This is a genomic window from Microcoleus sp. MON1_C1, assembly GCF_036701945.1.
Lineage (GTDB): Bacteria > Cyanobacteriota > Cyanobacteriia > Cyanobacteriales > Microcoleaceae > Microcoleus.
On the sequence record NZ_JAUBRO010000022.1, the window covers coordinates 1 to 57,671 of the forward strand.

The following is a 57,671-nucleotide window of genomic DNA, read 5'->3' on the forward strand; positions in this document are numbered from 1 at the left end:
CTCTGGTTGCCAGACCCACAACTCACGAGCCGTTGCCAGTCCGTACCCCATGTGACAGTTGGGGTGCGGAATGTGGGTTGTAAAACAGGCATCTTGCGGAACGGGCAAGATGCCCATTCCACAAGAAAATTGAGTTTTGTGGAACGGGCATCTTGCCCGTTCTTGAAAATGGTGAAAGATGTAAGCTCAAACCAATAATCTCGTAAACCCGCCCCGACTTTCCTAAGCCTTTAAGAAATTCTGGACAACATAGTTCCCCACATTTCTACCCGCACTCAAACCATCTACGTTAGCACTCATGAAATGAATGCCTCCGTAAATGCGACTCATGCCCGATTCATCGGCCGCTTCGCTGAAGTTTTCAAAGGTTCGCAAAGTGTTGACAGTCCTGTCTCCCCGATCTCCAAAGCCGTAATCCGAACCAAATACAGAACTCATAACAGGATCAGCAGCACCGCTAAAGGTGCTGTGGCCCGACGTGTACTCAGGGAACGGCGGAGTAGTTAGCAACGGAGTCCACAGGGGGTCGGCCGTCGTGTCGGGGTTGTTGTCCGTGTCAGCTTGGCGGATAGCTGTCACCGGGCGCCATAAATTGTACTGGTACTTGGCATCCCAGCAGCTAATAGCTGCATCGGCCAGAGCAATATTCAGCAGGGCGAACAAGCGGGCGCTATCTTCTAAGGATTGACCAGTGAGAGTCGCTGTTTCTTCGGCGATTTGGTTCCAGTGGCCCGGAGGCGTAAACGTCCCAGCGCCGTTGGCCCAGAATTTGGCGATGACTGTTTGGTCTGGGGTGCGCGTGAGGCTGTCACTTTTGCCGATTTCTTTGACGTAGTTAAGTTCTTCTGCGTACTTGGCGCTGTCAAGGGCGGGCGGGCCGGGCGGGCGGAACTGAGAACCGCTAGTCAGCGCAAAGGGAGTAACTTCTGCCCACTGTGGCGCCAGCGCGGCGGCAAGGGCGGGGGGAGTCGGCACCCAACTGCCAAGGTTGGTTGAGGGGGTGTACTCCACTACATTCGTGATGCCGTCTGTACTCCGCGAACTGATAATTTGGTCGGCAACTTGCTGTCCGAGGGCAATCCCGTCTTGTTTGGCTTTGCCGTCGGTAATTTTGGCTAAAGACGATGCGTATACTTCGTTGAATGTGGCTGCTTGCGCTGGGTAGACGCTGACTAAGACGCGGTGGGCGGCTGCGGCGGTGGCAGCTTCTGCTGATGTGCCTGCTGGTGGGTCTATTTCCACCAGGTAAGGGCTGTATTTTTTGCTGATGGAGTTAACAGCATCGTAAATGGCTGCGTGAACCATTGCCATGTTGCGGGAGGCGAGGGGAGGCGCGGTGCTGGCTGTCCGCACTGCATTCAGCATGACTCCGTTCCACTCAATGACAGGGTTTGCCGATAGCTGATTTGTGAATTGGTCGCGGTTGATTGTGGCGCTGTTGACTCCCGGCAAGACTGCTAAATACTCGCCCGTGAGTTTGTCTTGAATTACGGTGCTGTTGCTGTTGACTCCGGTGCCTTGCTGGATGTTTAAATCTTCAAAGGTGAGGCCGTCTACCAAGCGAATTTTGTCATTGCCGTTGCCGAAGTCGGCGATGTAGTCGGCTGTGGCTACAGTTGGGCCGCCGCTGCCTTTAGCAATGGCAAATATATCATCGCCTGTGCCGCCGCTCATGGTATCGCTGCCTGCGCCCGCGTAGATGATGTCGTTCCCGGAATCGCCACCAATTAGGTCGGTGCCTTTGCCTCCCCAGAGGATGTCATTGTCCGCACCGCCAAGAATCGTATCGTTGCCTGGGTCGCCGCAGATTTTGTCTTTGCCTGCATCGCCTTCGAGATAGTCGTCTCCGCTGTTGGCATAAATGATGTCGTTGCCATCCAAGGCGTTAAATCTGTCTGGTTCGGTAGTTCCTTGGAAATAGTCAAAGTTAGGAGTTGGGGGGAGGGATGCCATGTTTATTTATTGGATATTTTGATTAAATCGCAAAGCTTTCGTAAACTCTATAGATGCTTAAGTGTGTTTACCCCTAGTTTAATATTATTAAACTTTCTGGCGCGGAAGTAAACACCACAACCCCGCTTTATTGAATCTTTAATATTTAATGGGCTTTTTATGAAGCTTTGCAATCTAAATGTGCGTAAAAATACAGTCCTTAAAACTGCCTCCCATACTGCAACTTAGTTGAAATTTTACAAAAAAACATTTTTTTTAAATTTAGAGCAATATAATTTTTACCTTCATAAAAGGTGGGGATTGTGTAACTGAGTAAGTATATATTGATTAAGCACTTCTCAAGGCTGCGATCGGGTCTAGTTTGGCGGCTTGGCGGGCGGGGACAACGCCGAAAAAGAGGCCAACTGCACCGGATACACTGACAGCAAGGACGATCGCCACGGGCGAAATACCAGCTTGCAAGGGCGTGAAATTACCTACAAGCAAGATACCGCCGACACCTACGCAAGTACCGACTATCCCTCCGGCAGCCGACAAAATTACAGCTTCGACAATAAATTGAAACAAGATATCTTGTTGGGATGCGCCGATCGCCTTTCTGAGCCCGATTTCCTGAGTGCGTTCGCTCACCGACACAAGCATAATGTTCATAATCCCAATTCCGCCGACTACTAGGGAAATGCTGGCAACAGCAGTTAACATCAGAGTCAAAGCGCCGGAAATTGCCCCCATTCTTGCCATTAAATCTTTCTGGTTTCTGACACTAAAATCATCTTCGGTAGTAATTTTGTGCCGCAATCTCAGCAGGTTTTCCACCTGAAATTGCGCCGCGTCCATTTGCGATTCATCTTTAATCGAAATAAATATCGACGTGACAGCCAAACCGTAGGGAGATGTGCGCCCGACTATGCGATTGGCCATTGTGGCGATCGGCACAGCGGCGGAATTGTCAAAATTCGTGCCAAAAGATGTGCCTTTGGGCGCCAATACTCCAATTACTTTGAGGCTGACATTTTGGATACGAACCTGTTCGCCCAAGGGATTTGTATTGCCAAAAAGTTTCTCCGCTAATTCTGAACCGAGAACCACAACTTGGTTACTTTGCTTAACATCAAGTTCGGTCAAAAACCGGCCTTTTGCCAATTCAAAGCTTCTGACTTCTAGAAATTCTGGAATCGTGCCAAAAATTAGAGCCGAAACATTTTTGTTGCTGTAGCGAACTATTTCGGAACTGTTAAGTTCCGCTGACACGCCTTGAACGGAGGGGACTTGAGTTGCGATCGCCTTTGCATCTGGCAGTACGAGAGTTTGAGGCACATTTGTGAGAGAACTTCGCCTCGCGTTGGGAACTCCAGGCCTCACGATTAATACATTTGTACCCAGCGATTGAACTTGTCCTGCTACAAATTTTTGAGCTCCTTCTCCAATTCCAATCATGGCAATTACTGAGGCGTTGCCGACAATCATGCCGATCATTGTTAAACTGCTGCGAGTTTTGTTTGCTAGCAGTGTTTGACCTGCCATTTTGACGCTTTCAATAAAATTCATATTTTCTTTAAATGAACAAGAAGAAACAAGAAAGACAACCCTATGTCATGGTTTGCTGTGCGTCAAAATCCCAGGGCATTGGGATTGCGACCCACAGCAAACCATCACACACTTAATAATGAATTACTACAGTCAACAGTCAACAGTCAACAGCCAAAAGTAAACAAACTCATTAAGCACTTCTCAATGCCACAATCGGGTCTAATTTAGCAGCTTGTTTTGCGGGTACAATCCCGAAGAATAAGCCGATGCTGCCGGAAACACCGACTGCAAGTGCGATCGCCACAGGGGAAACGCTAGCTTGCAGGGGAGTAAAAGCAGCTACTAAAAGCACGCCGCCGATACCGAATCCAGTGCCGATCGCCCCGCCTGCTGCTGACAAAATCACAGACTCGATCATAAACTGAATTAAGATATCTTGCTGAGAAGCTCCGATCGCCTTTCTCAGCCCAATTTCCTTCGTGCGTTCGGTAACAGAAACCAGCATGATATTCATAATCCCGATGCCGCCGACAAACAGCGAAATTGCCGCCACGAAAGCCAACATCAACGTCAAACCACCCGTAATGTTGCCCAAAGTTTTCATTAACTCTTTCTGATTTCGGACCGTAAAATCATCTTCTTTAGTGATTTTATGACGCAATCTGAGCAGATTTTCTATTTGAAATTGGGCCGCTTGCATCATACTTTCATCTTTGATCGCAACCGAAATAAATGTTACTTTTGTACCGTAGGGAGACGAGCGACCTACGATCCGGTTGGCCATTGTTGTCAGCGGCAAATAAACGTTCATATCTTGATTGTCGCCAAAACTTGAACCTTTCGCCTGCATGACTCCAATCACTTGAAAGCTAGAATTTTTGATGCGAATGTATTGACCAACTGGCTGTGTATTGCCAAACAATTGTTCTGCTGCTTCCGATCCTAAAGCAACCACATTTTCTTGTCTTTCTAAATCTAATTTGCTTAAAAATCGACCTTGACCGACATCAAAGCTTCTGACTGTCAGAAATTCTGGGGTAGTTCCGACAATGGAAGATGAAACGTTTTTATTGCGGTAAGTAACGAGTTGACTATCATTGAGAGTTGGTGCGACTTCTTGGACAGAAGGAACTTGAGATGCGATCGCCTCTGCATCTTCCACTACTAAAGTCTGTGGCGGAATCACCGGCCGGCTTTGGGCTTCAGGACTTCCGGGAATAATAAATAGCAAGTTTGAACCCAGAGAGTTAACTTGTCCCTCGATAAATGTTTGAGCTCCTTCCCCGATACCGATCATCGAAATGACCGAAGCATTGCCTATGATAATTCCTAACATCGTCAAGGTGCTGCGAAGCTTGTTTGCCATCAAAGTTGTGACGGCCATTTTGACGCTTTCAACAATATCCATAATTCGATTTTAGATTTTGGATTTTAGGTTTTAGATTAGGGAATTGGGATTATTAGTGTCAACTTAATATTTAAACCCATAATAAATCTCGCTTGTAGTCGAGTTTCGAGTCCCCTAAATCCCCCTAAAAGGGGGACTTTATAGTCTTGTCCCCACCTTGTTAAGAGAGAGGGACTTTGACTGCTTTTGTCCCCCCCTGAAGAAGGGGGTTAGGGGGGAGCTCGGGGTTGGAGAACACCCTAGAGCGATCGAGATAAATAATGGCCCATGCCCTATGCCCGCTTCCCCATTCCCTATTTCTGATTCTTGATAATATCCTCTAATTTTTTACCTTGAGGAAGTTCGGTAAAAACGCGATCGCCCGCTTTTGCACCCTCTAAAATCTGAATCTTGTTGCCAATAGTCGAGCCAACCGTAACAGGCTTAAACTTCGGCTGTTGTTTCTCATCGGGAACTAGCACACCCGTTTGACCTTTATTAGTCACAATTGCCACCGTCGGCACAACTAAAGCATTGCTCAGCTTTTGACCGACAAATCTCAAATCTACATTCATCCCCGATTGCAGCGACTCTTTGCCCGTATCAATGGCAACTCGAACTTGAAATAGGGTCACATCCCGTTCCTTAACAGCTTCCGGCGCAATTAATTTAACGCGACCTTTAAACACTTTATCTGGATAAGCATCAGCCACTATTTCAACTTCTTGGCCCGGTTTAATTTGACTGATATCAGCCTCCGGGACTTTGGCCAAAACTTCCACATCTCTAGCCAAAGCGACAATCGATGTGGAAGTTGCCGAAGTAGCTTCCGATGCCGAAGTTGCCGGAGTTACAAAAGCTCCTTGGATGGCATATCTTTGGGTAATAACTCCAGCAAAAGGAGCGCGAACTTTCGTATCTTCTAACTGCACTTCTTGAAAGCGAACTTGCGCTTGAGCTTCGGCTAATTCAGCTTGAGCTTGAGCTATTTCTTCCGGGCGTGAACCGTTTTCTTGTGCGGCCAATTGGCTTTTTGCTTCAGCAACTGCTGCTTCGGCTTTGGCGATTTCTTCTGGACGGTTGCCGTTTTCTACTTGCGCTAATTTGCTTTTTGCTTCGGCAACTTCTGCTTCGGCTTGAGCAATTTCTTCGGATCGCGTGCCGTTTTGCAATTGGTTCAATGCTTGCTGCTCGACTTGCACAGCAGCTTGGAGTTGCTGAATTTGCGACTCCCGACTTTCTTGCAGTTGTTGCAGGCGTCTTTGAGATTCTATTAATTTAGCTTGGGCTGTACGATTTTCTTTAATTAATTCATCCAGTTTATCTTTAGCCAGAGCACCTTCTTCCACTAAGGGTCGATTGCGTTCTACCCGTTGAGCGGTTAGTTCGGCTTGGGCTTTACTCGAGTCAATTTGCGTTTGTGCTTGGGCAATTTCTTGTTTGACACTGCCGGTTTGAGCATCTGCTAAACGAGCTTGAGCTTGGGCTAAACGAGCTCGCGCTTGGCTGACTTCTTCAACGCGGCTGCCAGCTCGCAGTCGTTGCAAACCTGCTTGAGTTTGCTGCAAGCGAGCTCTGGCTCCTGCAACTTCTTCAACGCGGCTGCCCGCTTGGACTTGCGCGAGACTGGCCTCGGCTTGGTCTAAGCGCGCTCGGGCGCTGGCGATGTCTTCCGATCTATTTCCTGCTTCGATTTTGGCCAATTTAGCTCGTACGCTGGCTTCGCGGGCTTTAGCTTGAGCTAGTTGAGCTTCTACATCGCGGCTTTCCATGCGAGCCACGATTTGTCCTGCTTCGACTTTATCGCCTTGTTCGACAAACAATTCTGCGATCCTGCCGGAACCTTTGGGGCTGAGATTCACGCGCTGTACGGGCTGCACTGTGCCGCTCGACGTGATCCGTACCGTGAGGTTTTGCGCTTCCACCGGCACTGTCATAGTGGCGATCGCATCTACTTTCGGCTGCGATCGACTTTTTGCTATATATATTGTGGTCGGTACAGCTAGCAACCCGGCTGCAACCAACCCAATCGCCCACCGCTGCGGTTTGCGCGCGGGTTTCTTCGGAGACTGCTTTTGGGCGGTTTTGTTATCTGCAATTTTAGTCTCTGCGGTCTTGGTGTCTACAGTCTGAGTATCTTCCACCTTGACCTGAGCAGTTTCCTTTTTAGGGCTAACGATCATACCGACTCACCTAATTTAATCTCAGGATTACCTTTAAAGGTAAAATTTTTGCTGATGCTTGGCATCGTCTTTCAGACTCATCCGATCGGGTGATTTTTAAAAAGTTCCCCAACCAGCACCTGTAAACAATTATAGCTAATCGTTGCAAGTTATTAAATAATGTTAAGTTTTTTCAGCCTAAAGAGGTGGGTTCAAACAAAATCGCTCCCGGCTGCTGCCAAAGTCAAATATATTTGAGTAAAAAATATTATTTTAGGGGTCTAAGAGCGTGTTCCTCACCAGCAATCGCAGGGGGATATGACACCGCGCGATCGACCGTCACTAGGTAATTGGGGACTCCTGTTAGCGATCGCAGCGGGAGCTGCCAGTGCGAATCTCGCAACGACACAATATTAAGATGCTTACTCTCATAAACCCGGTTTCTGCGAAAAATAACAGGTTTGTCCGCGAAAAATCCGCGCAGAAACTCGGTTTCACAGGTAGCGGTACCTCAATCCTGAATACATATCCGCCCGGTGTCCACAACAGGTTAAAATATTTTTCAAATTCGTTAAAAATGGAAAATCAAAATAATGAATCGTCCTCAAAGCGTTACAGTTCTGGCAATCTTGCAGCTAATTAGTGGCGTATTCAGCCTCCTTGACGGCTTGTTCATCTTACTTTTTGCAGGCATTTTTGGCGGTCGGGGTGCGGCTTTCGGCGGGGCAAAAATTGGGGCTGTAATCGGGGGCTTCATTGGAATTTTTGCTGCGATCAGTTTTATTTTAGGTCTCCTCTCCTTACTCTTAACTTGGGGTTTGTTTCAACTCAAAAATTGGGCTTGGACGGGAACGTTAATTGTCCACATCCTCGCCACCCTCGCGCAAATTGTCAAAATGTTTGGCAGCGGCGGTACAGCAGTCAATTTTTTAACTCTGGGTTTTGCAGTGGCTAGCATTTACTACCTGCAGCAGCCGGATGTTAAACAAGCATTTCGTGTCTGATTTCCTTTTCATTAACGGTAGTGAATTCTCGGATCGAAAAAAGCATAGGAAATATCAACCGCCAGATTAATCAGTACAAAAGTCACAGCCACCAAAATTACTCCTCCTTGGACAATTGGGTAATCCCGCGTCAGAATACCCGTATAAATCCAAGAACCAATTCCCGGCCACGAGAAAATCGTTTCCGTCAGAATAGCGCCGCCTAAAAGAGTGCCGAACTGCAAACCGATAGTTGTGACGATGGGCAAAAAGGCATTTTTCAAAGCGTGTTTCAAAATCACCCAATATTCCGGTAATCCCTTAGCCCTTGCAGTGCGGATGTAATCTTGAGAAAGCACTTCCAGCATCGCAGAACGAGTGATGCGAGCTATAATAGCCAGAGGAATAGTTCCTAAAGTCAAAGCTGGAAGGATTAAATGGGCGATCGCATCCCGCAAAGCCGCCAAATCCCACCTCAGCAAGGCATCCAAAACATAAACACCCGTAATCGACTTAAAACTAAACCCCAAATCTATACTAATCCGCCCGCTAGGAGGCAGCCATTTAAGATAAACAGCAAACAAATAAATCAACATCAATCCCAACCAATACACCGGTAAAGATACGCCAATTAACGAAGCGCTCATCGCGAGATTGTCCAGCCAGCTATTTTTCCGAACAGCAGCAAAAATCCCCGCCGGAATACCGATAAAAAGTGCCACCAACATCGCCACCACAGAGAGTTCAAAAGTAGCAGGCCAGCGACTTCTAATTTCATCAATTATCGGAATACCGCTAATAATGCTATTTCCCAAATCAAAGCGCAGCAAACTCCATAAAAACGCCAAATATTGCAAAGGCAAAGGCTGATTCAAACCTAATCTCGCTCTCAAAATTTCCACCTGTTCGGGAGTTCCCCGTTCTCCCAAAAGCACTGTAGCTGGGTCTCCCGGTATCAAATGCAAAAATATAAATACTAGCAGAGTGATTCCGAAAAGGACTGGCAATAGTCCCAGCAAACGTTTAACAATATATTGAAACATGGCTTTATTTTAGCTTGTAGGGTGCGTCAGCTTGAAGACTTGTTAATTTTCCGAAGTTTTAGTGTGCTGACGCACCCTACGATTGTGCTTAAAATCCGATAAAACTATTTGTCATTGCGAGAGTGTTAGCTTTCGCGATCCGAAGGAAAGCAATTGCAAAGCTTTAAGCAAAATCAGATCGCAATGAGAAGAAGTATAATGTAGGGTGCTTAGAAACGCAGATTCTCCCCGATTTTCAAGACTTACTAAGATCCTCAAAAGACTCCGACCCCAAAGGACTCGGAATCCAACCTTGAATATTCTTGCGTTTCCCTAAAAGTGGCTGCGAATGTACGATCGGCAAACGCACAGCCTCCCCATGCAAAATCTCGCTAACTTCCGCATAAATTTTCGCCCTAGCTGCTTTATCCCCACTCGCCCTCCCCCGATCCAAAAGTTCCAGAACTTTCGGATTTTTCCAATTTCCCAAATCCGCCGTCGAACCCGGCCCGAAGTGAGGATAATAAAAATTGTCTGGATCGCCATAATCTCCTGTCCAACCCATCATAAAAGCTTGAAAGCCGGGAGATTTGAGGCGATCGGCTAAATAAGCAGACCAATCCTTTGTCAGCAATTTGACCCGAATCCCGATCGCGCTCAAATCCGCCGCAAAAGCCTCAGCAATCGGCTTCGGCGTGGGAAAATAGGGACGGCTTACGGGCATATACCACAAATCCAAATCAAAACCGTTCGGATAACCGGCTTTCGCGAGCATTGCTTTAGCTTGCTGCGGGTTAAATTCATAATCTTTAACTTTATCTGACGCGGCCCAATTCAGCGCAGGCGGGATAAATTGCGAATCATGTTTTCCGAGTTCTCCCCAGAAAGCTTTGACTATTGCTGGCTTGTTAATTGTTTGGGCGATCGCCCGCCTGACTTCCGGTTTTGACAAAGGTTCGTAACTCGGATTTAGCCCTAAATAACCGACATTAAAAGAAGGTCGCACAACAGCTTCTAAATTAGGATCTGCTTGAACCTCTTTCAGTTGCTCCGGCGTTAAATCCACAGTAAAATCAAGTTGTCCTGCTCGCAACTGAGCGAGTCTCGCCGCCGGGTCGTCAACAAAGCGAAATACCAATTGATTGACTTTTGGCGTGCCAGTTTTCCAATAATTCGGATTTTTCTCCAAAACAATGCGATCGCCCGATCGCCATTCCTTAAACACAAAAGGCCCCGTACCCACCGCCAGCGACCCCGGAGTGCCGTACTTAGCACCCGCTTTTTTCACCGCCGCCGGACTCGCCATCCCAAAATAAGCGGACCCTATCGCCGACGGAAAAGCAGCAAAAGGTCGATTCAAAACAAATTTAATTGTAGACTTATCAACAACTGCCACATCTTTTACTAAAGAATCTTTTTCTCCCTTAAACCCGCCAAAAAAATCTTTCCAAATCGGATAATTCTTGCCCGCTTCTCGAAAACCGTTAGGATTTTTGGCATCCCACCACCGCTCTACATTAAACTTAACAGCTTCCGCATCAAAATCCGTGCCGTCGTGAAACTTTACCCCGGAACGCAACTTAAAATTCCAAGTTTTACCATCCTTAGAACTTGACCATTCAGTAGCCAGACTCGGTTCAAGTTCCACAGTTCCCGGTTTGAAATCAGTCAAGCGATTGTAAATTTGGTCGATAACAACCACCGAATTGCCATCAGTAATATTTCCCGGTTCCAGATTGACCGGCGGCCCGCCCGCACCGTAAACTAAAGCCCCAGCCGGAACCGCAGCAGGAGTTGTCGGAGTTGGAGAATTATTGCTAACCGTGTTTGAGGGCGTGCCGCAATTTGATAAAATTACAGCCATCCCAAAAAATAAACCTAATAAAACCAAACGCCATAATTTTAACAATTTCATCTCAATAGCTCCCCTTCACTAGCAAACTGCACTCATGTAATAATAAAATGGTAATTCTCCCCGGCTCTTCCCTCTGCGAACTCTGCGCTCTCTGCGGTTAATTTTATAAATTCTATCAGGACTTACGCAACTGTCACAAGCACTCGCGTCTCAGCCACACCATCCGCCCAAAAACCCGACCCTAAACATAGTTAGGGATAGAACTGGCTAACTCCAGTTCTATCCTAACTATTTCTGAACCTATCAAGCAGCTTTTTCTCCAAAAAACTTTAGCCGTTTCAACCACTTCTGCCAGTATTCCAGCAATTGTTCGCGTTCCAACACAAATATTTCCGCATCTTCATCGGGAAGAGCCACAACAATCAAAGCATTAACAATTTTATTACCAAACAGAGTCTCACCATAGCATCGATTAATTGCCGCACCATAAGCAACTAACTGTAAAGGCTTGTCGTAGAGTTTTTCTACTCGCAGTTTAGGTTCTTCAGCAGTCGTCCACTCAATAGTGCATGGAACACCTTGATAACGGGCAACTAAATCAACTTTCCCGGCGTATCCTTCCACATAATTTGGTACAACTGTCTCCACCAACTGGATATCGCTAAGTTTCTCCAGTACAGGCTGAACGCTATAACAATAGGGCTGAATTAGGCTGGAAGCAGTGGGAGATAACCCTTGCAAATAATCCTTAACCCACTGATGCAATAGTTCTCCCCGGCGACGGCTGGTTACAGCAATGCGACTTGCTTCTGTGTTTCCTACTTTATTGCGCCAATTAGAAAGAGCAGCTACAGACTCAATCGGCTGTGTAGCCTTAAGTATCGTGGTAACTGCTGGTAGCAGAATGCCATTTTCATCTTGGTAGTCAAACCGTCCATTAGCCCTAATTTTTTTCATGATAAGAATCTCCCAAAAATTGCTAAATTCAATTTCGCAATTTAGCTTTGGAGATATCTCTCACGTTGAGGCTGACTTAGACTGACTTAGGCTGACATATCTACAATCTTCAGTTTCAGCCTGCTATTGAATAGCATTTTTGCTCCAGAATAAGTAATATAAGAGCAGCCCTAACTGTGATTTAAGGGTAAATGAATCTACTGGACTCGCTTTCAGGTAATAGAGAGGTTAGTCAATGACGCTGCCGCGTGACTTTTTAATGGAGATAGGTGGTAACTATGATCTTTCGCCAGAGCAAAAGGATGCTTTTGTAATCTGGTTTAGCAGTAACAAGACCGAGTTGGAGATAGCAACAGAACTCCATATCACCAACAGTGCGCTTACCACTCGCATGAGCCACGTTTACAAAAAGTTCAGTATCAACGGTAAAGGCCCAGGTAAATATGGTCGCTTGCTCAATTTTCTGACGGCTGAATATCGTAAATTTAAGGCTTCTGACTCTCCAACTTCTAATCTGTCAGAGGATGAGTTAAATGAGTTGGTGCAAGAGGTGCGCCAGAATTGCCGCGAGATGATTCAAGACCAATGCGGTACAATGCGATCGCTCACCATGTCGCAACCCATTGACGTAAGTGACCTCTACACCAACGTCAATATTCTGGAAAAAATTACCAGTCATCGGCGGCGCGAAATAGATGAACTGTTGCAAGACTGTAACCCGGAAAACTTCGAGCGCTTCGGACTTGGCAGAGTAACTGATAAAGGAAGACCAGGACTAGAAGCGGTTGAGAAATACTCAAAATTAATGGTGTTGGGTAAGCCCGGTTCAGGAAAAACTACATTTTTGAAGCATTTAGCAATCCAGTGCGAGCGAGGTAAATTCCAAGCTCATCGCGTTCCTATTTTTATCACGCTCAAGCAGTTTGCAGAAACAGAAGGAAAACCGAGCTTACTGGAATACATCACCCAGATGTTTTCTGATTGTGATGTTTCTGCTGACCAAATAGCTGTCCTTTTTAAGCACGGTAGGACACTGGTTTTACTCGATGGTTTAGATGAAGTAAAAGATGAGGATAACAACCGTGTTATCAAGCAAGTTCGCGATTTTTCTGACAAGTTTCGCACGAATCACTTTGTAATAACTTGCCGGATTGCAGCAAAAGATTATACTTTTGAGAAGTTTACAGAGGTTGAAGTCGCAGATTTTGATGACAAGCAGATAGCCACCTTTGCCCAGAAATGGTTTCAGAGTAAAGGACCTGCCAAAGCCGAAGAATTTATTGAACAGCTTACGGAAAATGACCGGATTCGACAACTGGCAACAAATCCGTTACTGCTAACGCTGTTATGTTTGGTGTTTGAAGAACCGGTCCAATTCCCTGTTAATCGTTCGGAACTTTATGAAGAAGCAATAGACATTCTGCTGAGCCGATGGGATAAAACGCGAAACATAGAGCGAGATCAGGTATATAAAAATCTCTCATTGCAGCGTAAGAAAGATTTACTTAGTCAAATTGCTTTAACGACGTTTGAGCGGGGGGACTATTTATTTAAACAGAAACAACTAGAACAGTACATTTCTGATTACATCCGCAATCTACCTGATGCTCATAACCCTCCAGAAGTTTTACAACTGGATAGTGGGGCAGTTTTGAAGTCCATTGAAGCGCAGCATGGGTTATTAATTGAACGGGTTCAAAAAATCTACTCTTTTCCTTACTTGAGTTTTCAAGAGTATTTCACAGCTAGAGGAATTGTTAATAGTAATGGCATAAATGCTGTGGAAATGTTGGCAACTCATATCACCGATAAACGCTGGCACGAAGTTTTTTTACTAGCGGCTGATATGTTGCAGCCTACTGATGATCTGCTGTGGTTAATGAAGGGAAAAATTGATCTTATCATAACCTCAGATGAAAAATTGCAGCAGTTCTTGGCTTGGGTTAATCAAAAATCTCTTGAGATTCAAATTCCTGATAACTTAATGACTAAACTATTTTACTTTTATATTGACCTGCTAGACTTTTATATTGACCTGCTATCTGGCAATAACTTTACATTTTACGAGATGTTAGGCGAGCAAAATCTTTCGCTTGAATACGATCTCTACCTTTACCTTATTCTTAAAAATGCCCTTACTCTTACGCGAGTGTTTAGCCGCACTATTAACTTTTACCTTGAATGGGATGAAGTCGATGGCATTGCTCAGAGTTTCAACTTTTACTTTGATCGAGTTTTGACAATTCAGCTTAATTCGGAACTAACCCAATGGCTTCGTCAACTCCAAGAACAGCTTCCCGATGGAGATGATTGTTCAGAAACTTATTATAAAGAATGGTGGCAATCTGACGGGGAATATTGGACTGAAGAATTAAGAGCAGCCATGATTATTAACCGCAATATCGGTTACTATTGGCCGTTAACTGATAGCCAGGAGGAATTAATAAAGCAATACTACGATGCAACGAGCTTGCTGCTCAGTTGTATGGATAATTATCCTGACCAGACAAAGAAGCAAATTGAGGAGAGCCTATTGCGTTCTCCTGCCGAGTTTAAGGTAGGGATATATTTACTTCCGAGTAAATTATTACAGTTGTCTAATCATAGGGGTGGATTACAATATGCTTTAAAAAAAGTAATAAAGTTTGGTACAGATATTCCTCCCGATCATTGTGTACAGCTTAATTTACTAGAGTTGTTGAGTTGGGACTGTTAAGCTCTTGACGCTCGCCCTCACTCTGAGAACAGAATCTAAATATATTTCTCACTTGTCCCCTATTGACCGAGAATAAAAAATTGTCCGCTCTCCAGAAAGCCCCGTGAATGAGGTACCAAAAGCCCAAACTATGACTGATGCAGAAGTGGAAGCACTGTTAGATAGCACCGGCGGTTTATTGAAGCTAGAAAATATGGAACACGCCGATGATATCATGTTGGAATTGGCGGGGAATTGCGATCGCGATCGAGTCACACTCGGCGGCGTCGTCCATACCCGCAACTCCAAAAAACCCCTGAGCACCAACGTCCAAATTACCGATCGCACATTCATTCGAGGGCCAAATCTCAACTCACACCTTTACTTTAGGCTACCCAACCAGCATGAAAGCCAACGTTTGCGGCCCAGCTAGAGGGGTCATGCGATTTTAGATTTTAGATTTTAGATTTACTCCATGAATTTGGGAGCTTGAACAAGAGTCTAAAATTTTAATCTCTCCACCATGTCGGGGGCTTGTCTCCGTTTTTGGGCGGGTCACAAATGACAAAGCGATCGATTAATTCGATTCTTTGAAATGTGATCTACCTGTGGAGCATAAACATTCCTTTTCCCACCAAAAATATCTTTGAATATCTGCATATAACAACCCGATTCGGGATTCGCAAACATCAATATTTCTCTCTTTTCTCTTTCTCTGCGCCAAGAGCGCCCTCTACGGTTCGTTGAAAAAAATCTACTTTACATCAAGCAATAGGATGGCTATATGCGATCGCACCCACCCACCCTACAAATCAAAACTCTCTTCACCAATACTTCCCAGTTCCCCGCTACCCAGAAACTCTTCCTCCTCTACTTCCTCAATCTCAGAGTCGAAACTTTCCACCACAAACGGCAAACCAGCAGCCATCAAACCCCGTTGAATCAGTTCCGGCGTTTCGTCAAACAAAACAAATAGCGGATGAACAGCCTCAGCTTCATCGCTGTAAATATGGCTGTAGCGGTACGGCATCACCCATTCGTAACCTTTATCCAGCCAAACCTGAGACTGTCGCCAGCGGCCGAGCAACTCAGAAAACTCTTCGCCCGGACGATGAATGAAAATCAAAATTTCCACTCCAATCTTAACTTTCCATTCAGGATCGCACATCAAAATCGCCAAGTCGCAGGGCAAACAAACCGCCTGTCCTGGCGATATGCTAGTCCCCCCCCTTCCCGCATATGAAACCCCGTCCCGCAAGCGCGCAATTGGCAAAGGAATGGTAATTAAACTATCATGGGCGCGGCGGATACTCGGAATCATTTCCATGTAAACCCGATATTTTTTCAGCAGGGCGATCGCGGCGGAAGATTCGCTGTACTCTGCTAGTAAAGCCTCGTAATGTGATTGTTTAACAGACATTTTCAAACAAAAGAATAAGTAATTACTAATTGCTGCTAATTCCTGAGCGATCGCTTCTCGTTACCACGAAGACCCTGGTAATTAAGATTTGGAGGCTGATCCTTCAAATTCTTTTCTCCTTTAAATCGAGGCTGTGCCTCCTCCAAAGGCATTCCCAGGCTCTGCCTGGGAACGATTGGAATAGTCATTGGTCATGCGTTAATTGCTACTAACTAATAACTAATAACTAATTACCCCTTTTTTACAGCTTCTGGAACACTGCGAACATCGGCAGATACATCGATAGCAAAATCGAACCTACGATACCACCGACGACCACAATCATCAGAGGTTCTAGCATACTCGTAAGTCCTTTTACTGCTTCTTCCACTTCCGTTTCGTAGAAAGCGCCCACTTTCATCAGCATCTTGTCAAGTTCCCCTGTCTCCTCGCCAATCGCCATCATTTGGATGGCCAAAGACGGAAAAACAGCTTGTTCTTGCAAAGCAATACTGATCATGCCGCCGCTTTGAATTTCCTGTCTCGCATATTCGATCGCATTAGATATCGCCTGATTCCCCGCCACATCTCGCACAATTTCCAAAGAATTGAGAATCGGCACGCCCGATCGCGTCAGCGACCCAAATATTACGCAAAAACGAGCTACCGCCGATTTTTCGATCAAATCTCCAAAAATTGGCAACTTCATCGCAATCCTATCAATTTGTAGGTGGCCCATTGGAGTTTTATAGTACATATCAAATGCAATTTTGAGCGCTATAATTACCCCAATAACTGTCACCTGTTGGATCGGAGGCCAAGCGGTACAAAATGCACTAATTCCCAACATGATCAGCGTAAAAGTTGGCAAATCTGCACCAATATCCTTAAAGATTTTAGCGAAAGTTGGCAGCAAGAATATGGTCATTGCGAAAAAAATCACGATCGCAATAAAGAACACAGTCTTCGGATAAGACATTGCCGAATTAATTTCAGCCTCCGTCTTGTGATTTTTTTCCATCATCACGGCCAGACGGTCTAGGGTTTCATCTAGCACCCCCCCGACTTCTCCCGCCGCCACCATACTGATAAACAGTTGGTCAAAAACATCAGGAAACTTAGCCATCGCCTCTGCCAAGTTTATCCCCTCCTGCACGTCAGCATTCATGCTCCTGAGTGCTCGCTTCAGTTTAGCATTAGAACACTGCTCGTGCAGCACAGAAAGGCATCTCACGATCGCCACCCCTGCATTAAACATAGCCGCAAACTGACGAGCAAAAATAGCCATATCCTTAACAGTAAGACTGGTAAGGTTATACTCAATTTGCTCCTGAATTTTACTGAAATCAAAGCCACCTTTCGGTTTTTGGCGGATAACGTTGGTAGCCACAGCTCACCTCTGAAAATTTATTAAAATTTATGACTCATCAGTCATCAGTAATTAATTCAGTTGGCAGACTCCTGACTAATGACTGCCGACTAAATTAATGAGCTCCTACCTTGGCGCCAACAGGTGCAGGGCCGATCAAGCGTTCGAGTTCGTCAGCCTTAGAAGCCTTGGCCATTGCCGATTCCCAAGTGACTTTACCGCTCTTGTAAAGTTCAGCGAGGGCCATTTCCATCGTCCTCATGCCCAATTTTGCCCCCATTTGGATTTGGGAGTAAATCATTGGAGTTTTGCCCTCCCGGATCAAGTTCGCCATAGCTGGAGTATTCACCATGATTTCCATAGCGCAGCAGCGGCCGCCCCCAACTTTTATTACCAAATTTTGGCTGCAAATTCCCACCAAAGAGTTAGACACCTGGGCGCGAACCTGGGGTTGTTGAATGGGCGGGAACACGTCCAAAATCCGATCGATCGTTGCAGCCGCCGAATTAGTGTGCAGCGTTCCCATCACCATGTGACCCGTTTCTGCCGCCGAAATTGCCAGACCGATCGTTTCCAAGTCCCGCATTTCCCCCACCAGAATTACATCAGGATCTTCGCGCAAAGCTGCTTTCAGCGCATTAGCAAAGCTCTTAGTATCTTCGCCCTTTTGGCGCTGGTGAAACAAACTCTTGATATTAGGAAACACATATTCGATGGGATCTTCAACTGTGAGAATGTGTTCCGCCCGCGTCCGGTTGACCAGATCCAACAAAGCCGCCATCGTAGTAGTCTTCCCGGAACCCGTTTGTCCCGTCACCAACAGCATACCCCTGGGTCTTTCCGTCAGATCCCGCAAAATTTGTGGCACGCCTAAAGCATCTGCATTAGGAATCTTAGAAGCCAGAGCCCGCATACAAGCAGCCCAAGCACCCCGCTCCCGGTAGACATTGACGCGGAACCGAGCCAATCCCCGAACCCCGTAAGCGCAGTCGAGTTCCCACTCCATTTCCAACTGCTTGCGCTGCATATTGTTGAGCATTTGGAAAATTAGGATCTGCACTTCCTCAGCAGACAGAATGTCGCCGTATTGCGTCTGAGGAGTTAGTTTACCGCTGACTCGGAAGAATATAGGCGCGCCCGCTTGGATGTGTATGTCCGAACCCCCTTGCTCTACCAGGGACTCCAGTACGTCTTCAATCATCAGACCCATAGATACCTCTCCTCGATCAAATTTATAGTTATTGACCAATCTAGCTCAGTTAACAGTCAACAGTTAATAGTCAACAGTTAACTGCTGAATCAATCCAAAAAGCGTGGCGTCAAGCAGTAAGGACAATCCAACATCTCCGGCTTCAATTCCGCCCGACAACTTTTGCAGGTAAGTCCCTGCTTGCGTTTGGCTTTCAGTTCAGCCTCCAGGCCCGAGTCAGTAAACGTCACCCGCTCGACTTCTTCAAAGGTAGTCGCGCCTTCCCGCACCAACTGCAAGCTGTAAGCCAACAACGTTTTCATCCCTTCTTCTACTGCTGCTTCCTTAATTTGCTCTGTAGGAGCTCCTTGAGTGATCAGAGTTTGAAGTCGCTCAGTATTTTTCAGGAACTCGTAAACCCCTACCCGTCCTTTGTAGCCTAGGCCGGCGCACTTGGTACAAAGTTGCTCGCGTTCTGCCAGTTCCTTCCTTTCCTCCACCGGTACAGTGTTGGCTTTGTAAACAGTTAGATCAATTTCTTGAGAAGCCGACAGACCGTACTTGCCGAGTTCTGCGGCAGTAGGCTGGTAAGGAATGCAGCATTTGTCGCAAACGCGCCGCATCAGACGCTGAGCCAACACGCCCAACAGAGCGGCCGAAACCATGAACGGTTCTACGCCCATTTCGGCCAAACGCGCGACCGCCCCGGCCGCGTCGTTCGTGTGCAGCGTCGTCAGCACCAAGTGTCCCGTCAAAGCAGCTTCCAGAGCCGTTTTTGCCGTTTCCTTGTCCCGCGTTTCCCCCACCAGCATCACGTCAGGGTCTTGCCGCAAAAATGCCCGCAGGATGTTGGAAAAAGTCAAGTCTTTTTCCCGAATTACTTGACATTGGGTAATTCCTGGCAAAGCATATTCGATCGGGTCTTCCGCCGTACTGATATTAACCCCCGGATCGTTCCGTTCCGCCAGAATCGAGTAGAGAGTAGTTGACTTGCCCGAACCCGTCGGCCCCGTCACCAAAATCAGTCCGAACGGACGGCTAGCACTCTCTCGCACTAAAGCCAGAGTTTCCTGGTCGGAGATTAACAAACCCAAGCCCAACTGAGTGCTGGAACTGTCCAAAATCCGCAGCACGATTTTTTCGCCGTACCGCGAAGGCAAGCTGTTCACCCGGAAATCCACCGTGCGTCCCTCAAATACCCGGCGGATGCGGCCGTCTTGAGCTTGGCGACGTTCGGCAATATCCAGGTTGGCAATAATCTTGAAACGAGCCGTAATCGATGCGACTACCTGCTTGGGAAACCGGAAATACTCTTGCAGCACCCCGTCTTTCCGCATCCGAATCCGCATGAACTCTTCTTGAGGTTCTACGTGGATGTCAGACACCTTTTCCGACAGAGCTTTAGCCAAAATGATATTGACCGCCTTAATTACCGGAGCGGCCTCAGCATCGTCCAAGGTGTTAGCTAGGTCTTCTTGGTCGGCACTCTCCTCTTCTAGCGAGAGTTCGCCAAAATCTCCCTCCCCTAAATCCATCTTTCTCTGCTTTTCGGCTGCTGCCATTTTGGCTGCTACCTTAACTTGGTCCTCTTGATAGGCAGAAGTTATGTCCTGATAGTCGTCTGGCGTAATCACCCGTCGCTGCAAAGCCAAGCCGTGAGGCTGTAAAATCCGCCGCAAATCTTCTATAGCGTTGAGGTTGTCGGGATCTACCATGGCTACTAAAACGGCCGCAGGCTCAGTTTCAGTCTTCGCTACGGGTAAAAACCGACCTTGGTGACAAATGTCGATCGAAATCTTCAACGCGTCGAGCATAACTCCGAGTTGCTCGTTAGACATTTCGCTCATCTCCGGGTCAAATGCTTCAACCCCGTAGACTATCTTCCGTTCAAACATCTGCTGCTTCTTGTAAAGTCGCAGCAATTCTGGGGGTAACGGCTGCCCGGTAAGTGCTTCTAATACCTCCGTCAAACGCTTGCCCGACTTCTGGCTTTCAATTTGAGCTTGCTTCACTTGCTCGCCGTTGACGTAACCCGACAGAATCATCTTGGTGAGAGCCGGAGGAAATTGGCTCACAGAAACTATGGATGTGGAGCGAAGCGGGGATGTGCTAGTCATAAAAAACACTCAATAGGTGGGAAACTCAGTCACAAAGAGTGCTGAGAGGAAAACCAAAGCGGGGTTTTAACCCCCATATTCTTTGCTTATGGATCAGCTATCATTTTCTTGCTCAATCCCTATCTCTCAAGTGTAAGCTCGCAGTCCCCTCTAAGCTTCGTCCACAAATTGAGGAGATGTTGGAGGGATTTGCCGGTGCTTGCAATCAAATCTTGTTCGTTGAGTGCTAAGTTGCTTACTTACCTGATTAACTTGCGGGATACTCTCGTTATAGCGTCAGGGCACATCACTTGGGGATTCCCCGTACCGGGAGAGAAAAGCGGGGCGGGGTGTGTCCCCTTCCCAGGCTAATTCTATTTTCCCAAATTGTTTGCTCAAATTACAGCGCCCGTGGTGACGCGGTTAGCTGTACTAAATTAAAGATGACCTATGTTCTGTGATGATAGCTTTTACGAAAGCCTCGATCGCCATTGTGAAATATATTTTGATTAATTATCTGCGATCGGTCACTGCCCGATCGTCGGCTGCATGAGCCCCCAGGGCAAATTTTGAGCAACTCTAGTTTTCGCTCACTAAATATTACTTTAATTCTACCCTGGTGTCCGAACCTTTGTGACGTAAGGTTGACGGTTCAAAAATCTTGGGAAGAGGCAAATTAGATATCAACCGTATTTACAGATGATCACCTCAGCGAGACCAACTAATCTCTCTCATTTTGCTGGCAAAAATTCGAGCCTTCAAGCGACTTCGGCGGTATTGGAGCCGAAAAACCACAGCCCCAATTCGCATCAAGATTAACAACCTAGTATCTGAGTTACACAAGTACACAGCTAACTACTTAGTCACTCAATACAAATTCCTTTTTCTCCAGAGTTGGAAAACTCAGCAAATGGTAAAATATGCCAGCCTTAGCTTGCGACTAAAACAGCCTGACAGATGATAACTTTAAGTCACTATCGTTTTAAGTAAACCTTGAAACATCAAGCCTCCTAGGTGGGAAATGTTGTAGTAGATTTAACTGAAAAATATACTTATAAAAATTGTTGTAAATGCGATCGCGTTAATTAAAAATGAGGAACCAACAAACGTTGGGTTGCCCCCAGTGCTGCCATATTATACGTAAATATCTAAACGGGCCTTTGAATATTTTATGGAAAGCTTTGAGCAATGTCTCCAGAGCTGGCGAGTTGTCCTCTTTTCACATTTTGCCATACACAGTCAATTCGAGTCCTCTAGATTTACCGGGTTAACTGTATCTGCTAGAATTGATAGGGTTCTGTCGCGCAGCTTTTATGATTGACGAGGAAAAACAGCAAGATCAAGATCCTAGCTCAACTGGGGAAACCACCCCAGAGGGTTCGCCAATGGGAAGCGAAAATCCGGCGGCATCAGGAAACTCGAACGAATCGGCGGATTGGGAGCTCGAACTTGCTCGAGCTTATCAAAGTGCTCAGGGCGATCGCACCCCAGCAAACGCATCGGGGTCTACCGTCACCGGCAGTTCAACAAACAGTCCGACTGCAGACGCGGCGGAGCCTTGGAAGAAGGAACTGGCCCAGGTAACCGAGGAAAAAGAGGCTTTAAAAACTCAGTTGCAAGCCGCATCCGCTCAACTAGAAGAACTGAAAAATCAAAATCTCCGCCTAGCAGCAGATTTTGAAAACTTCCGCAGGCGTACCCAAAAGGAAAAAGAAGAGCTAGATTTACAGGCAAGGTGTCTCACGATCAAACCCCTGTTGCCGGTAATTGACAATTTCGAGCGCGCTCGATCGCACATCAAGCCGCAAACCGATGGCGAAATGAACATTCACAAAAGCTACCAAAGCGTTTACAAGCAAATGGTAGACGGCCTCAAGCAAATCGGGGTTTCTCCGATGCGCCCCGAAGGTGAACAGTTTGACCCCAACCTCCACGAAGCTCTGCTGAGCGAGCCAACTGACGAACACGAGGAAGGAACAATTATCCAAGAACTAGAACGCGGCTACATTCTGGGCGATCGCGTCTTGCGGCACGCCAAAGTGAAAGTTGCAGCGGCTGGGCTATCTGTGGTAGCCTCAGATGAAAATCCCGATAGTTCAGAAGGTTAATCGGGATACAAGCTACTGCATTCCTCAAAGTCACTGACCCCCGAATAGAATTCGGGGGTTCCAAGGTGGCAGACTCACCAAATTAATTAAAGATGACTAAAAGCAGGTCAGCGCTTGATCCAAAAATTCTGAAAAATGTTTTTACCAGTCTTTGATATTGCTTTAGGACATCAAGTTTATTTCCTACAAATCTAGTCTGGGAATGCTTGTTTAAACAAGCTGAGTCGTTTTTCATCTCCCAACCTGTAGTTGGAGATTTCCAAACATCCCACAAAGTTTTATGAGGCGCTATGGGAAAAATTATTGGAATTGACTTAGGCACGACTAACAGTTGCGTAGCTGTGTTAGAGGGCGGTAAACCCGTCGTGATCGCCAATTCCGAGGGCGGGCGCACAACTCCGAGTATAGTAGGATTTGGCAAGGCGGGCGATCGCTTAGTAGGTCAATTGGCCAAGCGACAAGCTGTAACTAATGCTGTAAATACTGTCTACAGTATCAAACGATTTATCGGACGGCGGTGGGACGACACGGAAGAAGAACGAGCCCGAACTCCCTATACCTGCATAAAAGGCAAAGACGATACCGTTAACGTCCAAATTCGGAACAAGGTTCACACTCCCCAAGAAATCTCGGCAATGGTACTCCAAAAGCTCAAGCAAGATGCTGAAGCTTATTTGGGACAAACTGTTACCCAAGCCGTGATTACAGTGCCAGCCTACTTCACAGACGCCCAACGGCAAGCTACTAAAGACGCCGGTACGATCGCGGGCCTAGAAGTCCTGCGGATCGTCAACGAACCGACGGCGGCAGCCCTTTCCTACGGGCTGGACAAGCAAAATATAGAACAGAAAATCTTGGTCTTTGACCTGGGCGGCGGTACTTTCGACGTTTCGATCCTGCAACTGGGAGACGGAATTTTTGAAGTCAACGCTACCTCCGGTAACAACCATCTCGGAGGAGATGACTTTGACGACTGCATAGTCCAGTGGCTGGTAGAAGCTTTCCGGACTCAAGAAGGCACTGACCTCTCACAAGACAAAATGGCCTTGCAGCGCCTCCGAGAAGCTGCCGAAAAAGCGAAAATCGAACTCTCCAACCGAGAATCTACCTCAATCAATCTGCCCTTCATCTCTTCTGACGAGAAAGGGCCGAAGCATTTGGAAATGGAACTCTCCAAAGCTCAGTTTGAAAAACTGGTCGCTCATTTGGTGCAAGCGACGATCGATCCGGTGACTCAAGCCCTCAAAGACGCAAGTTTGACCCCCAAAGACATAGACAGAATTATTTTAGTGGGAGGCTCAACCCGGATTCCGGCAGTTCAAAAGGCAATTAGCAAGTATTTTGGGGGCGTTTCTCCTGATAAATCCGTCAATCCCGACGAAGCTGTAGCGGTAGGCGCGGCAATTCAAGCTGCGGTGTTGGGTGGTGAAGTCAAAGACTTGCTGCTGCTCGATGTGACGCCGCTCTCACTGGGACTCGAAACCTTGGGCGGGGTGTTCACCAAAGTAATCGAGCGCAATACAACTATTCCCACCAGTCGATCGCAAATGTACAGCACGGCGGCAGACGGGCAAACCTCGGTAGAAATTCACGTGCTCCAAGGCGAGCGGGCATTGGTTAAAGACAATAAAAGTCTCGGCAAGTTCCTGCTCAAAGGCATTCCCCCAGCTCCCCGCGGCGTACCTCAAATCGAAGTTACCTTTGAAATTGATGCCAATGGCATTCTCAAAGTGGCTGCTGAAGACAAGGGCACCGGAAAAGAACAAAGCATCCAAATTTCCAATACAGGGGGATTGAGCGAAACCGAAGTCGAGCGGATGCGACAAGAAGCCGAACTTTACGCCGACGAAGACATCAAGCGCGCTCTACTCGTCGAACTCAAAAATCAAGCTGACTCCCTCGTCTATAATTGTGGTGTAACTTTAAAAACCAACGCGCAACTGCTGAGCGACGAGCTCAAGGCAGAAGCGGAAACAGCCGCAGCAGCCTTGCGAGCAACGATGACTAACCCCGACATCACAGTCGAGGAACTCACGCCCGCAATCGAATCTTTCAAGCAACTGCTATACTCGCTGGGGACAGCAGTCTACGACCAAGCCCGCAGCGGGGTAGCCCCGTCAGGATCTGTTGGTGAAAGCGAGATGATGTCAGAAGTAGAATCATCAGAACCAGAAGAGGTTAAAGCGGACGACGACAGTATTTTGCTGGAAGAAGAGCTGCTGGTGGCGCCCCAAGCTCCGCCGGAACCAAAGCCGGAACCAAAGCCGGAACCAAAGCCGGAACCAAAGCCGGAATCAAAGGCGGCATCAAAGGCGGAATCCAAGCCGGAACGACAGTCAAAACGACAGTCAAATCCACAGTCAAGTCCACAGTCAAATCCACAGTCAAAACAAAAACAGAAGGTTCCCGAACCAGAAGTTGATGATATGAATCCTTTCCTTTAAAACTGAAAAGCTAAAAATTAAAAGTTAACAATTAACAATGAGAATTTTTAACTTTTAATCTGTAATTTCAGGAAAGGTCGCCCGTTTCTTTTTCGTACACTTTTTGTTATTTACCTCCAGGCAAGCAGCTCTATGGCCGGTGATTACTATGAAATATTAGGCGTTTCTCGCAGCGCAGACAAAGAAGAAATTAAGCGTGCTTACCGCCGCCTAGCTCGCAAGTACCATCCAGATGTCAACAAAGAACCCGGTGCCGAGGAGCGGTTTAAAGAAATTAACCGCGCCTATGAGGTACTCTCAGAACCAGAAACCCGCGCCCGTTTCGACCGTTTCGGCGAAGCAGGCGTCAGCGGTGCAGGTGCACCGGGGTTCCAAGACTTTGGTGACAGCTTTGCCGATATTTTTGAAAGCTTCTTTCAGGGTTTTCAGGGAGGCGTCGGTGGCCAACAACAGCAAGGTCGCAGGCGCAGCGGGCCGGTGCGCGGAGACGATTTGCGACTCGATTTGCGGCTGGATTTTCGGGAAGCAGTGTTTGGTGGGGAAAAAGAACTCCGCATCAAGCATCTAGAAACCTGCGAAACTTGCACCGGGACTGGCGCCAAACCGGGAACCAGACCCCAAACCTGCTCGACTTGTACCGGCAGTGGTCAAGTCCGACGTGCTACCCGCACTCCTTTCGGCAGCTTTACTCAAGTTTCAGTTTGCCCCACTTGCAACGGCACCGGGCAAGTGATTGAGGATAAGTGCGAAACTTGCGGGGGCCGGGGCCAGAAAGAAGTGATGAAAAAGCTGAAAATCACAATTCCGGCTGGAGTTGACAACGGTACTCGCTTGCGCGTTTCCAATGAAGGGGATGCCGGCAAACTGGGCGGGCCGCCCGGGGATCTTTACGTGTTTTTGGCCGTAAATGAAGACCCGCTATTTAAGCGCGAGGGTACTAACGTTAGCTCGGAAGTTAAGATTAGTTATTTGCAAGCAATTTTAGGGTGCCGGTTGGAAGTGGAAACCGTAGACGGGCCGACGGAATTGTTGATTCCTAGCGGAACTCAGGCGAATACTGTTCTGACTCTTGAGAAAAAAGGGGTGCCTCGGTTGGGAAATCCAGTCAGTCGCGGCGATCATTTGATTACGGTGTCTATTGACATTCCGACTAAGGTGACGGCTGAAGAACGGGAATTGCTGATGCAGCTTGCTAAGCTGAAGGGCGATCGTACCGGTAAAGGCGGCTTGGAAGGGTTTCTGGGTAATTTGTTTCAGAAATAAGCAATTTTTGACACCACTTGGTGTCAAATTTTCCTGTTTGAGGATTCCCCGGCAATTTGTTTTAGTATCTGTCAAAAAATTGTGTGGAATTGCTCACAAAAATCTCAGGTGGGACGCTTCCTAGGCATTCGGTTTCAGTAGCGCTCAAAAAAGTGAGCGCAATTGCGCTCACTTTTTTCAGAAAGAATAATATTCTGTGTCCAATTGGACACAAAATTTTAGATTTTCCAGTGTCCATGCAACTTATTTAAAAAACTAAGGCTTTCAGGATTGGAGATTGCAAAAAGCATCATGAATTCAACATCGAAAATTGAAACTCCCAAATCCCCAGATGCCAAAATCGATCTGCGGGGTACCCCGTGTCCTCTGAATTTTGTTCGCACTAAACTGCGCTTGGAGCAAATGGCACCGGGTGCTGTTTTGGAAGTGTGGCTGGATGCTGGGGAGCCGATCGAACAAGTGCCCGATAGTCTCAAAATGGAAGGCTACCAGATTCTGGAAACGCAATTTGTCGCGGATGAGCCGGAGTCGGGCTTTTTTTCAATGAAAGTGCAGCGCCCAGAAGACAAGGAAGCAGGATGAGCCTGAATTCGCCCTCGATCGTCGGTACTGTAATTGCTGTTCAGGCTAACTTCTACCAAGTGAGGTTAGATCCCGAAGTCTCGATTGACGGGAAAAATGCTCCCCTCGCTGATTCTCCGACTCTCCTGTGTACTCGTCGCACTCGACTGAAAAAAATTGGTCAACAGGTGATGGTGGGCGATCGCGTGGTGGTAGACGAACCGGACTGGACTGACCGCCGGGGAGCAATTTCTGAAGTCTTCCCGCGCCAAACAGAACTCAACCGCCCGCCTGTAGCTAATGCCGATCGCATTCTCCTTGTTTTTGCCCTTGCTGAACCAGACTTAGATCCCGCGTCATTAACTCGGTTTTTAGTCAAGGCCGAATCTACAGGTTTAGAAGTGAGTTTGTGCCTGAACAAATGCGATTTGGTCACGCCCCAGGAGTTGGAACAGTGGCGCGATCGGCTTTCAGGCTGGGGGTACGAACCAATGTTTATTAGCGTCCGCAGCGGTGCCGGAGTTCAGGAAGCCCCCGCTAACGATCAAAATGAAGTTTCTGGATCGGAACCAGGTTTCCATGACTTAGTGGAGAAAATAGAGCCATCTATGCTCAGTTCTGAGGATAACCCCGAAGTTCCAAATTCGCTCAAGCCGTTACATCCGTTAAAGCCCGTACATAGCCCGTTGCCGAACTTGCTTCTAGACCACTTGCAAGGGAAAATAACGGTAATTTGTGGCCCTTCTGGGGTTGGCAAGTCCAGCTTGATCAACCAACTGATCCCGGCCCTGAACCTACGAGTGAACGCTGTTTCCGGCAAGCTCGGCCGCGGGCGCCATACGACTCGCCACGTCGAACTATTTGAACTCCCCGGCGGCGGACTTTTGGCCGATACTCCGGGCTTTAATCAGCCGGCTCTCGAATGCGATCCCTCAGAATTAGCGGAATATTTCCCAGAAGCGCGCCAGAGGCTGGCTTTGGGTAGCTGCCAGTTTAGCGACTGTTCGCACCGAGACGAGCCTAACTGTGTCGTGCGGGGCGCTTGGGAGCGCTATGAGTATTACTTGCAGTTTCTCGAAGAGGCGATCGTCCGCCAACAAGCTCTGCAAAACTCCAGCAGCGCCGAATCGAGTTTGAAGCAGCAAACCAAGTCTGATGGTACGCAGCATTACGAACCGAAGCTGCAAACTAAAAAATATCGCCGCTCTTCCCGCCGCCTTCAACACCAGTCACTCCAAGATATGTGTCAAGACTTAGAGGAATTGTGAGGAAGTCGCCGCCCATGGCCTGCAGGCGCTAGAAAACCGTACCCAGACTTACCCCGAAACTGGGTTCGAGCGAGGAAAATATAGAGGTTGCACTCCTCGGACCCCGTTCCCATGCAGCCGGTGTCTTTAGTGGCGAGGGCGTAAGTCCTGAGTACATTAATAGCTAAAATTAAATGGCCTTAGATTTGTTAAAAAAAGTAGAACAGAAGCAAAAGTTAGCGGGTACTGCAGGAGCAAAAATATTGTGAATATTCAAGAACTGTTTGAAAAAGGTGGCCCCGCCATGTGGCCCCTGTTGCTGTTATCGATTCTATCTTTGAGTACAATTATCGAGCGCTTGTGGTTTTGGGCGAGCCTCCTGAGCAAAGAAAAGCAGATAGTTAACCGTATTCTGGAAGCGGCTCGCAGCGATTGGGGGGCGGCTAACGAGATTGCCAGACAAGCTAACCGACAGCCGATCGGGCGATTTCTTTCTGCACCCCTGCGGCTCTACAATCCCGAACCAGATTTATTTCGACTCGCACTCGAAGCGGCAGCCGATGAAGAGTTGGCTTCGATGCGTCGCGGTGACAAAATCTTAGAAGCTACGATCGCTCTAGCCCCTTTGCTGGGCTTGCTGGGAACAGTTCTGGGCTTGATTAACTCGCTCAGTTCTATCCGTCTGGGCGACATCGGCACGGCGGCAACAACTGGCGTAACTTTGGGGATTAGCGAGGCGCTGATCACGACTGCTACTGGAATGATAGTAGCAATTTTTACCTTGGCGTTTTATCGGATATTTCAAGCTTTTTTGTTCAACCAGGCAAAAATATTTCGCAAAGCTGGAAATGAATTGGAATTGCTTTACAGGCAATACTGGCCTGCAGCTAATGCTAAGGGTCGAGCACCCGGTGCAGAATACAGCAATTCTTCTTTTGGTGCAGATGGTTTGAACAGGCGTTCTCTCAATTCTCAAGAATCGGGAGAACGGAATCGGGAGCCGAAATTGAAAGGTTCCGATCCGGCTGAAGATTCACCTTCTAATAATTAGAACCAAGGAGAACTGATGAAGATTAATCTAGATACTCCTGCTGAAGAGGCTCGGATAGACCTGGTGCCTTTAATTGACGTGATCTTTTGCATTCTGACGTTTTTTCTCCTGGCGGCTTTGCAACTGACTCGGCAGCAAGCCATTAATGTGGATTTGCCTAAAGCGAAGACAGGACAAGTACAGATGCGAGAGATGCTGATTGTCAGCATTGATGATTTCGGTCAAACTTATATCGACCAATTGCCTGTTAATTACCAACAACTCGATCGAGTTTTAAAGAGTTTCCAAAGTAAAAATCCTACGGGTTTGATGGTGCTGTACGCTCCTCAGAATGCGAGATATGCCAAAGTTGTGGAGGTTTTAGACAAATTGAGAGAGGTAGGGGGCGATCGAGTTGCCCTGGCAACTCTTCCTAGTTCGGCTCCCTCCCCGCTGCCGAATTCCTCGCTTCCCAATTCTGGCATTCCTGCGGCACCTGCGATCGGCAATTCCGGTCAACCCCTGCCGTCTCCTGTGCCTCCTGGGCAGCAACAGTTCAATCCCAATCAGTTTCAATCTCCTCTCCCCGCTCCTGGGCAGCAGCAGTTCAATCCCAATCAGTTTCAATCTCCTCTCCCGGCTCCACAGCAGCCTAGCAACTTTGGGGCAAATCAGGGCATTCCTCCTGTTTCGCCTGCACCCGCTGCTCCCAATTTCAGACCCGGAGCGGCCACTCCACCCCAGGATGGCCGGCCCTCGAATTAGCTAGAAGGAAGAAGGGAGAACAGAGAAATAGAAATTCTCCGACTCTCCCCATCTTCCGCTCCACTCATCTTCCACTCTCCCCATCTTCCTCATTTTCCAATCTCCCGCTCTCCTGATCTTCCAATCTCCCCATCTTCCACTCTCCTCATCTCCTGATCTTCCAATCTCCGCCTCTCCCCCTCTCCTCATTTCCCCCTCTCCCCTCGCGGAGAGAAGCTCCGCCCGATTTGGTATAAAGGGCTTCAATTCTTTTGGTTCGTACTGAGCCTTTTTCCTCTTGACAAGTAGATACAGTTGTATATGCCTGCAGAAGGAACTTTTGCAGACATCTCGCCATCTCTCTCCCTAAGTAAGTTCTTTCCTGGGACAGATGGTAACTTTGTCAAATGATTGTTACCTTTTGTAATATAGACTAAAGCCAGATGGGCCATCGGGCATCCCGAAACCAACGGTCGATCGCTGAAACAAGTTACAAATCTGGTTAATCCAGGTGTTCACTTTTAAGTCACCTTTACTTACAGAGGAGTCAAAGTCATGAGCCAACCAGCAGAATTGTCTTTGGAACAGCAATTTAGCCTGTGTTCCTTCAAAACACAGGTAAGTGACATGAGCCGCGAACAAGCTCAAGAGTTTTTGGTCAAGCTTTACGAGCAAATGATGCTTCGGGAAACCATGTACCGCCATTTTTTGAAACACCACTGGGGTTTAGAACCTAACCCAGGCGTTGAGTAACAAAGAGTCGCAGTCGGCGACCTCCGTCTCTTACTCTCTTCCCTCAGGCGGAAAGGAGTTGGGGGTGATGGGGCGTCACTCGAAGGCAGAAGGTAGAAGACCTGTATAGAGACTTGAGGAAAATTAGACAGTTTCTTTGTGGATTTCACTCGAATTGCGGAGTAAAACTAAGCATTTTGTCGATCTACCACAGGAGAGCGCAAAAATAATTTATGGCGCCTAGACTCGAAAAGTGAATAACTATTAATAATAATGGTTAATTTTTTAACCAATTAAAATTTTTAACAAATTCAATATATTTGTCTTTAGTGGCAGCGGATGAGGTTTGACAACAATGGTGCTAGTCGGACATCTGAGCGCGACCTCCGACTAGCCAAACCTTCAATTTTCACATCAAACCCTAGAACTCGCAAATGTGGACTCTAGAAAGAGTTATTCCCCCTGACGTTCCAGAGTCGCCTCGATTGTATTCGTCAAGTAATGACCAGACATGATGCCGCTAGATTGGTAGTAGCGGTTGTCATCAACCCGGTGAAGGGTGTCAAAACCCGTCCGCCGCTGGCGTTCGTCTCCCAATACCCAATAACGCTGGACGATCGACTGGGGAGCAATCCAACCTTCGCCCTCGACGCGGCCGAGTTCGCTGTGTTGGAGTACAAACGTATACTGCCGTTCATCGCTGTTGAGGTGTCCTCGGTACTGCAAAATAATCTCTTCGCGATCGCCTCCAGGAAATACGAGCTTTGTCACCATACTGAACCAATCTGTTCGGTTCCAGCTCACTAAAGTTTTGCCTTTAACCGTAATTGGCACGCCATTGCGCTCAATCCAGCTTCCTTCGAGCGTCCATTGGCCAGATTCCATTAAAAACGTGTGAGCCACAGTGCTGTTCCTATGCTTTTCCTGCTGGCTACAATGCTGGTGCAACAACGCACAGCCGTTGTCCCTCAGACTCTATGCTATCACGCCCAACTGTGCCAACAAGAGTTAATTTCTCCTAAAAGTACCGGTGTCCGGGCACCAGTAACTTGAGGCAGATTGCCGGGAATGCCCCGAACCCGCCATGCGGCTAAAACCGCGAAAGCTATCGCCTCTTTAAAATCTACATTCAAGCCTGCCTCTGAAGTAGTCAACACTTGCACTGGATGCAATTGAGATTGCAATCGGCGTTTTAAGTAGAGATTGTGGCTGCCGCCCCCGCATAGTAAAACTCGATCGGGCATAGCCGGTAAAAAAGTTTGGTAACTGTGAACGATCGAGGCAACAGTCAGTTCTGTCAGAGTAGCCAGCACGTCAGCAGGACTGAGGTTGTAACCTTGGGCCTCGACCAAACACCTGTCAAAATAGTCTACACCAAATAGCTCTCGCCCCGTTGATTTCGGCGGTGCTTGGCGGAAGAACTCTGATGCGAGCCAATCCTCGACTAAAGCTTGACAGGGAGTTCCCGATGCCGCCCAAGCTCCACCTTCGTCGATCGTCTTAGTGCCCCCTGAGAAGTGCTGTACTGCCAAATCTAACAGGGAATTCGCCGGGCCTGTATCCCAGCCCGATATGCCCTCCCCAAGACTGAAAATCTCAGACTCGTCATTGTTTTCCCCTTTTCCTCTTGCCGGAAGATAGGTAACATTGCCAATTCCCCCCAGATTTTGGATGCAGAGGCTGATGTTGGGTTCCGCCAGCAGGCAGGCATCAACTATGGACACTAAGGGTGCTCCTTGACCCCCTGCAGCAATGTCTGCCGAGCGAAAGTTACTCACAGTAGTAATTCCTGTCAATTCCGCAATTAGCGCGCCCCGCCCAAGTTGCAAGCTGTAGCCCATTAACGCACCGGCGCTGTCTTTCTGGGCTTTCCCAGCAGGTCGGTGGTAGACGGTTTGACCGTGAGAGCCGATTAATTCGGCTATATCATATTCTGCTTGAATTGTCAATGCCGCCGTGGCAAATTCTTGAGCGATGGCATCATCTAATTGGGCTAGTTCAGCCATTGACAAAGCTGAGCCACTGCAAACTGAGAGAATTTGCGATCGCAAATTAGCAGGATAAGGGAAAGTCTTGCCTGCGACCAATTGCACTTTCAAGTCTGTGTGGGAACCGACCACATCCACCAAAGCAGCATCAATGCCATCCACCGAGGTGCCGCTGATCAAACCGATAACGCGGGTCATTCAATTTTAGATTTTAGATTTTAGATTTTAGATTTTTCGATTTTAGATAGTCGGGTGCGATCGGGCGATCGAATATTATTTGAGGTCGATCGTCACGATCACCACAGTAATATTATCGCGTCCACCTTTCTCCTTAGCTGCTTGAATTAAAGCATTTGCAGCGCCCTCGCAGGCGCGAATCGACTTCAGAGGCGAAGCAATCAAAGGATCGGAAAGTTCTTCAGTCAAGCCATCGCTGCAGAGCAGCAAGCGATCCCCAGGCTGCACGTCCACCGGCAAAATATCTATCTCCCGCAAATCATCGCGGCCCAAACACTGGGACAAAACGTGACGCCAAGGATGAGTGCGAGCCTGGTCGGGAGTTAGAGCCTTTCTTTTGACAGCCTGAGCCACCCAAGTCTGGTCTTCAGTAATCTGTTCCAAGCGAGAGCCGTGCAGTCGGTACAACCGAGAGTCCCCGATATTAGCGCACCAGGGTCGGCCCTCATCCCTAAACATTAGAACCACAGCCGTAGTTCCCATATCAGCACGCTCGGGGTGGTCGAGCTGATCCGTCAAAATAGCTTGATTGGCAATTAAAAAAGCCTTTTCCAACAACAGCGGAGAATCCTCAGGCCCTTCCCAATGTTCGAGCAAATAAGATTGAATCGCCTGAGTCGCAATCCGGCTGGCTTCTTGACCTCCGGCGTGTCCTCCCATTCCATCGGCCACTATGAAAAATCGCCCATCAGAGTCTATGTAGTACGAATCCTGATTTACGGAACGAACTAGCCCTGTGTCTGTCTTACCTGCGAAAGAGCGTTTCATAGATTGGGTGATTGGACTCATCGAAGTTGAAAGCTTGATTTAATTGGGTGAGATGTTTTCTTCCAAAACTTAAATCCCGAACGGCAGTTGAAATTTCTGCACCCCACGAGCGCGAGTTTTGGAAAAATTGCACTTCCTTGACCTCATATTGTAGATCGTATGATGGTAATCCCATCTTAAAATTTTGCTAAATCCAGTAAATTCAGCAGCACCTGCAAAACAAGACTCGATTTCTACCCAAAATCCGAGGTTTGGCTGGCGAAAAATCTAGGTAGCAACTGGGTTTTTAGCCTCACAGCGCGTAAATATTGTAAATTTCAGCAATCTGTGGTCAGCCAGCAAAAACTTAACATTCGATGTCAAATTTTTGCTGGCGAGAAATCTCAAACCTGAAATTTCCCATCTCAAATTGCACAATTATGACATCCTGTCTAAACGATCGATCCGCTTGAACAAACGCAGCATAGCAAACCCTGCACCCGCCGCCAGCACGGCAACAGCGACAGCCGGCCAGACTTGATTGCTGACAAACAAAATTGTCGCCGACAAAGTAAAAGCACTCATCAGCAAAGCATAATTCGTGCCCATTTGAGCGCTGCTCATGCGGCGAAGCAAGCGCTCTGTTTCTGCAGAACGGACGCGAATCCGCAAATCTCCCTGTTCGAGTTTATCAATAGTCTCCTCAATCCGGCGGGGCAAACCCAAAGCACTCGAACTCACCTGAGCCGCCTGACGGCCGATTTCGTTAAAAATGCTGCTACTTGTATCATGGCCATTTCCATTAGTCATAAGCTGCATGGCAAAAGGTTGTGCCACCTCCATAAAGTTGAACTCGGGATCTAAACCTCGGCCCACCCCTTCGATTGTGGAAAAAGCTCGCATTACAAAAGTAAAAGTAGCTGGGAAGCGAAAAGGTTGGTTGTAGGCAATATCGTAAAGGTCGTCGGTAATTGCGCTCACAGACTGATTTTCAAAAGGCTTGTCCATGAAATTGTCCAGCATATACTGGATGCTGCGGCGCACCGGACTCATATCACCCGTAGGCACCAAAGCTCCCAAATTGATCAGAGAATCCATAATCCGCTGTCCATCCTTGGAAGCAATGCCGTAGAGCGTCTCCATCAGTCCTTCGCGGACGTTCGACTGGATTTGCCCCATCATGCCAAAATCGTAGAAAATCAGACAACCGTCAGCACTAACAGCGATGTTGCCGGGGTGTGGGTCAGCATGGAAAAAGCCGTCGTTGAGCAACTGGCGCAAATAAGCTTTTGCCCCCAACTGAGCGATTAATTTACGATCGATACCGGCCGCTTCCAAAGCTTCGTAGTGGCTGATTTTAATCCCCGGCAGGTATTCCAAAGTCAGCACTCGCGGAGCCGCGTACCGCCAATAAACCCTCGGCACCCGCACCCAGTCACAGTTGCTAAAATTGCGGCGAAAAGTATCAGCATTGCGGCCTTCATGGAGATAGTCAATTTCGAGCCACAGAATGCGACAGCATTCCTCATAAATCCCCATCCAATCTCGGCCGTAGCCCCACTTAGGATGGTTTTGAAAGTAGCGGGCAATTCCCTTAAGAATTTGCAAATCGATCTCGAACAGCTTCCGCAGTCCCGGTCGCTGTACCTTGACCACCACCTCCGGGCCCGAATGCAGTTGAGCTTTGTGTACCTGACCCAGACTTGCAGCGGCCAGGGGTACTGGGTCAAAGCTGCGGTAGAGTTCTTGAACTGTCTTGCCCAAATCTTGCTCGACAATTACCTCTAACTGCTCGTAGCTGAAAGCAGGGACTTTATCTTGCAGCTTAGAAAGTTCCTCCACAAACTCTGCTGGGAACAAGTCGGCGCGGGTGGAAAATAACTGCCCAACTTTAATGAAAGTCGGTCCCAACTCCAAGAGTGTTTCTCGAACCCAGATAGCTTGAAAGCGGCGCCGGGCAACTTTCTTTTCTTCAGTCACGCCTCCCCAGTAGCTCCAATTTTTGCTGTCGAGCCACAGCGAAGCCAGCCAGAGCAAAACAAAGGCCCAAATGTCGAAGAAGCGCCGCTTCCGGGAGTATTTTTCGCGATTCCAGCGATAAGCTTTACTTTTGTAGGATTTACTAGCAGTTTTTGGCTCATCGGCTTCGCCAGTGTGCTTGGGGGAGCGCTGGCGATTAACAGAGTCATCAAGGAGAGCAGACACTTGGGTTCCCAAATTGCTTATTTTATGTTGTTGCTTTGATTGAAAGTAGGAGCGCAGGAGCGCAAAGCAATGCGCTCACGTAGTAAATAATAGTTGTGATCGAATCGAGCGCTAGGGCAAACTGCTGCGGTAGCGCTGCAATTCCGATCGCACCAGAGCCACTTCGGCGCGCAGCTCGTCAATAGTCGCTTGCAAATCAGCAGGATGGATGTCTTGAATGGTGGTGGTGCTTGCAGTGCCAGTTCTGTTCTGCATCGCCTCATCCGAAGCTCTATTTGCCCGTTCCACAACTCGATCTGTGAACTGTCGCAAGCGTTCTCTTTGTTCTGCGTCAAATTTGCCGAGTTCAGAGAAAGCGTTGGTTGCTGCGCTTTCTAATTGCTCGTACAGTGCTTCGGCAAGTGCTCTGCCTACAAAAAAAGCATGAACTGGGGGTTTACTCATAAAAAATCTCTGTGCGCTTCCGCAACAAATTATAACTTGCTTGTCCCCGATGATGCTTGCTCCCAAAGGAAGGAAGTTTGGGGGAATTGACTCTCCCACCCCTTTGTCGGGGATGGGATTGTTGAGAGTTAGAACAGTCTAAGGCGCCACGGCTTAGCACAAAAGCCTCGCTTACACTGGCTCAAATTCGAGGTTGGGGTTGCTTTGTACCAAAATGTTTGCAGCTTGGCAGTATTAATACGCGACATCACACCACCTCAGCGCCGCGCACATATTCTAACATAATTTAAATCAAAATAGAAAACCGTCCTGCATTTTTTTGCGGCCATTTGGATTGCAGAGGAAATAGGAAATATTCGATAAACTCAGACAGCGACTGTTGGGATTTTCAGATTCGACCGAAGTTTTTAGAAGATAGTCGTTGGCTAGGTAGGGCCTTATTATCTCAACTACTGAGCGGATATTTGCTGACTCATAAAACCAAGTATTTGTCCCCACTTTGAACCAACAAAAACCATACTAATTTGTCGCAGGTTCGGGAAAAGGCATCGTGGGATCTGCTACAGGGGGTGGTGAATCAGGTGCGATCGAACTATCTGAATTGTTGCCACTGCCGCTCGGTATCGCAGGCTCAGGCGATCGCTCGATGGGCGAGGCTATTACTGGCGGCGCGGATTCCGACGGCGGCAAGGTTTCAGCGCTAGCACTCTCAGGGGCAGGCGGGGCGGGCGCGGCGGGCGGTTCTGCAGGCAGGGGCGCAACTTCTGGTACTGGTGCGGCTTCTGGTTGGGGCTCAGGCTCGATTTCGGTTTGAGGCTCTGGAATGGGGGACTCAGAAGGCTCCTCTGCGGGTTCGGGCGTCGGCGATGGCTCAGGTTCCGGTTCGGGTTCTGGGGCGGGAGTTTCCTGGCTTGGAGACTCAGAAGGTTGTGCGCTCGTTTCTGAGGGATCGTCGATCTGTTCGGGAATGTTGGTGCTGTCTAAGGAGGGTTTGGGGAGCTTGTTGAGTTCGATCGGGTAGAGAGGGCTGCTTTCGACAGACGGCTGCCCGAACATCGGCCCTGACAAATCGCGGGATTTGAGCAAATCTTCCAGAGATGGGAAGGATTCAATTTTGGGACGATTGCTGAGACTGGTGCTGTTGTAGTGCCATGCTAGGTCAAAACCCATCCAGCCTGCAATTGCAGCCGTTACGAGAAACGCCAGAAAAGTCAACTGCGGCGGGGGAGGTGCGGGCAATCTTAGACTTTGCTTGCCTTTTCTTTTTACTGATACTCGCTCTGTTTCTTGCAGCATGGTGAGCCAATTTTCCACTGTCTGAGGGCGGTTGTGGGGGTCGATTTCGAGTCCCTGAAGGATGGCTCGCTCGATTCTTGGGCTGAGGTTGGGCTGAAATTGCCGTAACTCAGTCAAGGGAATGCGATCGCGCAGGGGTGCTGCTACGGGCGCCACGCCGGAGAGTAAGTAGTAGAGGGTGGCTGCGATCGCGTAGATGTCAGTGGCCGGTGTACATTTACCGTCATAGAGGTATTGTTCGAGCGGCGCGTACCCGGGGGAGAGCAAGTTAGTGTGGGTTTGTTTGGTGCCGGCGGTAAAGCCGCGGGCAATTCCGAAATCTATTAACATTACTACGTGAGAATCGGCTCGCCGGATAATATTTTCTGGATTGATATTTCCGTGCAGCAATCCGCTGTGGTGCACTGTACTTACGGCTGAGGCTATTTGCCGAATATAGTGAAGGGCCTGGGCTTCTGACAGCGGCTGATCGGTTTCGACTATTTGGGCGAGAGTTTGGCCCGGAATGTAGTCCATTGCAATAAAAGACTGTCCGGCTTCTTCAAAAAAGTCGATTACCCTGACTATGTTGAAATGCTGACACCGCGATCGCCGTTGGGCTTCGGCAATAAACTGCTGTTGAAATTGGGCAGATTCTGGGTGTTGGCGCAGACTTTCGTTGAGGGTTTTGAGTACGACGGTTTGGTTTAAATGGGTGTGGATAGCTCGGTAAGTGATGCCGAACCCTCCTATCCCTAAAGTCGCGTTAATTTTGTATTTGCCCTGTTGCAGGACTGTTGCTGGCGCTAAGTTCATCTTCAGTTGATGCCGTTTCCCAAACTATGCTACCGCCTTTGGGTTATTTCGCAGAGTTAGGGGTGAGGTTCGATCGGCGCCCTAGTTTGAGCTTTAGCTCTGCTATAGCAATCCTATATGATTTGTGATAATTTACCATAACTATGAAGCTTGACGAAATAAAATATCTGATAATGGGTAACTAACTTAAATATATATTTGACGAGAGCAAATGTCTGATACAGATGATAGCACTCCCTAATCAATTGTTTAGCTTGTAACCAAATATCTTCAATTGAATGCTGAGTCGGAGCGTAGGAGTGCGAAGCTCAAACAAGTGATTTTCCAATCTGATTCATCTTGCATCATTATTCACCCATGACAAAAACTCTTTAACCTAGAAAAGAAGAATGATATTTAGCGCCATCCCCAATTAATGCTATCCGCTTGTCGTTACATTGACTCATCACATACTTTAAATATTGACGGGGTGACAACCCCGTCAACTATCAGGTGCTTTTCACTTAATTGAACCTCATAAAATCGGAAAGTGCTGTAAATCTTTTTTGCGAATGTTTTCTCCCCAGACCCCAGAGATGATTGACCGGATCGTAGCACTTGCCCTTAATTTGATGAATCCGAACCATTTAAGACATTGGTTCACTCATTGCTGCTAATGTACCTCATAGCATCGCAAAGTGCTGTAAATTGTGCAGAATTACCGCTCGACTAAAAACACAATTCCCAATTCCCCAATTTCATCGCATTTCAGGAACTCTCACAGTCTCTGTAGGCGGCATCATGGCTTCTTTAGCATTCAACTTTTGATTCAACTCACGAATCCGGCGCGACAGCAAGCGAATAATATTCACAGCAATTCCCGGCGTTTCATCAATCGCATCGTATAGCTGCATTTGAGTCAGCATCAAACACTCGGATTGTTCGAGAGTAGAAATAGAAGCCGAGCGAGGTTCTGCGTCAAAAAGCGACATTTCCCCGAAACAAGCCCCCGCTTTCAACTGTGCTAAATCCCGATCGCCTATATGCACCCGCACCGTTCCCGATACCAAAATATAGAGAGACCGACCTTCTTGTCCTTCCGTAAAAATCCTGTGCTTGGAAGGAAACGAAAGTTCATCCATTACCGATGCTAGACGCACGAGAAAATCATCCCGTAGTTCCTTAAAAATCGGAACCTCCCTCACAAACAATAGGCGTTCGACGCTGGTTAACATAATGAGATGCAATGATTAATTTAAACTTAAAAAAGGGAAGAAGAAGGAAAATTAAAACTGTTGACGGTTGACGGTTAACTGTTGACTGACAATAATAACTGCCAACTGACAACTGACTAATGTTACCTTTTTCCCCCAGCACCGAACTCTGCCATCATCTCTTCAACTTGAGCGGATACCAAATTATCGGGGTCATTTTGCAGCCTGGGCAACAATTCGACCAAAGCCCGCGGCGAGGCTATTTTCAAATAGGCTAACACTGCTTCGCGGACAAAACCCGTCGGGTGCTGCAGACAGACGAGAGTTTGTTGAGCCGTAAGACTCCAGCGCGCTTCTCTCGCCAAGTGAAAGCAGCAGGCCAAGGCCCAATCCGAAAGGAAGTGGCGCAATTCTAGCAAGCGGCGCAAACGATCGCTAGGGGCTAGAGGTTTGTAAACCATCAATTCCGAGAGGTTGCTCAATTTTTCTCTTTGCGAGTTTTGGTCTAACAAATTGATGAGCGATCGCTTCCTAGCTATATCCACAGTATTATCGAGAATTTCCAATCCCCTAGCAACCAAAGAAGGTTGGCCCGAAGCGATGTTGAAAGCAGCGGCTTGTACGGTGTCCAGCGGATAAAGAAACTTCATCAGCAAAAAACACCTATCCCTAGCATCAGCTTCCAACCCCGCCAGAGCCCGCTGCAACAATTGAGCCGTATCGTTCCCAGGTGCCCCGGTGCTGTTGGCATCCCGCTCGGAGAAATTGCCGTAGGTTGTTACCCCAGACAAATCTACCAGACCTGCATAAATTTGACCGATAAACATTAACTCCTGTTCGATGAGAGTTTCCAAGCCGCTGCGGCCGATGCGGTCTAGAACCCCTTCTATCCCCGCTTCCGAAGGCATTTTCAACAGGATGCGGAGGATGTTGCGCCTGGTAGTTCCCCAGGTCGTCATCAAATTGCTGACCAAAATGTCGATCGCCTCCGGAGTCCCTATTTGACCCAGAGCCGTCCAAGCTTGCAACCTGACCAAATCCGACTTGTGGATGTCCTCAGCCAAATACACGAGCAAAGGAATGGCGTCGTTGTGAAGTTTGACTATAGCCTGCAAAGCCGCTTCCCTAGTCGATTTGTAACCAAGGCCGCGCAGCAGCGAAGGATAATATTCTTCCGAATGAGTAGACGAAATCACGTCTAACAGAGCACAGCGAACTCGCAGAGATTCATCTTGCAACAGATTGGGGATGTGCAGCCGCAGTCCTTGCAAATAATCAGCTTCTCCCAGAGCCCGCGTCCCCATAACACGTTCCCGCTCTTGCTTGTGTGTCAGCATTTGGCGCAGCGTGTTAGTAGCCTCTGCCTTTTGCTGGCGATCGCCCCTTCTCATAATTAAAGCAGCCGCCGTACCCCGCACCACCGGATCGACCGTCGGCTGCAAGTAAGGCCGCAAGCTCTCAATATTCGGTTCAGCTTCCGTCAGCCAGATGTAGCGCAAAGCCAAGGCCAGAACCTCCGGCGGCAAGGATTGCTGCGAGAGTGCGCGGACAGATTCTAAATATGCGGGGTTCGGGTGTTGCAGCATCGTTTCCAAGCTCTGGCGCTGCAAACCAGGGGACAGCGAATCGAGGAGGGGAGCCAGAACTTCTCCGACATTTTTGGGGTCAATTTGCGTCAGGAGTTCTATGCAAGAGCGCTTTTCATCTTCGCCCCCCGGCTTTTGTAGAGTTTCCACCACTGCGCGCTTGAGAGCTTTGAGGTCAACGTCTGTGACGCCCAAGCGCCCCCGCTCCGCACTTTTGACCAACAAACCCACGTATTGAGAGCGGATCAGCCATACGACAAACACCCACAACAGTGCCAATATTACGATCGCGCCAATAAATATCAAGCTTTGCTGGTCGTGAAATACATTTTCGTCTTGCTGGGGGAGTATCTTGCCTGTCACCCACAGCATAATCAGGATGCCTACTCCTGTAGCTCCGCAGGACAAAGGTTCGCCCACACCGTTGACCAAAGTTTGAATTCCCGATCGAATATTGTCGGGAATCGGTTGAAATAAAACCGGGCTAACGGTTTCCAAAAGCGTGTAGTGAAGCAGTTCGTCTAAAAATCTCAGCAATATTAGCCCGATAAACACAGATACTAGCTGGCCCAGAGATGCTCCTATGGTCAGCACCCCGAGTATAGCGATGCCCGCGGGCAAAATCATCGCCGTCACGAATACACCGATTCTTTCCACCAACCGGCTCGAAGCGAACCACTGAGTCGCCACTTGAAACAGGCCTTGTATGCCTTCATAAATGCCCAGGAAGCTAGCGATCCAGCTAGCTCCGTCCCCCGGGTTTTGGTATTCTAACTGGCTGTAGAATTGGAAATCTACTAGCACGTAGACGACTTCTGCGAGGATGAAGAAACTGACTAGAGGTACAGCGTATTTTTGGAGCGGGCCTGTAACTTTGCGGGCGGTAAATTCTTCTTGGTCGTCGTCTTCGTCGTCATCCGTCCAGTGAGCCGTTTCCGGGAATGCTTGGCTGTATTTTTCCGTGAGGTAGTAGAGCAACACCGAGCCTGTCGCCACCATCAACCCCGATATGAGGGTAACGTTTTTGAGTCCGACTACGTACAGCAAAACAGGCAGAGAAAATCCGCTGACTACTCCAGCTACTAGATAGCCGCTACTGACTAGCGGATAGGTACGCTTGATTTCTCTAATATTAAACAGTTGGTTGGAAGTGATAGAAGTATTAAGGTCGTTGAGGACATAGCAAGCTTCTACCCACAGCCACATCAAAAAAATAGTAATAAAAGCGATGCTGACGCCAGCTATCTTAGTATTTTCGTAGCCGATGCCGAATCGAAACAAAAATAGCGGTATCGACATCATTGCCAGAACAACCACTACGGTGCGCCTTAGCGGCAGGATTTTTTGCAGCCACGAGTAGACAAATCCCAAGCCAGAACCGATAAACGCGCTGGCTATGTAGATCCAGGGCATTTTGTCTGCACCAAATTCATCTAGAAAAAGACCTACTGTGCTGAGTTCCAGCCAGATCAGACCGACGGAGGTTAGAGTGTAGACGAGGAACATCAGTATGGTTCGCTCTACTTCTTCCGATCGCAGGTTGAGCGATCGCAGCACTCCTTGTCTTACTCCCGCCGAACCGCTGATTTGAAAATTTTCCATGCAGCCTTGATTTTCCTGTGTGGTAGCTTATTCCTGACTGACTAACTTCGGAAGTCATCAGCTATCAGTCACCAGTTTATGACTGATGACTGCTTACTAATGACTATCTATTTATACTTTCTTGGGCGACAGCAGCATCATCATACTGCGTCCTTCTTTTTTCGGGGCTTGCTGCACTTCTGCGATTTCCTGCAAATCTGTGGCCATGCGCTTGAGCAAGTCCTCTGCGAGGTTGCTGTGTTGGATTTCCCGACCTCTGAACATGATCGTGGCTTTTACTTTGTCCCCAGATTTGATAAAGCGGTCTGCTAGTTTGAGGCGCACTTGGTAGTCGTGTTCTTCAATTTTGTAGCGCATCTTCACTTCTTTAACATCGGCAGTGTGCTGCTTCCGCTTTGCTTCTCGCGCTTTCTTTTCCTGCTCGAATTTGTACTTCCCATAGTCCATTACCCGGCATACGGGCGGGTCAGCTTTGTCGCTGACAAGTACGAGATCGAGTTCTTTTTCTTCTGCGAGGCGCAGCGCTTCTGCAGGCGTCAATATCCCTAGTTGCGCGCCGTCGGTATCGATTACCCGGATTTTGGGGTATCGAATATTTTCGTTGATCTGGGGTAGGTTGCGATTTTGTCTTCTTTCAATCACAGGCATGAATGGTTTTACAAGCAGTAGTTTAATAGCGAAGCTTCTTGATAGTTACAGGTTTGATCGGTCAATATTTCACTTGGACGATCGAACTGTTTTATAAGGTGTTACCCTTACCGGACGTACTACCGCGCCCTGTCTCCCCTCCGCTAAAGCCTTGGGGAATATTTGGACGATCGTAAATGAATTCTTACAATACTTGCTATTCTACTCAGTCTGGCTGAGTTTCTGCCTAGTTTTATTTTAACTTCACACACGATCGCCTGCCCCCTTGCCCGATTGATGACAAAACCGTCAAAAATTCAGGGTAAAAGCTTAAGGATGAGGTACAACCGCTTTTCCTAGCCCATCTCGCCCGGTCTGGCAAGTCCCCCAAGTCGCCTGATTTGCCTTGTAGAATACGTATAAGCAAGTGTAAATTTATGTTGCGAGCTGAGGCAAAATTGACAAATTCTCTGCTGTGGCACCAACGGGTGGGAACTCAACGAGACTGGATGTGGCGGGGTTGGCAAACTCGCTACACTTATTTGCGGCCGACTTTGGGGCGAAATCAAGGCGCGCTCAAATCTCAAGATTCTGGGGCCCAGGCAATTGCCCCGCACGCATCGGGAACGCCGATTATTTTACTGCACGGGTTTGGAGCTTCGATCGGTCACTGGCGACAAAATCTCGCCCAACTCGCCGAAAACCAAACCGTTTACGCCTTGGATTTGTTAGGGTTTGGGGCTTCCCAAAAAGCTCCGGTCAACTACTCTGTGTCTTTGTGGGTCGATCAAGTTTATGATTTTTGGCTAACTTTTATCAGAGAGCCAGTAATATTGGCAGGAAACTCGATCGGCTCGCTGATTTGTCTGGCCGTGGCCGCGGCTCACCCGGACATGGTGGCCGGCACGGTGATGGTTAGCCTCCCAGACCCCTCTGTGCGAGCCGAAGCGGTGCCCGGATGGCTGCTTCCGGCGATCGAAGCTGTTGAAAGTTTGTTTGTTTCTCCGATCGTACTCAGGCCTTTGTTTTATTTTGCCAGCAAGCCTTCCTTTGTCCGTCGCTGGGTTGGCTTTGCCTACTCCAACCCCGAAGCTGTTACCGACGAATTAGTGGAAATTCTAGCAGGGCCAGCAGGCGATCGGGGAGCAGCCCGGGCCTTCTGCGCTTTATTTAAAGCTGTAGGCAGTTCAAAATTTTGCCCCAGTGTCAAGATTGTGATGCGAAATTTAACAATTCCCATGCTGTTAATTTGGGGCAAACAAGACCGGATGATTCCCCCTCGGTTCGCCCGACCCCACCAATTTGTCGAATGCAATCCCAATTATGTAGAGCTAGTTGAATTAGATAATGCGGGCCACTGTCCCCAGGATGAATGCCCGGAACAAGTAAATCAAGCAATTTTGAACTGGATGAGCCGGAATTTTGCACCTATGGGCGAGAGCCAATTGCAGCACTGTTGATTAGACATGGGGCCGTGGATTATTAAGGGAAAAAAATCACTTAGGGGTATCGATCCCGCTCAAAAATAAATTTGCTAGAACTCGATCGCACCCGGTGGTATGGTATAGCAGATGTGGAAGGCTATAGCGACGAAGCTGACTGGGTAAAAAGAAGTCCGAGGGAAGGCCCAATCGACCGCTTAGGTTTCAGATATTAAGAACGTCCTAACCGTCAGGGCTGTTGCTATATTACAAAACTTCCCTATATTGAGAGTCAGTCGATTTGAGGTTCGATACTGACTCCCCAGGCGCTATCTAGAGGCTTGAACTAACCTAAACCACTTGTTTGCTGTGGGCGACTCCTGCTGGAAATTAAGTCTCCGTCTTTCTGTGATGTCATGTATCTACTGTTATTGATTGCCCTTTTTTTAGAAGGTCAGAGATTGACACAATCACCAAGATAGTGTATCTTCTCTAACTGGTAGTACACATCCAAGTTATGCAGTTAGTCGAAAGGCAAGTCATTAAACCAAATCACAGGTTTTACCCAGAAGCCGATCGATTGTCTTTGCTGTCCAAAAAACTTTACAACTGCGATAACTATATCATCTACGGTCAAAACTTTTTCTCAGGTAAACAAACCAATGCTCTGGCTGTCGATCGTGCACTCAAAAACAGTCTAAAGGACAAAGCATTGCCAGCCCAAGTAACACACAAAACTCTCCCGTTACTGCTGAAAACATGGACTAGCTATCATAGTGTCAAATTGGCGGGCGCGATCGCGATCGCCCCACTAAGTTTCAAGCAGCACCGAAAATCCCTGAGTAAAAAATTCAGAAAAAAAGAGAGCAGGGGCGATATGGAGTTGTATTTAACTGTGAATCTGTTAGCAAATAATTAGCAAAAAAGATTTTTCCAAAGAATATGTCAGTTTGTCTGGGACTAACATTTGGTGGCTTTGAAAAGTTACCTAAATCTTGGAAATCCGGATTGTTCCCGGGGTAAGTTGTTAAGTTATTGAGGTAGTTTAGGAAAAGTTAGAACACAACGCAAGTGTAAAGCGGATTATAACCCTTGCCGTAACGAGCTTCGCCAACATTAAAGAGCTATGAAACCCCTCCCTGGAAGAACGGTAAAATTCTACCTTCTAACTTGTACCTTCTAACTTCAAGAAGCACCTTGTTTCTTGCTCCTAAAAATAAATACCTTCCCTTGTGCCCACAATCTTTCAGTCTGCTTATAACCGATCGCCCCCAAGTATACGGGAAAGTTCAAAAATGCCGGGATCTGGCATTTTGGAGCCTGTTAACGCATAAAAAAGTAAATTTAGCCAACAACTGACGGCCCCCGTGCCCCCGGTCTGCTGGCGGCTAACTGCTGAAAGCCGATCGGGCAAGCAGCGCCCTTCCAGCTTTTGGCAGTAACGCAAACGAGGAAAAAACTGTCGTGAAATTCCACTGGCTACTACCGAGTTTCTTAAGTGTATTTTTGCTCGCCGGAGCCGCCGAAGCAGCTAGACTGCAATCTTGGCGGTTTGATGCTTCAGAGAACCGGCTTTACATTACAACAGACGGGGGAGTACAACCCAAGGCTCAACTGATTTTCAACCCGATGCGGTTGGTAATCGACTTGCCGGGGACGAGTCTGGGTCGTCCCTCGGTCAGCAAACCGCTCTCAGGGGCGATCGAATCGGTGCGGGTAGGGCAGTTTGACAACGATACGACCAGAATTGTGGTCGAGATCAAAGACGGGTTTACTATAGACCCTCAGCAAGTAAAATTCCGGGGGATTTCTCCGACCGAGTGGACAGTGGATTTGCCAACGCCGGTGCCGGGAGAAACTCAAAATCCGATTTCAGAGCCAGGGGGAGAAAGGTTATCGGTTGAATCTTCAGCATCCCAAGCCCAGTCGGGCGAGGCGACTGTAGTTCAGAACGTTCAGGTGACGGCGGACGGTTTTTTAGTCCGAACTGCGGGCGGTCGCCCCCAAATTAATTTTCAACAAAGTCGGGCTGGGGACATCGCCACCCTCGATATTGAAGGAGCTAGTTTAGCTGCGGGCCTAAGCAGCCAACAGCCTCAAACGAACGGTCAGCACGGGGTTGACCAGATTGAAGTCCGGCAACTGCCAACAGACCCGCCCGTTACCCGCGTGACTTTGCGGATGAAGAATTCTAATACTCAGTGGCGGGCATCTGTGAGCAATTTGGGCGGGGTTGTGCTATTGCCTGGAAGTGTAGTACGACAGCCCTCGGTTTCCCGCCGCCTGACTGTAGATCCTCCGGCTAGACAAGCTCAAGGAAATTTAGCGAGAGTTCAGTCAATTGATTTAGCCAGTAACGGCACGCAACTGGTGGTGAGAACTGACCGCCAAGTCTCCTATACCAGCGGGTGGGACCAGGGGTCGAGAGCTTACTGGATTAGGATCGCCTCTAGTTCCCTGGCGGGGGAAATTCCTCAGCTCGATGCCAACAGTCCTGTATCGTTTACTGCCAGCCAAGAAGATGCGGAGACTGTGGTGATTTGGGTGCAGCCGCGATCGGGGGTAGAGGTAGGCAGGGTGACGAGACCGAACCCGCAGTTGCTGTCTTTGCAGTTGCGATCGAATGCTAGCGCGCAGCAGCCTTTGACTCGCACTCCGAATTGGCAGCCTTTGCCGAGAAGGACTTTCGGAAACGACGATTTGCCCCAAGCTTCTAACCGCCGCGCCGTAGTAGCGATCGATCCTGGTCACGGTGGCCGCGATCCGGGGGCAGTCGGGATTCAGGGCATTCAGGAGAAGGAGATTGTTTTGGATATCTCGTTTCAGGTGGCGAGGCTGCTGGAACAGCAGGGCGTGCAGGTGGTGATGACTCGGACTGACGACAGCGAAATCGACCTGGAACCGAGAGTTTCTTTGGCGGAACGGGTGAATGCTACTTTGTTTGTCAGCATTCACGCTAATGCGATTAATATGAGTCGGCCGGATATTAGCGGGATTGAGACTTATTATTTCAATAACGGCCAAGATTTGGCCAGGGTGATTCACGCCAGTATTTTGGAGGGTACAGGGGCGACTGACCGCCGAGTGCGGCAGGCGAGATTTTACGTTTTGAGGAAGACTTCTATGCCTTCTGTTTTGCTGGAGGTAGGTTTTGTGACGGGTGCTGAAGATGCTGCTAGGCTTTCTGACCCAGCTTACCGCAGTCAAATGGCGGCTTCGATCGCTCGCGGCATTTTAGTTTATCTTCAACAAAGATAATATATTGCCGGAGGGATTGGTAATTGGTAATTGGTAATTCGGCATTGGTAATGGGTAATTGGTAATTGGTAATTTTTCCTGATGACTGATGACTGATGACTGAGGGCTGATGGCTGGTGCCTGCTGACTATTGACAACCGACTATTGACAATTAACAAATGACAACAGACTCTGGACAACAAAGAATCGGTATTTTTGACAGCGGCGTGGGCGGTTTGACTGTTTTGACCCAGTTGTACCGACAATTGCCTAACGAATCGATACTTTATTTTGGAGATACGGCGAGGCTGCCTTACGGCACTCGCACGCCGTCAGAAATTGTGGAGTTTGTCCGCGAAATTATGGCCTGGTTGGTGGAACAGGATGTGAAAATGGTCATTATGGCCTGCAACACCAGTTCTGCTTTGGCGATGGAGATGGTGCAGGCTGAGTTTGATATCCCTGTGCTGGGAGTAATTCTGCCGGGGGCGCAGGCTGCGGTGCAGCAAGGCAAGCGGATCGGGGTCATCGCAACTCCTGCTACGGCTGCTAGCAATGCTTATCGAAATGCGATTTTGGAGATGGACGATTCTTGCCTGGTGTGGCAGGTTAGCTGTCCGGCTTTTGTGCCGCTGGTGGAGCAAAACCGGATTCACGACCCTTATACTTGTGAGGTGGCTCGGGAATATTTGGCTCCTTTGATTCAGCAGCGCATCGATACGCTGATTTACGGCTGCACTCATTATCCGCTGTTGGCTCCTGTGCTGCGCTCGCTTTTGCCTGCTGGGGTGACATTGATCGATCCTGCGGTACGGGTGGTGGCTGCTGCAGCCAGAGAATTGGAGCTTTTAGGGCTGCGGAATCCTGGTACTGCGCTACCGACTCGTTTTTGCGTGAGCGGCCCCCCGCAGCAGTTTGCGGAGTTGTCGGTGCAGTGGCTCGGTTGTACTCCTGCTGTTGAGAAAATATCCCTGCCGACAGTTGTACGATCGCCCGTATCGCTGGAATCTGGCGAATAAGCCGGAAAATTTATAGGTTAATCTAACCCCCCAAAACTCAGGTAAAGCTGGATCTGGGGGGTTTAATTATTGCGATGTAACCTAGCAATTACACATCAATAGGTAATATTATTGAACAAAAGCTTTGATGAACAATGCAAATAATGTCCTATACGTGCTGGATCTCTTCAGCCTTGAACCATGTCACCCTATGTATCACAAGCAGTTTTACTTGTAGACGGCTATAACATAATTGGACTTTGGCCTCGACTCCGAGAGAAGCGCGATCGCGACGAACTCGAAACAGCTCGCCGCGAGTTAATAGAGGTTTTAGTTAACTACAGCGCTGTTCAAGATTTTGAGGCTCGACTGGTGTTTGACGCGCACTATCGAGATACTCCCGGCGTTAAAGAAATTATTACTAAAAATTTATCGGTGCACTACACTGACTTCGGTCAGACAGCAGATACTTATATTGAAAAATCTTGTGCTAGTTTGCGCTACGAGTTGCGATCGGTCAAGGGCAAAGGCCGCATGATTGTCGCCACATCAGACCGAGCGCAGCAGTTGACCGTAGTCGGCTACGGTGCCGAATGGATGTCCGCCGAACAACTAGCGGCTGACGTAGAATCCACCGCCCGCCGCAGCGAGCGCCAGCACAAATCCCGCAAACACAATTCCAGTCGCTTTCTCGCCAATTCCCTCGATCCAGAATCCCAGCAGCGCCTCGCCAAGTTGAGAATGGGGCTGCATTAGCTGCTGAAACCCGCTCGCTGTCTGACAAAAAAAAAGTTTGTCAAAGGCCTTGCCAAATCGAGTAAGTTCAGCTATTGTTAGTAATTGTGGGTAACAAAAACCCCCAATCCTCGGTAGCTCAGTGGCAGAGCGGTCGGCTGTAATGAATGCAAGCCTTTGGAATCAACCAAAAGCTCCAGTGACATAGCAGCTCTATCCGGTAACGGGTACTGAAAAATCGGGTGAATTCAAGGAAACCGCAGCACTTCGGGTGGCGGCAATCTTGAGCCAAGTCTGGCGAAAGGCAGCGGTTGCGATCGCAAGTAGCCAGGAAGGTGCAGAGACTAGAGATGAGGAGCCTAACCAATAAATCTCATAGCGCCCGACATCCGACGACAGATCACAAACATGATTTGTAGGGATGATGAAATAGTCCGCGCCCTTCGGAAACGTTGGGATAAGTGTAACCGATTGGTCGTAGGTTCAAATCCTACCCGGGGAGTTAGTAAAAGTCTGAAGTTGGAATTTTCCAGCTTCAGATTTTTTGTTTTTATTTTCAGATATGTTTTTCTATAATGTAGATCCAAACACTTTACGTGTATCATGAGCTATCGCGACATCATCACCATAGAGCCGGATAAGCAGCGAGGTCGCAAGCCCTGCATTCGTCGGATGCGGATTACTGTTTACGATGTTCTTGGCTGGCTGGCTTCGGGAATTTCTCTTACTGAGATTATTGACGACTTCCCAGAACTGACAGAAACAGACATTAGAGCCTGTCTAGAGTTTGTGGCCGATCGCGATCGTCGTTTAGTTGCTTCGGTGAGTGTTGGTTGAAACTCCTATTCGATCAAATCTGAGCCGAAAATTAGTTACTCGCTTGGCTGATATTTTCCCTAATGCTAGTCATGTTTAGTTGCATGGGTTAGCAGAGAAAACAGATACAGAAATCTGGGATTTTGCTAAGTTGAACCATTTCTGTATTGTGACTCAAGATGCAGACTTTACCGAAAGAAGTCGGCTGTATAGTTCTCCACCGAAAGTAGTGTGGTTAAGATGTGGAAACCCACCCACCAATCAAGTTGAAACTCTGATCCGCTCTGGACAAGAAGCTATTCAAGAGCTTTTAAGTAATTCTAGCATTTACTGCTTAGAGCTTCATTGATTCAAGAGTAGTCCTGCTTACGCTGTAACTATCTCAGGCTTGATATCAGGTGATGCTGGCTGGAAGTGCAACACCATGATTTTCTCTCTTGGCAATCCGAGAGATTCATAAGTGCGTCCGTTGCGATCGCTAAATTCAACCTCAAACGCTGCACCATCAGCCAACAGTTCAACCACTGTCCTAACTTGTCCGCGCCGCAGGTTGTATTCAGGAAGGTCAACAGTTAAGCCAACAACATCTAGCAATTTGACTGTATTCTTTGCCACTCTTATCACCTCCAGGCACTATAGAGGGTAGCAGGTTGTTAATCTCGGAATCTCTGAATCATGCTCAATAATCCAGTTACTCCGAAGGGTTGGACTTCTATTTTGCCATTGAATCGAGAAATCTAGTATGTAGCGTTGTCCCAACTCATCTGGCCTTCCTAACTCAGCTTCGTTAGTTGGAATGACTTCAACCAAAATCTGGCGCAATTCCTCACCATTGTCAGCCGTCATTCCAACAATTGACGAGAAAAGCCGTGCTTTGTGCTTGCCATCGTCGTGTGCTGGATTGAGGCAGTAGCCACGCAGTTTACGAATGTCAACGACCGCATTCTCTGCATTAGGAATAAGCATAGAAAAGATGATCGCAAAACTCACTTATTACCTGAAAACTGCGAACCAGAGGACTGCTGGGCGAGCGCAAAACTGACAGATATCACCGAAACTACGTGCCTCAACCATCGGTGAAATGTAGCCCAACCGAACAATTGAGCGGCTGCAAACAACCTTTACAACAGCACCAATATCTATCGGCAGTCAGCTCAGACCGGGTTGTTAGCTAGCTTCGCCACCAACGGATTTATTGGCAATCGAAGTCTTTTTGTATTATCAGTGAATCTTCTCAAGTTCAAATTCTAGTCGAAGCAGTTCTTTTTGATAATTCTTAATAGCTTGACCTACCAAATAGTTTCTATTACTTCTTTCCCAGATTTCTAGCCCTTTCTCAGAAAAAGGCAAGACGATGTTGTGTGCAAAAGCCATCACGCCTTGAAAGCGTTGACTCAAATCACTACATTCAGTTGGGGCTGAACCGATACGATCCACCTGAAGATATAACTTTTCTATCTCTGGATATAGTTGTGACATACGATCTAGATAATTAGCTTCAATTAGCTGCTTCCGATTGAACATATCTGTGAATTCGATCGTTTTATCAACAATAAGTTTTGTGTTACTCAAGATGCAATTCATAGAATCTAGATAGGCTTCCTTCGTTACTTTAAACGAATCAAAAATAGTCGCAAGCTCTCCATAGCTTTTGTTCCAGTCAATAACAATTTCATCATCAATCTGTTCACCATCTAGCTTTGTAGGTAAAAATTTGGGAGATAATTTTTTACTAATCCACTCAGTTCTACAAATCCAGTTTGCAGAACTCACATCATCTAGAGAAAGATACAAGAATAGCCAAATTACTTGAGCTTCTTTTCCTTTCCAGTGTAGTTTTACCTCGTTGTTTCTATAATATTCGCTAGATTTTAGTTCAGCAGTAATTTTTCTGACAATTTCTATCATATCGGGTTTTGCATATTCCTTGCTTAGAAGAATGTTTGCAGAATATCTTTTTGCCCCACCATGACTAAGATCCCGAAATGAAAGGATTGTGTAACCATTAGTCGCAGTAAGTTTTCTACTAAACTCTTGAATTTTTTTAAGCGATAGAATATTGATCTGCTGTTCAAAAGGGATAATAAGTTTCCATGCCTTATTGGTCTTCTGGACATTACTACTATTAACTGCCTGCCAATAAGCAATTTCTTCCTCATCATCATATAAAACAACCATGACAGGTAATGAGTGTTCCTGCCAGTATTCTAGATGCTCTGTCTTGCCACGAAAAACAAAGCCTTCAGTGGTTTTCTCCTTAAACCAACTTTTCCCAGATTTGATCTGAAGTGCAATTAATTTACCTGTTGCTGTATTACTCTCAACCACTTCAACGTGAGCATCGATACCATAGTCTTCTATAGGTTGCTCACGAAAGATCCAACCTAATTTCTCAAAGAGTAAGTTTGTTCCGGCAACACCAATTCTTCCAGTACGAGAGTTTGAATCAGCTTTCATAATTGTATCGCAGAGCCGGTATAATACTTTGTTTAACCTAAAACTACCGCAAATTTATCATCTATGTCAACCTTCTTACTCCCCGTGGGAATCTCCTTTTGTGGATCAAGTTCGGCACACCATCCCACTCAAACACATGAGTCGTGGCACTCAAAAAAGTTACTTATATTACATATTATGGGTCGTAAGGTGCGTCAGAAACTAGATTTTTGAGTTGACTCTCAACTATCTGACTGACGCACCCTACCGAATACTAAACATCGCGTTCTGTCCGCACCCATTTAGTTTGCCGCTTCAGGATAAAACCTAGATACAAAGGGATTTTCCAAAGGATGTAAAAAGGTACGGATAAAAGAGTTGAGCCAGAAATATTGGCACGCCCGAATTTTGCCCAAGCGCTGACAATTGAAAGTAAAATTAGCAGTCCTTGTACTGCTAAAATGACAGCGGGAATTGGGGATGTTCCCAAAATTGCTGCTAGTAAGGAGACGGCAAAAGCAGCTAGCCAGATAGCGACTAAAAGCGATAGGGGAGGGACGGATAAGTCGAGGGCGATCGCCAATAAGTCAAAACGTTTTTGCTGTAAAGAAGCTGCTGTCAGCCGGGGAGTTTGAGTTAACAATGTCTGTATGTGACCGTGTTCCCATCTGGTTCTTTGACTTTTAGCTGCTTGCTGCTGCTGTGGCAAACACCCGGTGACGTTTGCTTCGGGGCAGAATACTGTTGGGTGTCCGGCGATCGCCAAATCCAAACTCATCTGCATATCTTCAACAATATTGCTGCTAGCTAGGGAAACCGATCGAATTATCGACCAGGGAAAAGCCATGCCAGTACCCGTTAGTAATGATGGGAATCCTAACTTTTTTAATCCGCTGGGACGAACTAAGTTTTTCACGAGAAATGCTAAAGCAGAAATGGAATCTTTAGGAGTAGGATTTGGTGGCTGTTCCATGAGATAAGTTGCTTGCACTGGTCTTTGTTCGGCAACTGCAACCCGGGCTAATTTTTCTATAGAGTCGGGCTGACAGATGCAGTCTGCGTCAACCATGATGACTACTTCGGGGGGGTCTGATTCGATCGACTGCAAGCCAAAATCCAGTGCGTATCCTTTGCCCTTGCGTTGTGTGTCTTGTCGCTCGATCGCACTTGCACCGCAGTTACGGGCGATTTCTGCCGTGGCGTCCGTGCAGTTGTCAGCAATCACTAACAGGCGGTCTTGAGGTGTTAGCTGCGGCAATATGGTGGAGATGGTGGCGGCAATTCCTGCTGCTTCGTTGTAAGCGGGAATTAAAACTGCTACTTTGGGGCGGGGTGCTTTAGTTTCGGCTGTCTCGCCCTGGCGGGACAAGAAAGCTGCACTGCATTCTAGAAATAGAACTGCAACGGGAATTAGAAGGATCAGGGCGATCGCCAATAGCACAACATCAATCAATAGGAACGGTAGCTGATTTATTTCCACAATATCTAGTACCTTAATTTAATTTGTTGCGTTCGTTCATTTCATGTAATAAAATTGCACCTGTAATAACTCAGCGAGCAAGCCTATCTTAAGTATCATATCATCTCCGGTAAAAGAACCGTTATAACCTTTGTAGTGATGAATTCATTTATAAAACTATTAGGACTGGCGTCCTCACTACCAATTAATTGAAGCGCGGTTATTGGAGCAGACATAATATAATATTATCTCCTGTCGATTCTGACAATCTTAAGTAAATAAATTTAATTAAACTCAACCACCTCCCGACTGGACAAACCAGGTTTCTTTTAGAAACCTGGTTTCTGCGTTTGCTATTTTTAATCAACTAAACACTTAGTCGATGTTGAATTCATTCATCCCCTGTGGGTGGGCACTCAGGAAGCCATCTCCCAACTCAAAACTATGTTCAAGCTAAGCTGCATCGGGGATAGCAACAGGTTCAGATTTTTTGGTGGTGAACTGTGCGGGGGGTGCAAATTCTCTGAGATATCTCGACAGCGATCGCAAATATCCCACTTCTGCTTGAATCACATCCAGGGTAGAAAGACTCTCAACTAAGTCATCAAACTCATCTGCCGTAACTCCAGCACTGTGCAATACTTCTTGGCTAAGCCGCCCGCAGATTCCTTGCAGGAGGAGTTGGATAATCTCGCTATAGTCAGCGATTTCCGTTCCGTAACCTTGCAATTTCTTGGGATTGATTCCCCATTGCAAAATCTTCAACAACTCTTCAGGGGCACTCCACGCAAAAGAGGAAGCAATCACTTCTTTTTCCGCTGCGACAAGAGCGTGCTTGATTTGCACCTCGGGGAAATCTGGATCGATGATTAAGCTTTCCAGCTTCGACACTTGTTTATCTAAGACGGGCAAAGAAAAAGGAGCTAATTCAACACTCACCATGTCGCCCGTATCGTTAACACTTCTAAAAGGATCTTCCAAAACATTAATTAAGAGGTGAATGTCTGTAGGCTTTTTCCAGTCAAATTGTCCAAGAAAAAAGGGTTCTTCATATCCCGGCAAAAGTCCTTGAAAATAAATCGGCAGATTTTTGCCTGATTCAAGAATTTTATAAAGAGCTACTTCCAAAGTTTCTGTCGGCCACCCGAGATTACTTACGGCAACAAATTTCAGTTTTCCGGGAACGGACACAACCAGAGAATTCAGCAATAAATGTACGGCTTCAAAAAGATTTTGAGCAGTTACGTAGCGGTGGGGAGCGTGAACGTTGACAGTTTTACCTTGCTCTACTTTTTTGGACATTTGCTCGCAGAACAAGCTATTTTCCAACATATGAGTAAAGCGAACCATCCCGTAAGTGACATCTCCTTCTTGAGCTGCTTTGGCAAATTGCCATTCGGCAAACTTCTTCGAGGCGGCGTAAACTTCGGTTGTAAAATATCGAGATGTTTTGCCTGTGGAAGAGAAGATGCAGTGTTCTACGCCGTATTCTTCGCAGAGTTGGATGACGTGTTTACATCCTAACAGGCTGGTTGTAACTGTTTCTCGGATTTTGATTTCAGCGAGTCCGGGTTGGCGTTGAGCTGCTAGGTGAAAAACAATTTCTGGTTTTTCTACCTCAAATATGTGTTTTAGCGCCTCGAAGTTGCGAATGTCGGCGGCATAGAAAGTGACTGCACCTTCTCTGTTAAAAAGCGGGAGATTTTCTTCGGGGTTTTGACATCGGGCATTGTCTGCGGAAATGATTTTAGTTGCGCCTAATTCGAGGAGTTTTTCGATTAAGAAACGACCGACACATCCTTCTCCACCGGTGATGAGGATGGTTTTTCCTTTGATTTGGCTGCTGACTGCGGATGCGTATAGGTGAATAGTGCGATCGCGCACGTCGCTAAAAGGTTCGCTTTCTAATTGTCCGTCGGCTTGATAGGCTGCGATTAGCTGTGCGGTGAGAGTTTTTAAGGTCGCGAGGATTTCAGGATCTTGCGGTTCCGGGGAACCCGGGGGAACTAGCTGCTGGATGCGCTCAATTATTTCCGCTTTGCTGGCACCTTCAAAAACTTCTCTTTGGTTAAATGCACTCTTCACTTTTTTTGCTCCTTTAAATTCTAGAAATACTTTTGCTGATAAGCGACTTGTTAAACAAATTTTCGAGGGGCCGAATCTTTAAAAGTCTGCTTGGTTTTAGAATTTTTTAGACAGAAAGCTACTTAATCGGAAAGAGACGCGATCTGCTCTGCTTGTAGTTTTATTAAGCGCTTTTTTAACCTGCTTACTTCTGCCATCGGCAAATATCGGCCAAGTCCGAATGTTCTCTGTCCAAAATTTGTCACTACAACTATATACTTAAATTGCTGATTGTTGGCAATACTCGGAACATATCTTTACTATTTCTTTGCAATCACCTGCGAGTTTTCACGCAATTTTAAAGTTTATGTAAAGTAGGGTCTACGTTTAAAAAATTTAACAATACAGTCGATATTGATTATAGCATTTTACTCTTTAATTAAAATGTATTATTTGTTACTAAATACAGTTGACTTTTAAGTAAAAATACGCAGAAAAGCCCCGAGCAAAATATTTCCGTCTGCTAAAAATCTTGTTACTTGAGGGGTGGGGTAGTCCTGCTGTGCCTACCCCTGTATGTGTGCTACTACTAGGCGCGAACAATGCGTTCTTTTTTGCTGCCTTCAAAGCCACGAGCGTCCCCAACATCGTAGCCTCCTGTTCGCAAGCGACGGTCTAAATCGCTGGCTTCGGGAGAAGTTTTGGCGGCTTCTTCGATCGTCACTCTGCCTTCAAGCACCAGTTTGTAAAGACCCTGGTTGATAATCTGCATTCCTTCGTAAGTATCATGTTCCATTAATCGCAAAGCTTCATCATCCGCACCTTTCATCAAGTAATCGTGCATGGCAGGTGTATTCACCAAAATATCGTGAACTGCTACCCGACGGTTGTCAACTGTGGGCAGCAAAAGTTGGGCAATTACCGCTACTAAAGAATCGCAAATTTGAATCCGCATCGCCTGTTGTTCCTCGGGCGGGTAGAGGTTCAACAATCGGTTAATAGCGTTAATGGCACTGCGAGTGTGGAGAGTTCCCAATACTAAGTGACCTGTTTGAGCTG

44 protein-coding genes and 1 pseudogene (1 of these 45 running past the window's edge) are annotated in these 57,671 nt (G+C 47.4%); 19 read left to right on the forward strand and 26 right to left on the reverse strand.

Annotation, left to right across the window (positions count from 1 at the left end):
* On the forward strand, positions 1-198 hold a 198-nt coding region (locus QUA62_RS14255), incomplete at its 5' end, for a hypothetical protein (RefSeq protein WP_333404835.1).
* Positions 199-222: 24 nt separating this feature from the next.
* On the opposite strand, the gene QUA62_RS14260 is transcribed toward QUA62_RS14255, so the two are convergent.
* From QUA62_RS14260 to QUA62_RS14275, 4 genes are all read right to left on the reverse strand, one after another.
* Positions 223-1,953, reverse strand: coding sequence for a chemotaxis protein CheB (locus QUA62_RS14260; RefSeq protein ID WP_333404837.1), 1,731 nt, complete (start codon positions 1,951-1,953; stop codon positions 223-225).
* Between the two features lie 327 nt (positions 1,954-2,280).
* On the reverse strand, positions 2,281-3,501 hold the full coding sequence (locus QUA62_RS14265) for an ABC transporter permease (RefSeq protein WP_333404838.1): 1,221 nt from the start codon (positions 3,499-3,501) through the stop codon (positions 2,281-2,283).
* 172 nt (positions 3,502-3,673) lie between these two features.
* Positions 3,674-4,891, reverse strand: coding sequence for an ABC transporter permease (locus QUA62_RS14270; RefSeq protein WP_333404840.1), 1,218 nt, complete (start codon positions 4,889-4,891; stop codon positions 3,674-3,676).
* A gap of 293 nt (positions 4,892-5,184) precedes the next feature.
* Positions 5,185-7,053 carry an efflux RND transporter periplasmic adaptor subunit gene (locus tag QUA62_RS14275; RefSeq protein ID WP_333404842.1) on the reverse strand — a complete coding sequence of 623 codons (1,869 nt, stop codon included), beginning with the start codon at positions 7,051-7,053 and terminating at the stop codon, positions 5,185-5,187.
* Between the two features lie 572 nt (positions 7,054-7,625).
* Here QUA62_RS14275 and QUA62_RS14280 point away from each other — a divergent pair.
* Positions 7,626-8,036, forward strand: a complete 411-nt coding sequence (locus QUA62_RS14280) for a hypothetical protein (protein ID WP_333404844.1) — start codon at positions 7,626-7,628, stop codon at positions 8,034-8,036.
* An 11-nt stretch (positions 8,037-8,047) separates the two neighbouring features.
* Here QUA62_RS14280 and QUA62_RS14285 read toward each other — a convergent pair whose 3' ends face one another.
* The 3 genes from QUA62_RS14285 to QUA62_RS14295 form a co-directional block, all read right to left on the reverse strand.
* Positions 8,048-9,058, reverse strand: coding sequence for an ABC transporter permease (locus QUA62_RS14285; protein ID WP_333404846.1), 1,011 nt, complete (start codon positions 9,056-9,058; stop codon positions 8,048-8,050).
* Positions 9,059-9,293: 235 nt separating this feature from the next.
* On the reverse strand, positions 9,294-10,952 hold the full coding sequence (locus QUA62_RS14290; RefSeq protein WP_333404848.1) for an ABC transporter substrate-binding protein: 1,659 nt from the start codon (positions 10,950-10,952) through the stop codon (positions 9,294-9,296).
* Between the two features lie 243 nt (positions 10,953-11,195).
* On the reverse strand, positions 11,196-11,849 hold the full coding sequence (locus tag QUA62_RS14295) for a hypothetical protein (RefSeq protein ID WP_333404850.1): 654 nt from the start codon (positions 11,847-11,849) through the stop codon (positions 11,196-11,198).
* Between the two features lie 235 nt (positions 11,850-12,084).
* On the opposite strand from QUA62_RS14295, the gene QUA62_RS14300 reads away from it, so the two are divergent.
* Both QUA62_RS14300 and QUA62_RS14305 read left to right on the forward strand, forming a co-directional pair.
* Complete coding sequence (locus QUA62_RS14300) at positions 12,085-14,565, forward strand: NACHT domain-containing NTPase (protein WP_333404852.1); 2,481 nt, start codon at positions 12,085-12,087, stop codon at positions 14,563-14,565.
* A gap of 121 nt (positions 14,566-14,686) precedes the next feature.
* Positions 14,687-14,990, forward strand: a pseudogene (locus QUA62_RS14305) (saccharopine dehydrogenase-like oxidoreductase); the annotation flags it as partial.
* 359 nt (positions 14,991-15,349) lie between these two features.
* Here QUA62_RS14305 and QUA62_RS14310 read toward each other — a convergent pair.
* The 4 genes from QUA62_RS14310 to QUA62_RS14325 form a co-directional block, all read right to left on the reverse strand.
* A complete protein-coding gene (locus QUA62_RS14310; protein ID WP_190660379.1) occupies positions 15,350-15,964 on the reverse strand; it encodes a hypothetical protein in 615 nt (204 codons plus the stop codon).
* A gap of 241 nt (positions 15,965-16,205) precedes the next feature.
* Entirely contained in the window at positions 16,206-17,333 is a 1,128-nt protein-coding gene (locus QUA62_RS14315; RefSeq protein ID WP_333404854.1) for a type II secretion system F family protein, read from the reverse strand.
* Between the two features lie 94 nt (positions 17,334-17,427).
* Positions 17,428-18,522, reverse strand: coding sequence for a type IV pilus twitching motility protein PilT (locus tag QUA62_RS14320; RefSeq protein ID WP_190660384.1), 1,095 nt, complete (start codon positions 18,520-18,522; stop codon positions 17,428-17,430).
* 89 nt (positions 18,523-18,611) lie between these two features.
* Positions 18,612-20,618 carry a GspE/PulE family protein gene (locus tag QUA62_RS14325; protein WP_333404856.1) on the reverse strand — a complete coding sequence of 669 codons (2,007 nt, stop codon included), beginning with the start codon at positions 20,616-20,618 and terminating at the stop codon, positions 18,612-18,614.
* A 1,292-nt stretch (positions 20,619-21,910) separates the two neighbouring features.
* On the opposite strand from QUA62_RS14325, the gene grpE reads away from it, so the two are divergent.
* The 8 genes from grpE (at position 21,911) to QUA62_RS14365 (ending at position 30,747) form a co-directional block, all read left to right on the forward strand.
* Entirely contained in the window at positions 21,911-22,705 is a 795-nt protein-coding gene (gene grpE / locus QUA62_RS14330) for a nucleotide exchange factor GrpE (RefSeq protein WP_333404858.1), read from the forward strand.
* 290 nt (positions 22,706-22,995) lie between these two features.
* Complete coding sequence (gene dnaK, locus QUA62_RS14335) at positions 22,996-25,149, forward strand: molecular chaperone DnaK (RefSeq protein WP_333404859.1); 2,154 nt, start codon at positions 22,996-22,998, stop codon at positions 25,147-25,149.
* A 132-nt stretch (positions 25,150-25,281) separates the two neighbouring features.
* Positions 25,282-26,412, forward strand: a complete 1,131-nt coding sequence (dnaJ, locus tag QUA62_RS14340; RefSeq protein ID WP_006635247.1) for a molecular chaperone DnaJ — start codon at positions 25,282-25,284, stop codon at positions 26,410-26,412.
* A gap of 291 nt (positions 26,413-26,703) precedes the next feature.
* Positions 26,704-26,994 (forward strand): sulfurtransferase TusA family protein, encoded by a 291-nt coding sequence (locus tag QUA62_RS14345; protein ID WP_190660391.1) that lies wholly within the window; start codon positions 26,704-26,706, stop codon positions 26,992-26,994.
* On the forward strand, positions 26,991-28,241 hold the full coding sequence (rsgA, locus tag QUA62_RS14350; RefSeq protein WP_333404861.1) for a ribosome small subunit-dependent GTPase A: 1,251 nt from the start codon (positions 26,991-26,993) through the stop codon (positions 28,239-28,241). The genes QUA62_RS14345 and rsgA overlap by 4 nt, the downstream gene beginning before the upstream one ends.
* Positions 28,242-28,485: 244 nt before the next feature.
* On the forward strand, positions 28,486-29,271 hold the full coding sequence (locus QUA62_RS14355) for a MotA/TolQ/ExbB proton channel family protein (protein WP_333404863.1): 786 nt from the start codon (positions 28,486-28,488) through the stop codon (positions 29,269-29,271).
* A gap of 15 nt (positions 29,272-29,286) precedes the next feature.
* Entirely contained in the window at positions 29,287-30,015 is a 729-nt protein-coding gene (locus QUA62_RS14360; protein ID WP_333404865.1) for a biopolymer transporter ExbD, read from the forward strand.
* A gap of 534 nt (positions 30,016-30,549) precedes the next feature.
* Positions 30,550-30,747: an NblA/ycf18 family protein gene (locus QUA62_RS14365; RefSeq protein ID WP_006635253.1), complete on the forward strand. Its 198-nt coding sequence runs from the start codon at positions 30,550-30,552 to the stop codon at positions 30,745-30,747.
* 432 nt (positions 30,748-31,179) lie between these two features.
* Here the strand turns inward: QUA62_RS14365 and QUA62_RS14370 are convergent, their stop codons facing one another.
* The 9 genes from QUA62_RS14370 to infC form a co-directional block, all read right to left on the reverse strand.
* Positions 31,180-31,629, reverse strand: a complete 450-nt coding sequence (locus QUA62_RS14370) for a hypothetical protein (RefSeq protein ID WP_190660398.1) — start codon at positions 31,627-31,629, stop codon at positions 31,180-31,182.
* A gap of 80 nt (positions 31,630-31,709) precedes the next feature.
* Positions 31,710-32,912 carry an anhydro-N-acetylmuramic acid kinase gene (locus QUA62_RS14375; RefSeq protein WP_333404867.1) on the reverse strand — a complete coding sequence of 401 codons (1,203 nt, stop codon included), beginning with the start codon at positions 32,910-32,912 and terminating at the stop codon, positions 31,710-31,712.
* Positions 32,913-32,987: 75 nt separating this feature from the next.
* On the reverse strand, positions 32,988-33,719 hold the full coding sequence (locus QUA62_RS14380; protein WP_333085120.1) for a PP2C family serine/threonine-protein phosphatase: 732 nt from the start codon (positions 33,717-33,719) through the stop codon (positions 32,988-32,990).
* Positions 33,720-34,136: 417 nt separating this feature from the next.
* Positions 34,137-35,903, reverse strand: a complete 1,767-nt coding sequence (locus tag QUA62_RS14385; protein ID WP_333404869.1) for an AarF/ABC1/UbiB kinase family protein — start codon at positions 35,901-35,903, stop codon at positions 34,137-34,139.
* A gap of 111 nt (positions 35,904-36,014) precedes the next feature.
* Positions 36,015-36,347: a DUF6825 family protein gene (locus QUA62_RS14390; protein ID WP_333215412.1), complete on the reverse strand. Its 333-nt coding sequence runs from the start codon at positions 36,345-36,347 to the stop codon at positions 36,015-36,017.
* Between the two features lie 519 nt (positions 36,348-36,866).
* A complete protein-coding gene (locus tag QUA62_RS14395; RefSeq protein ID WP_333287341.1) occupies positions 36,867-38,438 on the reverse strand; it encodes a serine/threonine-protein kinase in 1,572 nt (523 codons plus the stop codon).
* A 737-nt stretch (positions 38,439-39,175) separates the two neighbouring features.
* Positions 39,176-39,652 carry a Crp/Fnr family transcriptional regulator gene (locus tag QUA62_RS14400; protein ID WP_190660410.1) on the reverse strand — a complete coding sequence of 159 codons (477 nt, stop codon included), beginning with the start codon at positions 39,650-39,652 and terminating at the stop codon, positions 39,176-39,178.
* Positions 39,653-39,774: 122 nt separating this feature from the next.
* Complete coding sequence (locus QUA62_RS14405) at positions 39,775-42,819, reverse strand: HEAT repeat domain-containing protein (RefSeq protein WP_333287340.1); 3,045 nt, start codon at positions 42,817-42,819, stop codon at positions 39,775-39,777.
* Between the two features lie 111 nt (positions 42,820-42,930).
* Positions 42,931-43,467, reverse strand: a complete 537-nt coding sequence (infC, locus tag QUA62_RS14410) for a translation initiation factor IF-3 (protein ID WP_006635262.1) — start codon at positions 43,465-43,467, stop codon at positions 42,931-42,933.
* Between the two features lie 416 nt (positions 43,468-43,883).
* Between infC and QUA62_RS14415 the strand changes: the two genes are divergently transcribed.
* The 7 genes from QUA62_RS14415 to QUA62_RS29375 all read left to right on the forward strand — a co-directional run bounded on the left by QUA62_RS14415 (position 43,884) and on the right by QUA62_RS29375 (position 51,002).
* On the forward strand, positions 43,884-44,906 hold the full coding sequence (locus QUA62_RS14415; RefSeq protein WP_333404871.1) for an alpha/beta fold hydrolase: 1,023 nt from the start codon (positions 43,884-43,886) through the stop codon (positions 44,904-44,906).
* Positions 44,907-45,384: 478 nt separating this feature from the next.
* Complete coding sequence (locus QUA62_RS14420; RefSeq protein ID WP_333404873.1) at positions 45,385-45,786, forward strand: hypothetical protein; 402 nt, start codon at positions 45,385-45,387, stop codon at positions 45,784-45,786.
* A gap of 545 nt (positions 45,787-46,331) precedes the next feature.
* Positions 46,332-48,125 (forward strand): N-acetylmuramoyl-L-alanine amidase, encoded by a 1,794-nt coding sequence (locus QUA62_RS14425; RefSeq protein ID WP_333404875.1) that lies wholly within the window; start codon positions 46,332-46,334, stop codon positions 48,123-48,125.
* Between the two features lie 158 nt (positions 48,126-48,283).
* Entirely contained in the window at positions 48,284-49,123 is an 840-nt protein-coding gene (gene murI / locus QUA62_RS14430) for a glutamate racemase (RefSeq protein ID WP_190660417.1), read from the forward strand.
* A gap of 180 nt (positions 49,124-49,303) precedes the next feature.
* Entirely contained in the window at positions 49,304-49,858 is a 555-nt protein-coding gene (locus tag QUA62_RS14435; RefSeq protein WP_242722119.1) for an NYN domain-containing protein, read from the forward strand.
* A gap of 582 nt (positions 49,859-50,440) precedes the next feature.
* A complete protein-coding gene (locus QUA62_RS14440; protein ID WP_333404877.1) occupies positions 50,441-50,674 on the forward strand; it encodes a DUF433 domain-containing protein in 234 nt (77 codons plus the stop codon).
* 130 nt (positions 50,675-50,804) lie between these two features.
* Positions 50,805-51,002 carry a DUF5615 family PIN-like protein gene (locus QUA62_RS29375; protein WP_445299664.1) on the forward strand — a complete coding sequence of 66 codons (198 nt, stop codon included), beginning with the start codon at positions 50,805-50,807 and terminating at the stop codon, positions 51,000-51,002.
* Positions 51,003-51,019: 17 nt separating this feature from the next.
* Here QUA62_RS29375 and QUA62_RS14445 read toward each other — a convergent pair whose 3' ends face one another.
* The 6 genes from QUA62_RS14445 to QUA62_RS14470 form a co-directional block, all read right to left on the reverse strand.
* Positions 51,020-51,268: a DUF4926 domain-containing protein gene (locus tag QUA62_RS14445; RefSeq protein ID WP_333404879.1), complete on the reverse strand. Its 249-nt coding sequence runs from the start codon at positions 51,266-51,268 to the stop codon at positions 51,020-51,022.
* Positions 51,269-51,286: 18 nt separating this feature from the next.
* Positions 51,287-51,643: a DUF6883 domain-containing protein gene (locus tag QUA62_RS14450; protein WP_333404881.1), complete on the reverse strand. Its 357-nt coding sequence runs from the start codon at positions 51,641-51,643 to the stop codon at positions 51,287-51,289.
* 231 nt (positions 51,644-51,874) lie between these two features.
* Positions 51,875-53,110 (reverse strand): DUF4365 domain-containing protein, encoded by a 1,236-nt coding sequence (locus tag QUA62_RS14455; RefSeq protein WP_333404883.1) that lies wholly within the window; start codon positions 53,108-53,110, stop codon positions 51,875-51,877.
* Between the two features lie 253 nt (positions 53,111-53,363).
* Positions 53,364-54,569 (reverse strand): glycosyltransferase, encoded by a 1,206-nt coding sequence (locus QUA62_RS14460; protein ID WP_333404885.1) that lies wholly within the window; start codon positions 54,567-54,569, stop codon positions 53,364-53,366.
* Between the two features lie 432 nt (positions 54,570-55,001).
* Positions 55,002-56,633: a polysaccharide biosynthesis protein gene (locus tag QUA62_RS14465; RefSeq protein ID WP_333404887.1), complete on the reverse strand. Its 1,632-nt coding sequence runs from the start codon at positions 56,631-56,633 to the stop codon at positions 55,002-55,004.
* A gap of 568 nt (positions 56,634-57,201) precedes the next feature.
* On the reverse strand, positions 57,202-57,671 hold the 3' end of the coding sequence (locus QUA62_RS14470) for a PilT/PilU family type 4a pilus ATPase (RefSeq protein ID WP_333404889.1). It continues 814 nt past the right edge of the window; only the last 470 of its 1,284 coding nucleotides appear in the window; the start codon falls outside the window, past its right edge; the stop codon is at positions 57,202-57,204.

What these genes read in the sequence shown, in the direction of transcription:
- rsgA (WP_333404861.1), top strand. Translation starts at nt 26,991, where the DNA reads ATGAGCCTGAATTCGCCCTCGATCGTCGGTACTGTAATTGCTGTTCAG.
- QUA62_RS14280 (WP_333404844.1), top strand. Translation starts at nt 7,626, where the DNA reads ATGAATCGTCCTCAAAGCGTTACAGTTCTGGCAATCTTGCAGCTAATT.
- QUA62_RS14420 (WP_333404873.1), top strand. Translation starts at nt 45,385, where the DNA reads ATGCAGTTAGTCGAAAGGCAAGTCATTAAACCAAATCACAGGTTTTAC.
- QUA62_RS14405 (WP_333287340.1), bottom strand. Translation starts at nt 42,819, where the DNA reads ATGGAAAATTTTCAAATCAGCGGTTCGGCGGGAGTAAGACAAGGAGTG.
- QUA62_RS14440 (WP_333404877.1), top strand. Translation starts at nt 50,441, where the DNA reads ATGAGCTATCGCGACATCATCACCATAGAGCCGGATAAGCAGCGAGGT.
- QUA62_RS14390 (WP_333215412.1), bottom strand. Translation starts at nt 36,347, where the DNA reads ATGAGTAAACCCCCAGTTCATGCTTTTTTTGTAGGCAGAGCACTTGCC.
- QUA62_RS14295 (WP_333404850.1), bottom strand. Translation starts at nt 11,849, where the DNA reads ATGAAAAAAATTAGGGCTAATGGACGGTTTGACTACCAAGATGAAAAT.
- QUA62_RS14435 (WP_242722119.1), top strand. Translation starts at nt 49,304, where the DNA reads ATGTCACCCTATGTATCACAAGCAGTTTTACTTGTAGACGGCTATAAC.
- QUA62_RS14310 (WP_190660379.1), bottom strand. Translation starts at nt 15,964, where the DNA reads ATGTCTGTTAAACAATCACATTACGAGGCTTTACTAGCAGAGTACAGC.
- QUA62_RS14395 (WP_333287341.1), bottom strand. Translation starts at nt 38,438, where the DNA reads ATGAACTTAGCGCCAGCAACAGTCCTGCAACAGGGCAAATACAAAATT.
- QUA62_RS14260 (WP_333404837.1), bottom strand. Translation starts at nt 1,953, where the DNA reads ATGGCATCCCTCCCCCCAACTCCTAACTTTGACTATTTCCAAGGAACT.
- QUA62_RS14380 (WP_333085120.1), bottom strand. Translation starts at nt 33,719, where the DNA reads ATGAAACGCTCTTTCGCAGGTAAGACAGACACAGGGCTAGTTCGTTCC.
- QUA62_RS14320 (WP_190660384.1), bottom strand. Translation starts at nt 18,522, where the DNA reads ATGGGTCTGATGATTGAAGACGTACTGGAGTCCCTGGTAGAGCAAGGG.
- murI (WP_190660417.1), top strand. Translation starts at nt 48,284, where the DNA reads ATGACAACAGACTCTGGACAACAAAGAATCGGTATTTTTGACAGCGGC.
- grpE (WP_333404858.1), top strand. Translation starts at nt 21,911, where the DNA reads ATGATTGACGAGGAAAAACAGCAAGATCAAGATCCTAGCTCAACTGGG.
- QUA62_RS14285 (WP_333404846.1), bottom strand. Translation starts at nt 9,058, where the DNA reads ATGTTTCAATATATTGTTAAACGTTTGCTGGGACTATTGCCAGTCCTT.
- dnaK (WP_333404859.1), top strand. Translation starts at nt 22,996, where the DNA reads ATGGGAAAAATTATTGGAATTGACTTAGGCACGACTAACAGTTGCGTA.
- QUA62_RS14300 (WP_333404852.1), top strand. Translation starts at nt 12,085, where the DNA reads ATGACGCTGCCGCGTGACTTTTTAATGGAGATAGGTGGTAACTATGAT.
- QUA62_RS14275 (WP_333404842.1), bottom strand. Translation starts at nt 7,053, where the DNA reads ATGATCGTTAGCCCTAAAAAGGAAACTGCTCAGGTCAAGGTGGAAGAT.
- QUA62_RS14325 (WP_333404856.1), bottom strand. Translation starts at nt 20,618, where the DNA reads ATGACTAGCACATCCCCGCTTCGCTCCACATCCATAGTTTCTGTGAGC.
- QUA62_RS14360 (WP_333404865.1), top strand. Translation starts at nt 29,287, where the DNA reads ATGAAGATTAATCTAGATACTCCTGCTGAAGAGGCTCGGATAGACCTG.
- QUA62_RS14415 (WP_333404871.1), top strand. Translation starts at nt 43,884, where the DNA reads ATGTTGCGAGCTGAGGCAAAATTGACAAATTCTCTGCTGTGGCACCAA.
- dnaJ (WP_006635247.1), top strand. Translation starts at nt 25,282, where the DNA reads ATGGCCGGTGATTACTATGAAATATTAGGCGTTTCTCGCAGCGCAGAC.
- QUA62_RS14265 (WP_333404838.1), bottom strand. Translation starts at nt 3,501, where the DNA reads ATGAATTTTATTGAAAGCGTCAAAATGGCAGGTCAAACACTGCTAGCA.
- infC (WP_006635262.1), bottom strand. Translation starts at nt 43,467, where the DNA reads ATGCCTGTGATTGAAAGAAGACAAAATCGCAACCTACCCCAGATCAAC.
- QUA62_RS14290 (WP_333404848.1), bottom strand. Translation starts at nt 10,952, where the DNA reads ATGAAATTGTTAAAATTATGGCGTTTGGTTTTATTAGGTTTATTTTTT.
- QUA62_RS14270 (WP_333404840.1), bottom strand. Translation starts at nt 4,891, where the DNA reads ATGGATATTGTTGAAAGCGTCAAAATGGCCGTCACAACTTTGATGGCA.
- QUA62_RS14345 (WP_190660391.1), top strand. Translation starts at nt 26,704, where the DNA reads ATGAATTCAACATCGAAAATTGAAACTCCCAAATCCCCAGATGCCAAA.
- QUA62_RS14400 (WP_190660410.1), bottom strand. Translation starts at nt 39,652, where the DNA reads ATGTTAACCAGCGTCGAACGCCTATTGTTTGTGAGGGAGGTTCCGATT.
- QUA62_RS14365 (WP_006635253.1), top strand. Translation starts at nt 30,550, where the DNA reads ATGAGCCAACCAGCAGAATTGTCTTTGGAACAGCAATTTAGCCTGTGT.
- QUA62_RS14455 (WP_333404883.1), bottom strand. Translation starts at nt 53,110, where the DNA reads ATGAAAGCTGATTCAAACTCTCGTACTGGAAGAATTGGTGTTGCCGGA.
- QUA62_RS14375 (WP_333404867.1), bottom strand. Translation starts at nt 32,912, where the DNA reads ATGACCCGCGTTATCGGTTTGATCAGCGGCACCTCGGTGGATGGCATT.